This window comes from Catellatospora sp. NPDC049133, from assembly GCF_040648455.1.
GTDB lineage: Bacteria > Actinomycetota > Actinomycetes > Mycobacteriales > Micromonosporaceae > Catellatospora > Catellatospora aurea.
This window is the reverse complement of record NZ_JBEZDT010000001.1, coordinates 17,378-74,730: the sequence shown is the minus strand read 5'-3', so window position 1 is coordinate 74,730 and position 57,353 is coordinate 17,378. Positions and strand designations below refer to the sequence as shown.

At 72.6% G+C, this 57,353-nt stretch carries 49 protein-coding genes (1 of these 49 cut by a window edge); 30 read left to right on the top strand and 19 right to left on the bottom strand.

Annotated features, from left to right (window positions below):
- Positions 1-611: the 3' portion of an LLM class flavin-dependent oxidoreductase gene (locus AB0B35_RS00300; RefSeq protein WP_361038821.1), read on the top strand. Its footprint begins 376 nt before the window's first position; only the last 611 of its 987 coding nucleotides appear in the window; its start codon lies off the left edge, out of view; its stop codon occupies positions 609-611.
- 204 nt (positions 612-815) lie between these two features.
- Here the strand turns inward: AB0B35_RS00300 and AB0B35_RS00295 are convergent, their stop codons facing one another.
- On the bottom strand, positions 816-2,420 hold the full coding sequence (locus tag AB0B35_RS00295) for a PucR family transcriptional regulator ligand-binding domain-containing protein (RefSeq protein WP_361038819.1): 1,605 nt from the start codon (positions 2,418-2,420) through the stop codon (positions 816-818).
- Positions 2,421-2,525: 105 nt separating this feature from the next.
- On the opposite strand from AB0B35_RS00295, the gene uraD reads away from it, so the two are divergent.
- From uraD to AB0B35_RS00230, 13 genes are all read left to right on the top strand, one after another.
- A complete protein-coding gene (gene uraD, locus AB0B35_RS00290) occupies positions 2,526-3,023 on the top strand; it encodes a 2-oxo-4-hydroxy-4-carboxy-5-ureidoimidazoline decarboxylase (protein WP_361038816.1) in 498 nt (165 codons plus the stop codon).
- 16 nt (positions 3,024-3,039) lie between these two features.
- On the top strand, positions 3,040-3,366 hold the full coding sequence (uraH, locus tag AB0B35_RS00285) for a hydroxyisourate hydrolase (RefSeq protein ID WP_203693412.1): 327 nt from the start codon (positions 3,040-3,042) through the stop codon (positions 3,364-3,366).
- Positions 3,366-4,232, top strand: a complete 867-nt coding sequence (pucL, locus tag AB0B35_RS00280) for a factor-independent urate hydroxylase (protein ID WP_361038812.1) — start codon at positions 3,366-3,368, stop codon at positions 4,230-4,232. Before uraH ends, pucL begins: the two co-directional genes overlap by 1 nt.
- Positions 4,232-5,083 (top strand): FAD binding domain-containing protein, encoded by an 852-nt coding sequence (locus tag AB0B35_RS00275; protein ID WP_361038809.1) that lies wholly within the window; start codon positions 4,232-4,234, stop codon positions 5,081-5,083. The genes pucL and AB0B35_RS00275 overlap by 1 nt, the downstream gene beginning before the upstream one ends.
- Complete coding sequence (locus tag AB0B35_RS00270) at positions 5,074-5,550, top strand: (2Fe-2S)-binding protein (RefSeq protein WP_361038807.1); 477 nt, start codon at positions 5,074-5,076, stop codon at positions 5,548-5,550. The genes AB0B35_RS00275 and AB0B35_RS00270 overlap by 10 nt, the downstream gene beginning before the upstream one ends.
- A complete protein-coding gene (locus tag AB0B35_RS00265; RefSeq protein ID WP_361038804.1) occupies positions 5,547-6,899 on the top strand; it encodes an 8-oxoguanine deaminase in 1,353 nt (450 codons plus the stop codon). Before AB0B35_RS00270 ends, AB0B35_RS00265 begins: the two co-directional genes overlap by 4 nt.
- The gene (gene pucD, locus AB0B35_RS00260; RefSeq protein WP_361038802.1) at positions 6,896-9,265 is read left to right on the top strand and encodes a xanthine dehydrogenase subunit D; all 2,370 of its coding nucleotides are present in this window, start codon (positions 6,896-6,898) and stop codon (positions 9,263-9,265) included. The genes AB0B35_RS00265 and pucD overlap by 4 nt, the downstream gene beginning before the upstream one ends.
- Positions 9,266-10,783, top strand: coding sequence for a malate synthase A (gene aceB, locus AB0B35_RS00255; RefSeq protein ID WP_361038800.1), 1,518 nt, complete (start codon positions 9,266-9,268; stop codon positions 10,781-10,783).
- Positions 10,783-12,006, top strand: coding sequence for a hypothetical protein (locus AB0B35_RS00250; protein WP_361038798.1), 1,224 nt, complete (start codon positions 10,783-10,785; stop codon positions 12,004-12,006). Before aceB ends, AB0B35_RS00250 begins: the two co-directional genes overlap by 1 nt.
- A complete protein-coding gene (allB, locus tag AB0B35_RS00245) occupies positions 12,003-13,304 on the top strand; it encodes an allantoinase AllB (RefSeq protein WP_361038796.1) in 1,302 nt (433 codons plus the stop codon). The genes AB0B35_RS00250 and allB overlap by 4 nt, the downstream gene beginning before the upstream one ends.
- Before the next feature lie 67 nt (positions 13,305-13,371).
- On the top strand, positions 13,372-14,358 hold the full coding sequence (alc, locus tag AB0B35_RS00240) for an allantoicase (RefSeq protein WP_361038795.1): 987 nt from the start codon (positions 13,372-13,374) through the stop codon (positions 14,356-14,358).
- 3 nt (positions 14,359-14,361) lie between these two features.
- Positions 14,362-14,913, top strand: coding sequence for an NTP transferase domain-containing protein (locus AB0B35_RS00235; protein ID WP_361038793.1), 552 nt, complete (start codon positions 14,362-14,364; stop codon positions 14,911-14,913).
- Positions 14,906-16,042, top strand: a complete 1,137-nt coding sequence (locus AB0B35_RS00230) for an XdhC/CoxI family protein (protein ID WP_361038791.1) — start codon at positions 14,906-14,908, stop codon at positions 16,040-16,042. The genes AB0B35_RS00235 and AB0B35_RS00230 overlap by 8 nt, the downstream gene beginning before the upstream one ends.
- 87 nt (positions 16,043-16,129) lie before the next feature.
- Here the strand turns inward: AB0B35_RS00230 and AB0B35_RS00225 are convergent, their stop codons facing one another.
- Both AB0B35_RS00225 and AB0B35_RS00220 read right to left on the bottom strand, forming a co-directional pair.
- Positions 16,130-17,221, bottom strand: a complete 1,092-nt coding sequence (locus tag AB0B35_RS00225; RefSeq protein WP_361038789.1) for a histone-like nucleoid-structuring protein Lsr2 — start codon at positions 17,219-17,221, stop codon at positions 16,130-16,132.
- A 9-nt stretch (positions 17,222-17,230) separates the two neighbouring features.
- On the bottom strand, positions 17,231-20,371 hold the full coding sequence (locus tag AB0B35_RS00220) for a DEAD/DEAH box helicase (RefSeq protein ID WP_361038787.1): 3,141 nt from the start codon (positions 20,369-20,371) through the stop codon (positions 17,231-17,233).
- A gap of 133 nt (positions 20,372-20,504) precedes the next feature.
- Here AB0B35_RS00220 and AB0B35_RS00215 point away from each other — a divergent pair, with 133 nt between their 5' ends.
- Positions 20,505-20,810 (top strand): GNAT family N-acetyltransferase, encoded by a 306-nt coding sequence (locus AB0B35_RS00215; protein WP_361038786.1) that lies wholly within the window; start codon positions 20,505-20,507, stop codon positions 20,808-20,810.
- Here the strand turns inward: AB0B35_RS00215 and AB0B35_RS00210 are convergent.
- The 3 genes from AB0B35_RS00210 to AB0B35_RS00200 all read right to left on the bottom strand — a co-directional run bounded on the left by AB0B35_RS00210 (position 20,803) and on the right by AB0B35_RS00200 (position 23,080).
- The gene (locus tag AB0B35_RS00210) at positions 20,803-21,288 is read right to left on the bottom strand and encodes a DUF3592 domain-containing protein (RefSeq protein WP_361038784.1); all 486 of its coding nucleotides are present in this window, start codon (positions 21,286-21,288) and stop codon (positions 20,803-20,805) included. The genes AB0B35_RS00215 and AB0B35_RS00210 overlap by 8 nt on opposite strands.
- A gap of 290 nt (positions 21,289-21,578) precedes the next feature.
- Complete coding sequence (locus AB0B35_RS00205; protein WP_361039640.1) at positions 21,579-22,379, bottom strand: SCO1664 family protein; 801 nt, start codon at positions 22,377-22,379, stop codon at positions 21,579-21,581.
- A gap of 116 nt (positions 22,380-22,495) precedes the next feature.
- Entirely contained in the window at positions 22,496-23,080 is a 585-nt protein-coding gene (locus tag AB0B35_RS00200; protein WP_361038782.1) for a DUF3090 family protein, read from the bottom strand.
- Positions 23,081-23,168: 88 nt separating this feature from the next.
- On the opposite strand from AB0B35_RS00200, the gene mshC reads away from it, so the two are divergent.
- Positions 23,169-24,410, top strand: coding sequence for a cysteine--1-D-myo-inosityl 2-amino-2-deoxy-alpha-D-glucopyranoside ligase (mshC, locus tag AB0B35_RS00195; protein WP_361038781.1), 1,242 nt, complete (start codon positions 23,169-23,171; stop codon positions 24,408-24,410).
- A 114-nt stretch (positions 24,411-24,524) separates the two neighbouring features.
- On the opposite strand, the gene AB0B35_RS00190 is transcribed toward mshC, so the two are convergent.
- The 3 genes from AB0B35_RS00190 to AB0B35_RS00180 form a co-directional block, all read right to left on the bottom strand.
- Positions 24,525-24,893 (bottom strand): hypothetical protein, encoded by a 369-nt coding sequence (locus tag AB0B35_RS00190; RefSeq protein WP_361038779.1) that lies wholly within the window; start codon positions 24,891-24,893, stop codon positions 24,525-24,527.
- A 69-nt stretch (positions 24,894-24,962) separates the two neighbouring features.
- Entirely contained in the window at positions 24,963-25,784 is an 822-nt protein-coding gene (locus tag AB0B35_RS00185) for a GntR family transcriptional regulator (protein WP_361038777.1), read from the bottom strand.
- A 187-nt stretch (positions 25,785-25,971) separates the two neighbouring features.
- Positions 25,972-26,838, bottom strand: coding sequence for a PAC2 family protein (locus tag AB0B35_RS00180; RefSeq protein ID WP_203693395.1), 867 nt, complete (start codon positions 26,836-26,838; stop codon positions 25,972-25,974).
- 220 nt (positions 26,839-27,058) lie between these two features.
- On the opposite strand from AB0B35_RS00180, the gene AB0B35_RS00175 reads away from it, so the two are divergent.
- Positions 27,059-27,481 carry a hypothetical protein gene (locus AB0B35_RS00175; RefSeq protein ID WP_361038775.1) on the top strand — a complete coding sequence of 141 codons (423 nt, stop codon included), beginning with the start codon at positions 27,059-27,061 and terminating at the stop codon, positions 27,479-27,481.
- Between the two features lie 24 nt (positions 27,482-27,505).
- On the opposite strand, the gene AB0B35_RS00170 is transcribed toward AB0B35_RS00175, so the two are convergent.
- Positions 27,506-27,955 carry a MarR family winged helix-turn-helix transcriptional regulator gene (locus tag AB0B35_RS00170; RefSeq protein WP_361038773.1) on the bottom strand — a complete coding sequence of 150 codons (450 nt, stop codon included), beginning with the start codon at positions 27,953-27,955 and terminating at the stop codon, positions 27,506-27,508.
- 87 nt (positions 27,956-28,042) lie between these two features.
- Between AB0B35_RS00170 and AB0B35_RS00165 the strand changes: the two genes are divergently transcribed.
- Both AB0B35_RS00165 and AB0B35_RS00160 read left to right on the top strand, forming a co-directional pair.
- A complete protein-coding gene (locus AB0B35_RS00165) occupies positions 28,043-28,861 on the top strand; it encodes an NAD(P)H-binding protein (RefSeq protein ID WP_361038771.1) in 819 nt (272 codons plus the stop codon).
- A 275-nt stretch (positions 28,862-29,136) separates the two neighbouring features.
- Entirely contained in the window at positions 29,137-29,307 is a 171-nt protein-coding gene (locus tag AB0B35_RS00160) for a hypothetical protein (RefSeq protein ID WP_361038769.1), read from the top strand.
- Between the two features lie 171 nt (positions 29,308-29,478).
- Here the strand turns inward: AB0B35_RS00160 and AB0B35_RS00155 are convergent, their stop codons facing one another.
- The 3 genes from AB0B35_RS00155 to AB0B35_RS00145 form a co-directional block, all read right to left on the bottom strand.
- Entirely contained in the window at positions 29,479-32,565 is a 3,087-nt protein-coding gene (locus AB0B35_RS00155; protein WP_361038767.1) for a DUF3427 domain-containing protein, read from the bottom strand.
- Between the two features lie 224 nt (positions 32,566-32,789).
- Positions 32,790-34,163 carry a helix-turn-helix transcriptional regulator gene (locus AB0B35_RS00150; RefSeq protein ID WP_361038765.1) on the bottom strand — a complete coding sequence of 458 codons (1,374 nt, stop codon included), beginning with the start codon at positions 34,161-34,163 and terminating at the stop codon, positions 32,790-32,792.
- Between the two features lie 532 nt (positions 34,164-34,695).
- A complete protein-coding gene (locus AB0B35_RS00145; RefSeq protein ID WP_361038763.1) occupies positions 34,696-35,997 on the bottom strand; it encodes a fibronectin type III domain-containing protein in 1,302 nt (433 codons plus the stop codon).
- Between the two features lie 354 nt (positions 35,998-36,351).
- On the opposite strand from AB0B35_RS00145, the gene AB0B35_RS00140 reads away from it, so the two are divergent.
- From AB0B35_RS00140 to AB0B35_RS00115, 6 genes are all read left to right on the top strand, one after another.
- Entirely contained in the window at positions 36,352-37,191 is an 840-nt protein-coding gene (locus tag AB0B35_RS00140) for a nitrilase-related carbon-nitrogen hydrolase (RefSeq protein ID WP_361038761.1), read from the top strand.
- 14 nt (positions 37,192-37,205) lie between these two features.
- Positions 37,206-38,612 carry a dihydropyrimidinase gene (gene hydA, locus AB0B35_RS00135; protein ID WP_361038759.1) on the top strand — a complete coding sequence of 469 codons (1,407 nt, stop codon included), beginning with the start codon at positions 37,206-37,208 and terminating at the stop codon, positions 38,610-38,612.
- 9 nt (positions 38,613-38,621) lie between these two features.
- A complete protein-coding gene (locus AB0B35_RS00130; protein ID WP_361038757.1) occupies positions 38,622-39,620 on the top strand; it encodes a TIGR03842 family LLM class F420-dependent oxidoreductase in 999 nt (332 codons plus the stop codon).
- Between the two features lie 215 nt (positions 39,621-39,835).
- On the top strand, positions 39,836-41,434 hold the full coding sequence (locus AB0B35_RS00125; protein ID WP_361038756.1) for a Re/Si-specific NAD(P)(+) transhydrogenase subunit alpha: 1,599 nt from the start codon (positions 39,836-39,838) through the stop codon (positions 41,432-41,434).
- A gap of 4 nt (positions 41,435-41,438) precedes the next feature.
- On the top strand, positions 41,439-42,902 hold the full coding sequence (pntB, locus tag AB0B35_RS00120) for a Re/Si-specific NAD(P)(+) transhydrogenase subunit beta (RefSeq protein WP_361038754.1): 1,464 nt from the start codon (positions 41,439-41,441) through the stop codon (positions 42,900-42,902).
- A gap of 102 nt (positions 42,903-43,004) precedes the next feature.
- Positions 43,005-43,523 carry a DinB family protein gene (locus AB0B35_RS00115; RefSeq protein ID WP_361038752.1) on the top strand — a complete coding sequence of 173 codons (519 nt, stop codon included), beginning with the start codon at positions 43,005-43,007 and terminating at the stop codon, positions 43,521-43,523.
- A 13-nt stretch (positions 43,524-43,536) separates the two neighbouring features.
- Here AB0B35_RS00115 and AB0B35_RS00110 read toward each other — a convergent pair whose 3' ends face one another.
- Positions 43,537-44,685 (bottom strand): pyridoxal phosphate-dependent aminotransferase, encoded by a 1,149-nt coding sequence (locus tag AB0B35_RS00110; RefSeq protein ID WP_361038750.1) that lies wholly within the window; start codon positions 44,683-44,685, stop codon positions 43,537-43,539.
- Positions 44,686-44,803: 118 nt separating this feature from the next.
- Here AB0B35_RS00110 and AB0B35_RS00105 point away from each other — a divergent pair, with 118 nt between their 5' ends.
- From AB0B35_RS00105 to AB0B35_RS00095, 3 genes are all read left to right on the top strand, one after another.
- Positions 44,804-46,588, top strand: coding sequence for an HSP90 family protein (locus AB0B35_RS00105; protein WP_361038748.1), 1,785 nt, complete (start codon positions 44,804-44,806; stop codon positions 46,586-46,588).
- Positions 46,575-49,448, top strand: a complete 2,874-nt coding sequence (locus AB0B35_RS00100) for a hypothetical protein (protein ID WP_361038746.1) — start codon at positions 46,575-46,577, stop codon at positions 49,446-49,448. Before AB0B35_RS00105 ends, AB0B35_RS00100 begins: the two co-directional genes overlap by 14 nt.
- 152 nt (positions 49,449-49,600) lie before the next feature.
- Positions 49,601-50,452 (top strand): hypothetical protein, encoded by an 852-nt coding sequence (locus AB0B35_RS00095; protein ID WP_361038745.1) that lies wholly within the window; start codon positions 49,601-49,603, stop codon positions 50,450-50,452.
- Positions 50,453-50,470: 18 nt separating this feature from the next.
- Here the strand turns inward: AB0B35_RS00095 and AB0B35_RS00090 are convergent, their stop codons facing one another.
- The 5 genes from AB0B35_RS00090 to AB0B35_RS00070 form a co-directional block, all read right to left on the bottom strand.
- Complete coding sequence (locus AB0B35_RS00090) at positions 50,471-50,842, bottom strand: AtzH-like domain-containing protein (protein WP_361038743.1); 372 nt, start codon at positions 50,840-50,842, stop codon at positions 50,471-50,473.
- A 78-nt stretch (positions 50,843-50,920) separates the two neighbouring features.
- Positions 50,921-52,561 (bottom strand): regulator, encoded by a 1,641-nt coding sequence (locus AB0B35_RS00085; protein WP_361038741.1) that lies wholly within the window; start codon positions 52,559-52,561, stop codon positions 50,921-50,923.
- Positions 52,562-52,590: 29 nt separating this feature from the next.
- On the bottom strand, positions 52,591-53,289 hold the full coding sequence (locus AB0B35_RS00080) for an isochorismatase family cysteine hydrolase (RefSeq protein WP_361038739.1): 699 nt from the start codon (positions 53,287-53,289) through the stop codon (positions 52,591-52,593).
- A 35-nt stretch (positions 53,290-53,324) separates the two neighbouring features.
- On the bottom strand, positions 53,325-54,050 hold the full coding sequence (locus AB0B35_RS00075) for an isochorismatase family cysteine hydrolase (protein ID WP_361038737.1): 726 nt from the start codon (positions 54,048-54,050) through the stop codon (positions 53,325-53,327).
- An 84-nt stretch (positions 54,051-54,134) separates the two neighbouring features.
- Entirely contained in the window at positions 54,135-54,785 is a 651-nt protein-coding gene (locus tag AB0B35_RS00070; RefSeq protein ID WP_361038735.1) for a GntR family transcriptional regulator, read from the bottom strand.
- A 110-nt stretch (positions 54,786-54,895) separates the two neighbouring features.
- On the opposite strand from AB0B35_RS00070, the gene AB0B35_RS00065 reads away from it, so the two are divergent.
- Positions 54,896-55,720 carry a hypothetical protein gene (locus AB0B35_RS00065; protein WP_361038733.1) on the top strand — a complete coding sequence of 275 codons (825 nt, stop codon included), beginning with the start codon at positions 54,896-54,898 and terminating at the stop codon, positions 55,718-55,720.
- 206 nt (positions 55,721-55,926) lie between these two features.
- A complete protein-coding gene (locus tag AB0B35_RS00060; protein ID WP_361038731.1) occupies positions 55,927-57,252 on the top strand; it encodes a lactate 2-monooxygenase in 1,326 nt (441 codons plus the stop codon).
- The last annotated feature ends 101 nt before the right edge of the window (positions 57,253-57,353 follow it).

Below are 57,353 nucleotides of genomic sequence, written 5' to 3'. Positions count from 1 at the left end.
AGTCGGCGGAGGGCTTCCCGAACGACGTCCTGGAGTTGCAGGCCTACCTGGCCGGCAAGTCGCGTATCCCCGGCGTGGACGCGGTGCCGGGCAAGGGCTCCCAGGTGCCGCTGTACATCCTGGGCTCGTCGCTGTTCGGGGCGACGCTGGCCGCGGCGCTCGGCCTGCCGTACGCGTTCGCCTCGCACTTCGCGCCGCAGGCGCTGGAAGCGGCCGTGGCGGCGTACCGGCGGGAGTTCCGGCCGTCCGAGCAGCTCGACCGGCCGTACGTGATCGCCGGGGTCAACGTCGTCGCCGCCGACAGCACCGCCGCGGCCCGGGAGCAGTTCCAGGGCACCCGGCGGGCGTTCGCCACGGGCCTGTTCGGGCGCGGGCAGACGTTCACCGACGAGCAGGCCGACCAGCTGCTGGCCCAGGGCGCGGGCGCGCACGTCGACCAGATGCTGCAGTACACCGCCCTCGGCACGCCCGCCGAGGTGCGCGCCTACCTCGACGCGTTCGTCCGGCAGGCGGGCGTCGACGAGCTGATCGTCGCCCACCACGCCACCGGCGAGGCCCGCCTGCGCTCGGTCGCCCTGCTCGCCGAAGCCATGGAGCCCGCCCACGCCTGACCCGCCGCGCACGAGCAGTTCGTCCACCGGCTCGCGCTTGTGCGCAGCGGCCGCCGTACCCAAAGCCTCAGCCGGGGCGGATGACACACCAAGATCGTTCGACTTGCCAGGCAAGTGGGCGAATGGCGGGTCAAGATACGCACAGGTGCCAGGCAAGTCGAACGATCAAGGCCATCTGCCCCGCGCAAGTGCGGGCGGGGCGGGCTAGGTGTCCAGGCGTAAGGCGAGGTAGAGGTCTACGCGGTCGGCGAAGCGGTCCAGGTCGCGGCCCGTGAGGTCGGCGATGCGGCGGATGCGGTAGCGCAGTGTGTTGACGTGCAGGTGCATCGCGCTCGCGCAGCGCGTCCACGAGCCGTCGCAGGCCAGGAATGTCTGCAGGGTGCGCACCAGGTCGGCGTGGTGGTCGGCGTCGTACGCCCGCAGCGGCGCGAGCAGCCGGTCCGCGAACGCCTGCCGCACCGGTCGGGGGACGCTCGCGAGCAGAAGATCGTGCGAGGCCAGCTCGTCGCTGCCGACGACCGACACCCGGTCCGGCCGGTCGAGCGCGTAACCGTGCGCGTGCCGGGCCTGCGACAACGCCCCGGCCAGCTCGGCGACCGTTGCCGCGGGTTCGCTCACCCCCGCCGCGAACCGCGTGCCCCGTGCCGCCGCCGTGAGATGGCGTGCCGTCTCCCGCAGCTCATCGAGCCCGCCCGCGCCTGCGACCACCGCCACCACCGCATCGCCCACACCCGCGACAGCCGCCCCGGGCACCATCTCCTCCACCATCGCGACGGCTGCGCCGTCGGCGTCGTGCAGTTTCGTGGAAACCGCACGAGTCGCGAAGCCGTTTCGTGCACTTTCCCGGAAGCTGCCGGAGCCGGAGCCGGAGCCGGAGCCGGAGCCGGAGCCGGAGCCGGGGATGGGGATGGGCGAAGGTGCGGGCGTGCGGAGGGAGGCGGCCAGGATCGTGTACGGGCCGGTGGGGGGCAGGCCACAGGCGTGCAGGGCGGCGGCGACCTCGGCAGGGTCGGCGGCTGACGCCAGGACCTCGGTGAGCTGGGCGGCGAGCCGCCGCTCGATCCGGCGGGCGCGGTCGGCGCGGGCGGCGTCCAGCGCGGTCAGCTCGACGAGTTCTTCGAGCAGGTCGGGCTCGATGCAGGCGACGAAGCGCAGGCCGGGGGCCGGGGTCGGCGCGGGCGCGTCGAGATGGAACTCCTGCTCGCCGACGCGGCAGCGGGCGGGCAGGGTGTCGGCGCGCAGGAACGCCGTCGCCAGCCGCCGCCCGACGGCGAGATCGTGCGGTGCGCCGCCTGGATCGCCCGCGACGGCGCGACCGGTGCAGGTCAGCACCCACGCCCCGGTCGCGGGCCAGACCTCGGCCAGGTCGGCCCCGGTGGCGAGGGTGGCGACCCGGCCGCGGCGGCGGCTGCGGGCGGCCAGCGCCCCGGCTTCGCGCTCGGCCCAGAGCACCGTGTTGATCCGTTCGGTCACCTCGCGGAACGACACCTCGGCGGGCACCGCGAACAGCGGCAGCCGGTGCCGCCGGCACGCCTCGACCAGGTCGGCGGGGACGGGCCCGAGCAGCGCCTCGCCCGCGCCGAGCGCGGCGACCCCGGCCCCGGCCAGGGCGGCGACGAACAGCTCGGAGTCGGCGGGCTCGCGCCGCCACATCATGCCGGTCAGCACGACCTCGCCACCGGCGAGGTAGCGGCCGGGGTCGAGCAGGTCCGTGGTGTACGCGAGCTGAGCGGGGCGGTCCAGCTCGCCTTCGCCGGCGAGCACCGGCAGCCGGACACCAGGCTGTTCCAGCACGTCACGTAGCCGCATGCGCACCGCCTTTGTCGTAACCTCCAAAGAGCCTAGCCAGGCTTTGTTGCAGTTTCGGTCCTTCTCACCCTTCAGCGCCAGAGGGCGGGGCAGTTGACTCATTCCATGTCGCCGGCCGAGTTCAACGCTCTGCCCGCCCCCGACGCCGAACGCGAGCTGCTGACCTGCAACGCGTCGAGCGCATGGGCGCGGGCGGTGGCGGCCGGGCGGCCGTACGCGGGCCTGCGCGAGCTGCGCGAGGTCGCCGCCGGGGCGGTCGCCGCGCTGCCCTGGCCGGAGGTGCGGCAGGCCCTCGACGCCCACCCGCGCATCGGCGAGCGGGCCGCGGGCGAGGGCCGCGAGGCGGCCTGGTCGCGGCGCGAGCAGGCGGGGGCCGCGTCCGCCGACGAGCGGATCGCGGCGGAGCTGGTCGAGGCCAATCGGGCGTACGAGGACCGCTTCGGCCACGTGTTCCTGATCTTCGCCAGCGGTAAGACGGCCGAGCAGATGCTCGCGGCGGCCCGGCAGCGGCTGGCCAACGACGAGTCCGCCGAGCGCGACGTGGTACGCCGCGAGCTGACGGCGATCACCTTGCTGCGCCTCGATCGGTTGTTCGGGACATGAGGGAGTGGAGTGCCGGATGACCCTGTCGACCCATGTGCTGGACACCTGTCGGGGGGAGCCCGCGGCGGACGTGCAGGTCACGCTGCAGCGAATGGGGCAGTACGGCTGGGTCGTCGTGGCGACCGGGACCACGAACGCCGACGGGCGGCTCGCCGACTGGGTGCCCGCCGAGCAGTGGCTGGTGGGGCGCTACGGGCTGCGCTTCGACGTCGCGGCGTACCAGGGGCTCGGCAGTTTCTTCCCCGAGGTGACCGTGGTCTTCGACGTCACCGACACCACCCGCCACCTGCACGTGCCGCTGCTGCTCAGCAAGTTCGGCTACACCACCTACCGGGGGTCCTGATGACGATCCACCTCGGACCCAACCGGTACGGCAAGGCCGAGTGCCGCCTGGTCACCGTGGTCCGTGACGGCGAGCGGCACGAGCTGACCGACCTGAACGTGAGCACCCGGCTCGCGGGCCGCCTCGACCCGACGCATCTGACCGGCGACAACGCCGACGTGCTGCCCACCGACACGCAGAAGAACACGGTGTACGCCTTCGCCCGCGACGGCTTCGCGAGCATCGAGCAGTTCGGGCTGCGGCTGGCCCGGCACTTCGTCGCGACACAGGACGCGATCGAGCAGGCCCAGGTGCACATCGAGTCGTACGGCTGGCGGCGGCTCGGCGGCCACTCGTTCGCCCGCGCCGGCGACGAGGTGCGCACGGCGACGCTGACCGCGACCGCGGAGCAGGCGTGGGCCGTCGGCGGGCTGCACGGGCTGACACTGCTGAACACGACCGGCTCGCAGTTCAAAGGCTTCCCACGGGACCGGTACACGACGCTGCCCGAGGCCGACGACCGCATCCTGGCCACGGCGGTCGACGCCCGCTGGCGGTTCGCCACGCTCGACGTGGACTGGAACGCGGCCTTCGCGGCGGTCCGGGACGGGCTGGTCGGCGCGTTCGTGGACACGTACAGCCGCTCGCTGCAGCAGACCCTGTACGCGATGGGGGAGCGGGTGCTGGAGGCGTTGCCCGAGGTCGCGGAGGTGCGGCTGGCGCTGCCGAACCGGCACCACTTCCTGGTCGACCTGTCGCCGTTCGGGCTGGACAACCCCGACGCGGTGTACTTCGCGGCGGACCGGCCGTACGGCCTGATCGAGGGCTCGGTGAGGCGTGACGGTGCTGCCGAGCCGGGGCTAGCGTGGGACCTGGGAGCAGCCTGATGGACTTCATGACCCCGTTGACCTGGGCCGACGCCCTGGCGATCAGGGCGGAGCGGCCGGACGCGGTGCCGATCGCCGGGGGCACCGACGTGATGGTGGAGATGAACTTCCACCGGCGGCGGCCCGGTGTGCTGCTCGACCTGACCCGCATCGGCGACCTGACGACCTGGGCGATGGATGGCGAGCTGCTGCGGATCGGCGCGGGCGTCTCGTACACCCGCCTCATCGAGGAGCTGGGCGACCGGCTGCCGGGGCTGGCGATGGCCGCGCGCACGGTCGGCTCGCCGCAGATCCGCAACCGGGGCACCCTCGGCGGCAACCTGGGCTCGGCCTCGCCCGCAGGCGACGGCCACCCGCCGCTGCTCGCGGCCGGCGCCCAGGTCGAGCTGGCCTCGGTGCGCGGCACCCGGCTGGTGCCGATCGACGAGTTCTTCACCGGCCCCAAACACAGCGTGCTCGCCCCGGACGAGCTGATCGCCGCGGTGTGGGTGCGGCCCGCCGACGGCCCGGAGCAGTTCTCGAAGATCGGCACCCGCAACGCGATGGTGATCGCGGTCAGCTCGTTCTCCCTGGCCCTGCACCCGGGCCGCCGCGCGGTCGGCACCGGCATCGGTTCGGCCGCGCCCACCCCGCGCCGGGCGGCCGAGGCGGAGCTGTTCGCCGCCGGGCAGCTGCCCTGGGACACCCTCGCCGCGCTGGAACCGAGCGTGGCGCGGCGCTTCGGCGAGCTGGTCGCCGCGGCCGCGGCACCCATCGATGATGTGCGCGGCACCGCCGCGTACCGCCGCCACGCGCTGGCCGTCCTGGCCCAGCGCACCCTGACCTGGGCCTGGAGGGACCTATGCGGGTGACCTGCACGGTCAACGGCACGACCCGGACCGCCGACGACGTCTGGGAGGGCGAGAGCCTGCTCTACGTGCTGCGCGAGCGGCTCGGCCTGCCCGGCAGCAAGAACGCCTGCGAGCAGGGCGAGTGCGGCTCGTGCACGGTGTACCTGGACGGGACCGCGGTCTGCGCCTGCCTGGTCGCCGCGGGCCAGGCCGCCGGGCGCGACGTGCGCACCGTGGAGGGGCTGGCCCCGGAGGGCGAGCTCGACCCGGTGCAGCGGGCGTTCCTGCGGGCGGGGGCCGTGCAGTGCGGCTTCTGCACCCCGGGGCTGATCGTCTCGGTGCACGACCTGCTGGCCCGCGTCCCGCACCCGAGCGATCCCGAGATCCGCGAGGCGCTGGCCGGAAACCTGTGCCGGTGCACCGGCTACGAGAAGATCATGGATGCGGTACGCCTGGCGGCGGGCTCGGCCGAGGCGGGCGGCCGATGAGGACCGTCGTCAGCGGCTGTGCGATCGCGACCGTCGACGCGGCGGGTGCGGAGTACCTGCGCGGACATCTCGTCATCGACGGCGACCGGATCACCGAGGTCGGCGCGGGCGACTACGACGGCCCCGCCGACCAGGTCATCGACGGCCGGGGCTGCCTGGCCACGCCCGGCCTGGTCAACACGCACCACCACCTCTACCAGTGGGCGACCCGAGGGCTGGCCCAGCAGAGCAACCTGTTCGACTGGCTGGTCGAGCTGTACCCGGTGTGGGCCGGGCTCGACGACGAACTCGTGTACGTCACCACGACCGCGGGCCTGAGCGCGCTGGCGCTGTCGGGGTGCACCACCGCCGCCGACCACCACTACGTGTTCCCGCGCGGCTCCGGTGACCTGATCGGGACGCAGGTCGAGGCGGCGGCGTCGGTCGGCGTACGGCTGCACGCCTGCCGCGGCTCGATGGACCTCGGCGCGTCGCAGGGCGGGCTGCCGCCGGACCACATCGTCGAGTCCACGGACGCGGCCCTGGCCGCCACCGCCGCCGCGATCGAGCAGCACCACGACCCGTCCCCGTCGGCGATGGTGCGCGTCGCCGTCGCGCCCTGCTCGCCGTTCTCGGTCACCTCGGACCTGATGCGCGAGGCCGCCTCGCTGGCCCGCGCGCACGGCGTGCGGCTGCACACGCACCTGGCCGAGACGGTCGAGGAGGACGCCTTCTGCCGCGACCGCTTCGGCTGCACTCCCGTCGAGTACGCGGAGAAGCTCGGCTGGCTCGGCGACGACGTGTGGCTGGCGCACGGTGTGCACCTCGACGACGCCGCGGTGGCCCGGCTCGGCGCGACCGGCACCGGGGTGGCGCACTGCCCCAGCTCCAACGCCCGCCTCGGCGCGGGCATCGCCCGGGTGCGCGACCTGCTCGACGTCGGCGCTCCGGTCGGCCTGGGCGTCGACGGCGCGGCCTCGCAGGAGGCCGGTGAACTGGGCCCGGAGCTGCGCCAAGCGATGCTGGTGGCCCGCCTTCGCGGCGGCCCGGCCGCACTGACCGCCCGCGAGGCGCTGGCCCTGGCCACCACCGGCGGGGCCCGCTGCCTGGGCCGCGACGGCGAGCTGGGCACCCTGGAGCCGGGCAAGCTCGCCGACGTCGCCCTGTGGCGCATCGACGACCTCGGCCACGCCGGCATCGAGGACCCGGTCGCCGCGCTCGTCTTCGGCCCGCCCGCCCGCGTCGAGGCCCTGCTCGTCGGCGGCAACCCGGTCGTCCGCCACGGCCGCCTCGTCCACCCCGACGAGGACTCCCTGGCCCGCGACCTCACCCGCGTCAGCCGCACCCTCCTGCGAAAGGCCGGCCGATGACCACGACGGTGCATGCGGGGTTGGTGGCGACGGTGACCGGTGGGGTGGGGGCTTCGCCGTCGCGGCCGGACGGGCGGCTGAAGGTGACGGGGGAGTTCGCGTTCTCGTCCGACCTGTGGGCCGACGACATGCTGTGGGGCGCGACGCTGCGCAGCCCGCATCCCCGGGCGCGGATCACGGGGCTGGACCTCGCTCCGGCGCTGCGCATTCCCGGGGTGTACGCGGTGCTCACGCATGAGGACGTGCCCGGCCGGCGGCTGTACGGGCTGGAGCACGTCGACCAGCCGGTGCTGGCCGCCGACGAGGTCCGTTACCAGGGCGAGCCGATCGTCGTCGTGGCCGCCGACCACCCGGAGACCGCCCGGCGCGCCGTCCAGGCGATCGGGATCACCTACGAGGTCCTCGACCCGGTCACCGACCCCGAGGCGGCGCTCGACGACGCCCGCGCGCCCCGGGTGCACGCCGACCGGCCGAACCTGCTGCGACACGTGCCGATCCGGCGCGGCGACCCGGACGCGACCGCCGCGGTCGTGGTGACCGGGGAGTACGAGGTCGGCATGCAGGACCAGGCGTTCCTCGGCCCCGAGTCGGGGCTGGCCGTGCCCGCCGAGGACGGCGGCGTCGACCTGTACATCGCGACCCAGTGGCTGCACGTCGACCAGCAGCAGGTGGCCGCGTGCCTGGGCCTGCCCGCCGACAAGGTCCGGCTGACCCTGGCCGGGGTCGGCGGCGCGTTCGGCGCGCGCGAGGACCTGTCCATGCAGGTGCACGCCTGCCTGCTGGCCCTGCACACGGGCCGCCCGGTGAAGATGGTGTACGGCCGGGAGGAGTCCTTCTTCGGCCACGTGCACCGGCACCCGGCCCGGCTGCGCTACGAGCACGGCGCGGACGAGCACGGCCGCCTCGTCTACGTGAAGGCCCGCATCCTGCTCGACGGCGGCGCGTACGCCTCCAGCTCCGGCGCGGTCGTGGCGAACGCGGCGACGCTGGGCATCGGCCCGTACGACGTGCCGAACGTCGTCATGGACGCCTACGGGCTCTACACCAACAACCCGCCCTGCGGGGCGATGCGCGGCTTCGGCGCGGTCCAGGCGTGCTTCGCGTACGAGTCCCAGATGGACAAGCTCGCGGCCGCGCTCGGCCTGGACCCGGTCGAGGTCCGGGTCCGCAACGCCCTGCACACCGGCGACCGCATGCCCACCGGCCAGGTCGTCGAGGGCCCCGCCCCGGTCGCCGAGCTGCTCCGCCTGGTCCAGGCCAAGCCACCGGCCGGGCAGGCCGACTTCCCGCCCGGCGGCACCGCCAACACCACCCGCGGCGAGGGCGTGGTCCGCGGCGTCGGCTACGGCATCGGCATCAAGAACGTCTGCTTCTCCGAAGGCTTCGACGACTACGCCACGGCCCGCGTCCGCCTCGAACTGATCGCCGGCCGCCCCGCCGTCCTCGTGCACACCGCCGCCGCCGAGGTCGGCCAGGGCCTGGTCACCGTCCAGGCCCAGATCGTCCGCACCGAACTCGGCGTCGACCAGGTCACCATCGCCCCCGCCGACACCGCCGTCGGCAGCGCCGGCTCCTCCTCGGCCTCCCGCCAGACCTACATGACCGGCGGCGCCGTCCGCGCCGCCTGCCAGGCCATCCGGGCTCACCTACTGTCCCGTCTGGAAGGAAGGGCACCTTCACATCGCCCTACGTATAGGAAGGGCACCTTGCCATCACTGGAGGCGGCGGGAGCTGCGGTGACGGGAAGCGGCGCGGCGGGCGCGACCGCCCAGGACGGCCTCCGGCTGGTCGACGGCCGGGTCGTCGACGAGGACGGCACGGTCGTCGCGGACGTCGCCGAGCTGCTCGCCGAGGGGGCGATCGAGGAGACCGTGCAGTGGCGGCACCGGCCGACGCATCCGCTCGACCCGGAGACCGGGCAGGGCGACGCGCACGTGCAGTACGCCTTCGCCGCGCACCGGGCCACCGTCGACGTCGACACCGAACTCGGCCTGGTCAAAGTCGTCGAGATCGTCACCGCGCAGGACGTCGGCAAGGCCGTCAACCCGGCCGCCGTCACCGGCCAGATCCAGGGCGGCACGGCACAGGGACTCGGCCTGGCACTGATGGAGGAGATTCAAGTCGTCGACGGGAAGGTGCGTAATCCGTCCTTCACCGACTATCTGCTCCCTACGATCATGGACATGCCGCCGATGACAGTGGACGTGCTCGAACTGGCCGACCCGCACTCGCCCTACGGGTTGCGCGGCGTCGGCGAGCCGCCGACGATCTCCTCCACACCGGCCGTCGTCGCGGCGATCCGGGCGGCCACCGGAGCCGCGCTTACCCGGGTGCCGGTCCGGCCCGAACACATCGTGGGGGTATGAGTGACCGAGATCCTGACACCCGAGGCGGTCGCGTTCGTCACCGAGCTGCAGCACCGCTTCCGCCCCCGCCGCGACGAGCTGCTCGCGGCGCGCCGGGTCCGGCAGGCCGAGATCGACCGCACCGGCACGCTGGACTTCCTGCCGGAGACGGCGCACATCCGCGAGCACGAGTGGACCGTCGCACCGGCCCCGGCCGACCTGGTCGACCGCCGGGTCGAGATCACCGGCCCGACCGACCGCAAGATGACCATCAACGCGCTGAACTCGGGCGCGAAGGTGTGGCTGGCCGACCTGGAGGACGCCAACACCCCGCACTGGGCCAACGTCATCGGCGGCCAGCGCAGCCTCTACGAGGCGGTACGCCGCACCATCAGCCTCCAGCAGGGCGACAAGCTGTACGCGCTGCACCCCGGCCCGCTGCCGACGATCGTGGTCCGCCCCCGCGGCTGGCACCTCGACGAGCGCCACTTCGAGGTCGACGGGGAGCCCGGCGTCGCCGCGCTGGTCGACTTCGGGCTGCACTTCTTCCACAACGCGGCCGAACTGCTGGCCCGCGGCAGCGGCCCGTACTTCTACCTGCCCAAGATGGAGAGCCACCACGAAGCGCGGCTGTGGCAGGACGTGTTCACGGCCGCGCAGGAGCTGCTGGGCATCCCGTACGGCAGCGTCCGGGCCACCGTGCTCATCGAGACGATCACGGCGGCGTTCGAGATGGACGAGATCCTCTACGAGTTGCGCGACCACGCCAGCGGCCTGAACGCGGGACGCTGGGACTACCTGTTCAGCCTGATCAAGAAGTTCCGCGCGTTCCCGGCGTACACGCTGCCCGACCGGGGACAGGTGACGATGGCCGCGCCGTTCCTGCGGGCGTACGCGCAGCTGCTGGTGAAGACGTGTCACCGCCGCGGCGCGTACGCGATGGGGGGCATGGCGGCGTTCATCCCGAACCGGCGCGACCCGGGTGTCACCGCGACGGCGCTGGCCAAGGTGCGCGAGGACAAGCAGCGCGAGGCCGCCGACGGCTTCGACGGCTCCTGGGTGGCGCACCCCGACCTGGTGCCGGTCTGCCTGGAGGTGTTCGAGCAGGCGCTGGACGGCACCCCGAACCAGCTCACCCGGCAGCGCCCGGACGTCCGGGTCACCGCCCACGACCTGCTGGACGTGCGCACCACGGCCGGTGAGATCACGCTGGCGGGCGTACGCGCCAACATCGACGTCGGGATCCGCTACATCCGGTCGTGGCTGGACGGCAACGGCGCGGCCGCGATCAACAACCTGATGGAGGACGCCGCCACCGCGGAGATCTCCCGCTCGCAGCTGTGGCAGTGGATGCACAACGGCGTGGACCTCGCCGACGGCACCCGGATCACGCGTGACCTGCTGGAACAGCTGATCCAGGCGGAGATGGACACGCTCGGGGCCGACTACGCCCCCGCCCGCAAGATCTTCGAGCAGGTCGCGCTGTCCGACGACTTCACCGAGTTCCTGACCCTGCCGGCCGGGGAGCTGATCGACTGATGCGGGCCGCCGGACCGGGAGAGATCGCCGGCGTGCCGCGCGACGCGGTCGTCCAGGTGCCCGAACGGGAGCTGGACCGCAGGCTGGCCGCGACCGACGGCCAACTGCGCGACCGGCGGCCGGACGAGCCGTCCGACCGCCAGCCGCTGCACACCGTGTACGTGCCCGCCGACCGGGTGCGCACCGGCCTCGCGCAGCGGTGGGGCGAGCAGGCCCTGGCCGCGCTGTCCGAGCACGGGCTGCCCTACCCGGAGGAGCTGCACGAGCGGATCGGCCGCAAGCTGTCCACCGAGCCGATCGAGGACCTGCGGGTGGACTTCGAGGACGGCTACGGCCGCCGCGAGGACGCCACCGAGGACGCCCACGCGCGCAGCGTCGCGGCGTTCCTGTCGGCGCGCCCGGCCCCGTTCACCGGGGTACGGATCAAGAGCCTGGAACCCGACACCCGGCCCCGGGCGCTGCGCACGCTGGAACGGCTGCTGGACGCGCTGGGCACGATCCCGCCGAACTTCGTGATCACGCTGCCGAAGGTCAGTTCGGTGGACCAGGTCGAGGCCCTGGTGTGGCTGTGCCGCCACCTCGAACCGGCCGCCGGTCAGCTGCGCTTCGAGCTGCAGGTGGAGATGCCGCAGGCGATCATGGGCCCGGACGGGACCTGCCCGCTGCCCGCGATGATCCACGCGTCGCAGGGCCGCTGCGTGGGCCTGCACTACGGCACGTACGACTACTCGGCGGCGCTGGGCATCGCGGCGGCCTACCAATCGCTGGAGCACCCGGCCGCCGACCACGCCAAGCAGGTCATGCAGGTCGCCGCGGCGGGCACCGGGGTGCGCGTGGTCGACGGCTCGACCAACGTGCTGCCGGTGGGCGACACCGCGGCCGTGCACGCCGCCTGGGCACTGCACCTGCGGCTGGTCCGCCGCGGCCTGGAACGCGGCTTCTACCAGGGCTGGGACCTGCATCCGGCGCAGCTGCCGACGCGCTACGCGGCCGCGTACACCTTCTTCCGGGAGGGTGTGCCGGCGGCCGCGACCCGCCTGCGGGCCTGGCTCGACGGGCGCGACAGCGCCGCGCAGCGCGACAGCGGTGCCCGTGGCACCGGCTACCTGGACGAACCCGCGACCGCGCGGGCCCTGTCCGGCTTCCTGCGACGCGCCGCGGCGTGTGGCGCGCTGGATGTCGGCGAATTCGGTGTCGATCGATCTATGCTGGAAGCCTTGTGAACTACGACCTCATTCTGCGCTCGCACCGCACGCTCACCCCGGACGGGGAGCGGCCCGCCGACGTCGGCATCCGTGACGGAGTCATCGCGGCGGTCGCCGGTTTCCAGGCGCTGTCCGGCGACGACGTCATCGACCTGGGGGAGTGCGCGCTGCTGCCCGGCCTGGTCGACACCCACGTGCACGTCAACGAGCCGGGTCGCACCCAGTGGGAGGGCTTCGACAGCGCCACCCGGGCCGCCGCCGCGGGCGGTGTCACCACCATCGTCGACATGCCGCTGAACTCGGTCCCGCCCACGGTTGACGTGCAGGCCCTGCACGTCAAGCGGGCCGCCGCGGTCGAGCAGTGCTTCGTGGACGTCGGCTTCTGGGGCGGCGCGGTGCCCGGCAACGCGAAACAGCTGCCCGCACTTCACCAGCAGGGCGTGTTCGGGTTCAAGGCGTTCCTCATCGACTCGGGCGTGCCCGAGTTCCCGCCGTTGGACCCGGCCGGGCTGGAGGAGGCGCTCGGCGCGGTCGACGCGCTGTTCGTGCTGCACGCCGAGGACCCGTCGCTGGTGACCGAGGCGCACGGCGAGCACTTCGCCGACTTCGTCGCGTCCCGCCCGCCGCGGGCCGAGCGCCGGGCGGTGGCCGCCGCGATCGAAGCGGCCCGGCGTACCGGCGCGCGGGTGCACATCCTGCACCTGGCCGCCGCCGACGCGCTGCCGCTGATCGCCGCGGCCCGCCGCGAGGGCGTCCGGGTCACCGCCGAGACCTGCCCGCACTACCTCACCCTCGACGCGTCCCAGGTGCCCGACGGCGCGACGCAGTACAAGTGCTGCCCGCCGATCCGCGACAAGTCGCATCAGGACGCGCTGTGGCAGGCGCTGGCCGACGGCGTGATCGACTGCGTGGTGTCCGACCACTCGCCGTGCCCGCCCGAACTGAAGGCCGGCGACTTCGGCACGGCCTGGGGCGGCATCGCGTCCGTGCAGCTCGGGCTGCCGCTGATCTGGACCGCCGCCGCCAAGCGCGGACACGGCCTCGCCGACGTGGTGCGCTGGATGGCCGGCAACACCGCCGACCTGGTCGACCTGCCCCGCAAGGGCCGCATCGCCGAGGGCGCCGACGCCGACCTGGTCGCGTTCGACCCCGACGCCGAGTTCACCGTCGACGCGACCCGGCTGCTGCACCGGCACCACGTCTCGCCGTACGACGGCATGCCGCTGCGCGGCGTGGTCCGCGACACCTGGCTGCGCGGCCGCCTCGCCGGGGTGGAGCCGATCGGCCGCCTGCTCCGCCCCGGAGGGGGAGCATGAGCGAGCGCAGCGAGCGAATCAGCAGGCACGGCACTCATGCCGCCGACGAGCGCAGCGAGGAGGTGGCATGAGCTTCGAGGAGCTGCTCGATCTCGCTTCGCGGGCCGTCGGCGGCAGCGTCGTCGCCGCCAACGACGAGTTCTTCGCCGAGCGCGACAACCTGGTCAACCCGTGGGCGCCGACCTTCACCCCGCGCACCTTCGGCGCGAAAGGCCAGGTGTACGACGGCTGGGAGACCCGCCGCCGCCGCGAGCCCGGCCACGACCACGCCGTGGTCCGGCTCGGCGCGCCCGGCCACGTGCACGGCGTCGTCGTCGACACCGCGTTCTTCACCGGCAACTACCCACCCGAGGCGACCGTCGAGGGCTGCCGGGTCACCGGCTACCCCTCGCCCGCCGAACTGGCCGACGCGGACTGGTTCCCCCTGGTCGAGCGCTCGCCGCTGCACGGCGACACCCGCAACCGCTTCCCGGTCGACGCCCGGCGGCTGGTCACCCACGTCCGGCTGACCATCCACCCCGACGGCGGCGTGGCCCGGCTGCGGGTGCACGGCGAGCCCGCCCCCGACCCGCGCCTGCTGCCCGACACCGTCGACCTGGCCGCCGCCGAGCTGGGCGGCCGGGTCGTCGACTGCAGCGACCGCTTCTACGGCTCGCCCGGCAACCTGCTGCTGCCCGGCCTGGCTGCCGTCATGGGCGACGGCTGGGAGACCCGGCGGCGGCGCGACGGCGGCAACGACTGGGTCGAGGTGCGGCTGGCCGCGCCCGGCGTGCTCCAGCTCGCCGAGCTGGACACCTCGCACTTCAAGGGCAACGCCCCCGGCTGGGCGGCGCTGACCGGCGGCGGCGGCGAACCGCTGCTGCCGCGCACCCGGCTGCAGCCCGACACCCGGCACCGGTTCCGCCTGGCGCACGACTGGCCGGTCCACGGGGTACGCCTGGACATCTACCCCGACGGCGGCATGGCCCGGCTGCGCCTGTACGGCAGCCTGACGGACGCCGCCCGGGACGAGCTCGCCGCACCGTGGACGGATCAGGAGGCTGGGGGAGGCTGAGATATGGCGATCGGGGGTTTGCTGCTCGCCGCGGGGGCCGGGAGGCGGTACGGGATGCCCAAGGCACTGGCCGTGGTGCCGGGCGACGGGGAGCTGATGGTGCGACACGCGCTGCGCACGCTGCGCGACGGTGACTGCGATCCGATCGTGGTCGTGCTCGGGGCGGGAGCCGGGCGCGCCCCGGCGCTGCCCGGCGCGCACGTGGTGATCAACAAGGAGTGGCGGACCGGCATGGGCTCGTCCCTGCGGGCCGGGTTGGCGGCGCTGCCGCCGCAGGTGGACGCTGTAGTGGTGCTGCTGGTGGACACACCGGGGATCACCGCCGAGGCGGTGCGCCGGGTCGGGGCGGGCGCGGGCCCGGCCACGCTGCGCGTCGCCACCTACGGCGGGGACGGCGGGCATCCGGTGCTGCTGGGCCGCGACCACTGGGCCGGGGCGGCGGCGCTCGCCGTGGGCGACGTCGGGGCCCGGCCCTACCTGGCCAAGCACGACGTGGAGACGGTGCCCTGCGACGACGTCTCCGACGGCGCGGACCTGGACGTCCCCAGTGCGTGACGTGCTCGACGACCTGCTGCGGGCCTGGGACTCCGGCGGCGTCTCCGGGGTGGCGACCGTGGTGCGCACCTGGCAGTCCGCGCCCCGGCGGCCCGGCGCGTCGATGCTCGTCGCGCCGGGCGGGGAGGCCGTCGGCAGCGTCTCCGGCGGGTGCGTGGAAGGGGCCGTGTACGAGCTGGCCACCGAGGTCGCCGCCGACCCCGGGGCGCGGCCGCTGCTGCAGCGCTACGGCGTCAGCGACGACGACGCGTACGCCATCGGGCTGACCTGCGGCGGCATCATCGAGGTGTTCGTCGAGCAGGTGTCGCGCGAGACGTTCCCGCAGCTCGGGGAGGTCGTGTCGGCGGTCCGGGCGGGCCGCCCGGTGGCCGTGGCGACGTGCGTCGCACCGGCCGACTCGCCGCGCTTCGGGCGGCGGCTGATCGTCGAGGAGGACGGGACCGCGGGCACCTTCGGCTCCGCGCGCCTGGACGCGGCCGTCGCCGACGACGCCCGCGGGCTGCTGGCCGCCGGGCGCACCGGCATGCTGCACTACGGCCCCGACGGGGAACGCCGCGGCGACGAGCTGGCCGTGTTCGTCAACGCGTACGCACCGCCCGCCCGCATGATCGTGTTCGGGGCGATCGACTTCGCCGCCGCTGTGGCCCGCATCGGCTCGTTCCTGGGCTACCACGTGACGGTCTGCGACGCCCGCGCCGTGTTCGCCACCCCGAAGCGTTTCCCGTCCGCCGACGAGGTCGTCGTCGAGTGGCCGCACCGCTACCTGGAGGGCGAGGTCGCCGCCGGGCGGGTCGACGGGCGCACGGTGCTGTGCGTGCTCACCCATGACCCGAAGTTCGACGTGCCGCTGCTGGAACTGGCCCTGCGGCTGCCCGTGGCGTACGTCGGCGCGATGGGCTCCCGCCGCACCCACTCCGACCGGCTCGCCCGGTTGCGCGAGGACGGCCTGACCGACGCCGAACTCGGCAGGCTGCGCTCGCCGATCGGCCTCGACCTGGGGGCGCGCACCCCGGAGGAGACCGCGGTCAGCATCGCCGCCGAGATCGTCGCCCTGCGCTGGGGCGGCACCGGCACGGTCCTGTCCGACGCGGCCGGCCCGATCCACCGCCCGAGCCCGCTGGGCCACTGAGCTCCCGGCGGCGCACCCGCGGTCGCCCCGTCTGCCGTGCGGGAGCGTGTCGTGCCTGTTCGCGGTGCAGACGCGCGGTGCGGACCGTCAGCCGCGCCGGTGCGCGTCGAGGTAGGCCCGCACCACCTCGGCGCGAATCCGCCCGCGCTCGTTGACCGAAATGCCGTTGCCGCGCGCCCAGGCCCGGACCTCGGCCGCGCCAGGCCGGGCCATCCGCTCCTTGACCGCGCCGGGAGAAGCCGCCCGTGCCTCGGTCGCGCTGGGCAGGGTCGGCCGCTCCGGCGGCGCGGCGGCGGGTGGTGCGACCGGCGGGTGCGGCGGCACCGCGTCGGCGAGGTCGTCGGCCAGCAGCGGGGAGGACCAGCGGTGCCGCACCATCGCGTCGTACGCGGGCGCCAGGGCCTGCGCGAAATCCATGCCGACGACGGTCAGGCCGACCTGGCCGAGGCGCTGCAGCAGCCGGGTGGCCGCGGCCGGGTCGGCGGGCGGCGGCTCCGGCAGCGGCCCGCCGCTCCAGAAGCCGCGCAGCTCGTCGGGCTCGCCGTCGTCGTCCGGCGCGCCGCCGGCCTGCCGCGCGCGGTGCGCCCGCAGCGCGTCGAGCAGCTCGTCGCGGGGCATCCCGCGCCAGTGCAGGATGACGAACGGGTCCTCGTCGAACAGCTCGGCCAGCAGGTAGCACACCGCGGCCGCGTGCTTGCACGGGTTGCCCCAGTCCGGGCACGAGCACTCCAGGTCGAGTTGCCGCATGGCCGGGAACAGCGCCAGGCCCAGCGGCTCCAGCACCTGCTCGACGTCCTCCGGCATCCGCCCGTCCAGCAGTTCGGCGGTGTACCCGGCCCGTTCGGCCAGCGCGCCGACGGCCCGCCGCCAGTCGGCCGACGTGAACGGCGGTGTGGCCACGGTGACCGTGTACGGCTCCCGCCGCGAGCCCTGCACCTGCGCCGCCACCTCGCCGGGCGCGATGGTCATCGCGAGCACCTGGCCGGAACGCGCGTACGACCTGCCCCGGCTGAGCCGGCTCGCGGTCTCCGGCGACTCGATGGCCTTCAGGAAGCGCCGCGACCACCAGGTCGTGGCGATGTCGCCGCGCCGGCTGCGCGCCCGGATGCCGTCTGCGGGCAGCCGGGGCTGCGCGGTGGGGAAGCCCCGCCCCCAGGTGTCCTCGTCGTGACGTGCCATGCCTCGCCCCTACTCGACGACCGCGTCGCGGTTCAGCGAGACGAGGTCGCGCAGCGCGTCGGTGGACAGCTCGGTCAGCCACGCCTCGCCGCTGCCGACGGTCGCCTCGGCGAGGGCCTTCTTCTGCTCCAGCACCGCGTCGATGCGCTCCTCCAGGGTCCCGGCGCACATCAGCTTGCGCACCTGCACGTTGCGCCGCTGCCCGATGCGGAACGCCCGGTCGGTGGCCTGGTTCTCCACGGCCGGGTTCCACCAGCGGTCGACGTGGATGACGTGGTTGGCCGCGGTCAGGTTCAGCCCGACCCCGCCGGCCTTGAGCGACAGCACGAACAGCCCCGGGCCGCCCTCGCCCTGGAACGCGGCGACCATGCCGTCGCGGGTCTTCCGGTCGACGCCGCCGTGCAGGAACGGCACCGGCTGCCCGAAGACGGCCGACAGGTGCTCGGACAGCATCCCGCCGAACTCGGCGAACTGCGTGAACAGCAGCGCCTTCTCGCCCGCGGCGAGCACCTCCTCGCAGATCTCCTCGACCCGCGCCACCTTGCCCGACCGCCCGGCGATCCGGGAGCCGTCCTTCAGCAGCTGGGCGGGGTGGTTGCAGACCTGCTTCAGCTTCGTCAGCGTGGCCAGGATCAGGCCCCGGCGGTCGATGCCGTCGGCCTGCTCGACCTGGATCATCATGTCGTCGAGCACCGCTTGGTAGAGCGAGGCCTGCTCGCGCGTCAGGTTGCAGGCCACCGTCATCTCGATCTTGTCGGGCAGGTCGGAGATGATGCTCGGGTCGGTCTTGACCCGGCGCAGCATGAACGCCCCGGTCACCCGGCGCAGCCGCGCGGCCGCCTGCTCGTCGCCGTCGCGCTCGATCGGCACCGCGAAGCGCCGCTTGAACGACTCCGCGCTGCCCAGCAGCCCGGGGCTGGCGAACTCCATGATCGAGTGCAGGTCGGCGAGCCGGTTCTCGACCGGGGTGCCGGTCAGCGCGATCCGCCGCGGGGCGGGCAGCGCCCGGATCGCCCGCGACTGCTTGGCCGCCGCGTTCTTGATCGCCTGCGCCTCGTCCACCACGATGCGCCGCCACCCGACCTCGGCCAGCTCCCGCTGGTCCCGCAGCGCCAGGCTGTACGTGGTCAGCACGAGGTCCGCGCCCGCGACCGCCGCACGGAACTGCTCGCCGGTCAGCCGCTCCGCGCCGTGGTGCACGTGCACGGCCAGCTTCGGCGCGAACTTCGCCGCCTCCCGCTGCCAGTTCGCGACCAGCGACATCGGGCAGACCAGCAGCGTCGGGCCCAGCCCCGCCGCCTGTTGCCGTTCGTTCTCCAGCAGCGCCAGCACCTGGATGGTCTTGCCCAGGCCCATGTCGTCGGCCAGCACCGCGCCCGAGCCGAGCGCGTCCATGTACGACAGCCAGCCCAGCCCGCGCTCCTGGTAGGGGCGCAGCCGCGCGCCGAACCCGGCCGGCGTCGGCAGCGCCTGGAAGCTCCCGGCCGGGCCGCCGGCCAGCAGCTCGCCGAGCCAGCCGGTGGCGGCCACGCCGACCATAGGCAGCCCGGTCTCCGCGCCTTCGCCGAGCAGGCCCGCGCGCAGCACCTCGCGGGCGGTCATCTGACGCCGCCCGGACTTGCCGAGCTGCTTGAGCCCGGCGGCCAGCCGCGCCTGGTCCACCTCGACCCACTGGCCGCGGACCCGGACCAGCGGCGACTTCGCCTCGGCCAGCGCCGCCAGCTCCTGCTCGGTCAGCACCTCGTCGCCGAGGGCCACCTGCCAGGCGTACTCGACGAGCTGGTCCATGCCGAGCTGGGACTCCTTGGCGACGATGCCGGGCTGCGGCGGCGTCTGCGCGCTCAGGCGCAGCCCCAGCCGGGGCCGCGGGCCGCTCCACCAGGCAGGCAGCAGCACGCCGACCCCCGCGGCGGTCAGCGCGGCAGCGTGCCGGCGCAGGAAGATCAGCGCGTCCTCGCCGTCCATCGCCATGCCGACCGGCGCGGCCTGCCGCAGCACCCGCGCCAGCGGCGGGTAGTGCTGCGCGGCCCGGCCGAGCCCGGCCAGCAGCGCGGCCTGCGGGTCGACCCCGGCCTCGGCGAACAGCAGCGCGTTGCCGTCCAGCCGCCACACCTCGTCCGCCCCGGCGACCAGCGACGGGTCCTCGTGCGACTGCAGCAGCAGCTCCAGCCGCCAGATGCCGCCCTCGTCGCCGGGTGGGGCGTCCCCGGCCAGGTCGCCGTCCACCGGCCCGTCCCCGGGCTCGGCGGTGTCGTCGGGTTCTGCGGTGTCGTCAGGGGCGACCAGGCGCAGGCAGGTGCGCACCAGCCCGCCGGTCCGCGACCTGCCGCCGGTCCGCCACGCGTCCAGGGCCTCCGACAGGCGGTTCGCCTCGTACGGGTTGAGCTGCTCGGCGTCGATCACGTTCTGGGCGGAGGTGAGCGCGACGAGCACCTGCTCGGCGGCCTGCGTCTGCCGGGTGACCCGGCCCCGGCGCTCGGGGAGCATCGTCGCGCCCAGCCCCGACACCACCTCGTTGGCCAGCGCGTCCACCATCGAGTCCAGCGCCGCGTCGAACACCGCGTCGGCGGGGGCGAGGGCCACCTCGTCGTCGTACAGCCAGCACCGCATGGCCGGCGGCATGGCCGCGAGCAGCGGGATGCGTACGGCCGCGACCTGCAGCGACGACGCCGCGCGCCAGTCGGCGAACCAGTACTCGTCATCTTCGGCCCAGGTCAGTGCCGGGGTCACGAGTCCGCTGCCGACCAGCCGGGCGGCGGCACGGGCCAGCGCGGTCGCGAAGCGCACCGTGGCCCCGCCGATCGGGGCGAGGCCCGGCAGCAGCCGTAGCGCCGCCGTGGCGTCCATCCGCAGCGTCGGCACGACGAACGCGGCGAGCCCGTCCGGGTCCGGGCCCGCACCCAGGTCCGCCGACGGCGTCGGCCGGCCGTCGTGCGCCGGCAGGGCCAGCACGGACCAGCCCGCCTGCTCCTCGCCGCCCACCGCGCCCAGCGCCGTGCCCAGGTGATCGGCGGTCACCGCGAACGGGTGCCGCCGGGGCCGGCTCGTGCGGCGTTCCCGCTGCGCGGGCAGCGCGGCCTGCAGGTCCGCGTCCTCGGCCCAGAACTCCCAGCTGCCGTCTGCGGTGTACACGCAGTGCGCGACCAACACGCGTGGACCTCCGGGTTCGGGGACGGGCAGACCAGCGCCGATCCTCTCACGGGCGAGGTCCCGGCCTCCCGCGCGCACTGCCGACACCGGCGGGAACGCCGGCCGGTCGCGGGCTCGGGACTACGATGACCGGATGTCGATCGACGTGACGGACGCGCCCGAGCGCGAGCGGTTCGAGGCCCGCGACAGCGCGGAGCAGACGGTGGCCGGGTTCATGACGTACCAGCTCACCGGCAAGGTCATCGTGTTCACCCACACCGAGGTGTCCCCGGCGTACGAGGGCCAGGGTGTGGGCAGCAGGCTGGCCCGCACCGTGATGGACGACTCCCGGGCCAAGGGCCGCACCGTGGTGCCGATCTGCCCGTTCCTGGCCGGCTGGCTGGAAAAGCACCCCGAGTACGGCGACATCACCGCCCACGGCACCCGCCGGGTCAAATGAGCTCGTACAGGTTGGTGCGCGGGTTGCGGCGCATCCGCCGGTGCAGGGTCGCGTCCTGCTGAATGATGTAGCCGATCGTGACCGTGCCCACCAGCAGGGGCCAGAGGGGCGTCAGCCGGAAGCCTTCCTGGGCGTCGCGGGCCACGCTCAGGTCCTCCGGGTCGTAGCGCACCTTCACCTGATGCCCGACCGTGGGCTCGGTGCCCCTCGGCCGTCGGTACGTCAGCTCCCGGCCGTCGGGCAGCGCCACCACCGTGCGGCGCTTGCGATCGAGAACCTGGCGGACCACCGCGCTCGCCTCGACGCCGCGCTGCTCCAGCCTGATCTCCTGATGGACCTGGTAGCCGCCGACGGCCAGCCCGGCGAGCAGGGTCAGCCCGAGCAGGATCGAGGCCAGGGTGAGCCGCCAGCGGCTGCCGTCGTCCCCGGTCAGGGGCGAGTAGACCGCAGCCAGGTGTTTGTCGAAGGGGTGGCGCACGGCCGCGAACTCGCTCTCGATCAGGGGAGAGCGGACTTTACCACCGCTGACCTGCGCTTTCCCGTCACGGGCACACCGGGCCAGGCGGCGGCGATGTGGTCCTCGAACCAGGCCTGACCACCCGGCCCCACCCTCTCCGCCGGGCCGCGCCGCCCAAGATCGCCCGACTTGCCTGGCACCTGTGCGTATCTTGCGACCTCATACGCCCGATTGCCAGGCAAGTCGAACGATCTTGGTGTGGTGGGCGCCCTGCTTCAGGGCAGGCCGGATGGGTGCGGATGGGGTGGGCGTCAGATCGGGGGCCACGGGATGGCGTGACGGTCCTCGGGGGGCTGGGGGAGGCGGCCGTCGGCGACGAGCTGCTTGATGCGGGTGCCGACGGCGTCGACCTCCGCCGCGGTCAGCAGGTCGTCGAGCACGCCCGGGTCGAACGCGCGCAGCGCCGCGGCGACCTCCGGCGGCACCGCCCGTCCCGCGAACCCCCACAGCACCGTGCGCAGCTTGTCCTCGGTGTGGAAGCAGATGCCGTGGTCGACGCCGTACAGCCGCTGATCCGGGGTGGCCAGCACGTGGCCGCCCTTGCGGTCCGCGTTGTTGATCACAGCGTCGAAGGCGGCCAGCCGGGCCAGCCGCGGGTCGTCGGCGTGCGCCAGCAGGTACGGCCGCCCGTCCTCGTCCTGCGCGGCCGCGATGGGCAGCCAGCCCTGCGGCAGCTCGTCGGCGGGCACGAAGTCCACCGGCGGCTCGACCGTCTCGTCCAGCCACAGCTGGCACGAGCCCGGCCCGAGCGGCCCGTCCCGCATCACCGTCGGCGGCACCAGGTCCCACCCCAGCGACTCGCTCACCGCGTACGCGGCGACCTCGCGGGCGGCCAACGTGCCGTGTGGGAAGTCCCACAGCGGGCGCTCGCCGCGCACCGGTTTGTACACCGCCCGCACCGACCGACCGCCGCCGGACAGGATCACCCGTAGCGTCGTGTTCGAGGCCTCGACCAGCCGGCCCTCGATCTCCATCTCCGCGTCCCGGAGCAGCGTGCCGAGCTCGGTCCGGGCGTCGCCGGAGCGGGCCTGCCGGCCGGGGCCCCGGGACAGGTCTTGATCACCGGGGCTGCCGGTGTGCGTCTGGTCGCCGGTGGGAGGGATGGCGGACCTCACCTTCGGATGGGACTACGTGCCATCCGGTGACGCTACTCCGTCACCGGACGTTCTCACCTGCGGTGATAGCCGTTGTGCCGGGGGCACAGGTGCCCGGCCGGGTCCAGCGGCTGCCCGCACAGCGGGCACGGCGGCCGGCCGGCGGCCACCACCCGCTTGGCGCGGTCGATGAACTGCCGCACCTCCGCCGGGGTCAGCCGCACCCGCAGCCGGTCGAGATCGTCGGAGATCTCCGGCGTCGCGTCCTCGTCGTCCTCGTCGTCGGACGTCTCGGTCTCGGCGTCGAACTCGGCCTCCTCGGCGGCGATCGCCTCGATGATGACCGTGCTGGTCTCGACGTCGAAGGCCAGCCCCAGGGTGCCGACGCGGAACTCCTCGTCGACGGGGGTGTCCAGCGGCTCGTTGTCGGCAGGCCCCTCGGCTGAGGCGGGCAGTTCCGCCCCGAACCGCTGATGCGCCTCGGCGAGCAGCTCTTCGAGCTTCTCCGCCAGCAGCGCGACCTGCATCTTCTCCAGCGCCACACTGACCAGGCGGCCGCCGCCGCGAGCCTGCAGATAGAACGTGCGCTCGCCCGGCGGACCCACCGTACCGGCGACGAACCGCTCGGGCGGTTCGAATGCGTACACCTGATGGGTCATACCTGCGACCCTAGCGTCACGTCCGCGCAAGCGGGTAACCGCTCGAGGGGAGATCCGCTCTCGGCATAAAGCTGGTTAGGCTGGCGCCATGGAAACGTGGTCCGGTCTTGACATCCCGCGCCTGCCCGGCGCCGGACAGCCGCTGGCGCTGTTCGACTCCGCGCGCCAGGGCGCCTTCCCGAGCCGTCCGGTGGGCGGTCACGCGACGATGTACGTCTGCGGCATCACGCCGTACGACGCGACCCATCTGGGCCACGCGGCGACCATGATCACATTTGACCTGGTGAACCGGATGTGGCGCGACGCCGGGCACGACGTCGTCTACGTCCAGAACGTCACCGACATCGACGATCCGCTGCTGGAGCGGGCCGCCCGCGACGGGGAGGACTGGAAGGTCCTCGCCATGCGCGAGACGGCCCTGTTCCGCGAGGACATGGAGGCCCTGCGGATCATTCCGCCGAGCCACTACGTCGGCGCGGTCGAGTCGATCCCCGTCATCGCCGAGCGGGTCGTCGACCTGCTCGACCGCGGTGCGGCGTACCGGCTGGAGGACGGCACCGGCGACGTCTACTTCGACATCAGCGCCGCGCCCCGGTTCGGGTACGAGTCGAACCTGTCCCGCGAGCAGATGCTGGCCTTCTTCGCCGAGCGCGGCGGCGACCCGGAGCGCGCCGGCAAGCGCGACGCCCTCGACCCGCTGCTGTGGCGCGGCCGCCGCGACGGCGAGCCGTCCTGGCCCGGTGGCGTGCTCGGGGCGGGCCGCCCCGGCTGGCACATCGAGTGCGCCGTCATCGCCCTGGAGCTGCTCGGCGAGACCATCGACGTGCAGGGCGGCGGCAACGACCTGCTGTTCCCGCACCACGAGTGCAGCGCCGCGCACGCCGAGGTGCTCACCGGCAAGGCCCCGTTCGCGGCGCACTACGTGCACGCGGGCATGATCGGCCTGGACGGCGAGAAGATGAGCAAGTCCCGCGGCAACCTGGTCTTCGTGTCCCGCCTGCGCTCGGACAAGGTCGACCCGATGGCGGTACGGCTGGCCCTGCTCGGCGACCACTACCGGGCCGACCGCCAGTGGACCGACGAGGTCTTCGCGACCGCCGCACAGCGCCTGCGCCGCTGGCGCCAGGCCGCCACGTCCGCCACGGCCCCCTCGGGAGCCGAACTCCTCGCCGGTGTACGCGCCAAACTCGCCGAGGACCTCGACACCCCCGGCGCCCTGGCCCTCATCGACGCCTGGGCCGACGACACCCTCGCCGGCGTGGGCACCGACCGCCAAGCCCCCGCCCTCATGACCGAAACCCTCGACGCCCTCCTCGGCATCAAGCTCTGACGCTCGCCCCGCTGCGACGATCTTGCGTGAACTGTGGGTACGGCAGGCGCGTACCCGGCAAAAGGCAACAGTTCACGCAAGATCGTCGGGATCCGTGGCGGGTGGTGCCAGGGGTCAGGCGCGGGGGCGGGGCTGCGGGCGGGGGCGTACGGCTGCCCGGGACGGGCGCTGGGGCGGGGTCTGCCGCGGGCGCGCGGGGCGGGCCGGCTCGCCGGTCTGGCGGCGCAGCGTCAACGCGACGTGGCCCAACCGCGCGGCCAGGGCGAACACGCCCAGGGTCAGCGCGCCGAGCAGCAGCACACCCGTGCTGGGCACGCCGTCGGCGATGCCGACCACCAGCACGCCGAGCAGGGCGAGTCCGATCACGAGCACGACGAGGGCGCCGAGCAGAGCCACGAACGCCTGCGGGGAGCGGGCCGCCGCGCCGTCCGGCCGGTTCTTGGCACCCCGCTGTGCTCCGTCGGAGGATCGGCGAAGGGTCATGGAACCATCCTTGCGGCGAACGCGCGGGTGCGCAGGCGAAAAGGTGTCGGGCACCCGACAACCCGCAGATTAGCCCAGGACAAGCCCAGGATCGGGATCTCCGTCCAGGTCGGCGTCCGGGCGTGGCGTGGGCACCCGGTACTCCTCCGTCAGTGTCGTCATCGGCCCCGGCCACGTCGCCTGCGCCACCTCGATCACCTGGTGCTCGCCGTCGTACGCGACGTGCAGCAGGTGCAGCACCGGCGTGTCCGGCCGGATCTGCAGCGTCTCGGCCTCCTCGCGAGTGGGCAGCCGGGCGGTGATGGTGTCGGTCGCGGTGACGTAGCGGCGGCCGGTGACCTCCTCGACCTCCTGGTAGAGCGGGCGGCCGAAGGACTCCAGGCGCTCCAGCGAGGTGCCCGCGGCGTCCTGCGGGCGCAGCCAGGCCGCCCCGACCTCGACCACGGCGTCCTGCGTACGCACCAGGTGCCGGCGCACCACCAGCAGGGTCGAGTCCGGCACACCGTACGCGTCCGCGACCTCCGCCGGCGGGACCGACCGGGTCACCTCGGTGAGCTGCTGGCGGTAACGGGCCGCCAGGTCGGCGTGGTAGCCGCGGTGCGCGCCGTAGCGCCCCCGCGACAGCCGGTTGAGCCGCCGCCGGGTGCCTCGCACGTACGTCCCGGAGCCCGGCTTGGTGATGAGCAGCCCCTCGACGCGCAACTGGTCGATGGTGCGCTGCACGGTCTGCTTCGCCACGCCGAACATCTGCGCCAGCGCCGGGATCGACGGCAGCTGCTCCCCGGCGGCCCAGTCGCCTCGTCTGATCTTCGCGCGCAGCTGGGCGGCGATCTGCCGGTGCGGATGTTCCGCCGCGCCCGGATTGATCCCGCCGAAGCCCGTCTCGGTCATGAGGCGATCATGCCGCACAAATGTCCGAATACCTAGCGACCTAGGAAGCCCTACGCCGCGTGTCACCCACCACGCCTGCCCCCTTTGAGCCGCAACTCTTGAAGAGTTGCGGCTTCAGAGCATGCTGAAAGGCGCAACCCTTCAAGAGTTGCGCCTGGTGGTGGGCGGGGCGGTGGGCGGCGGTGGGTTACCAGGTGCCGTGGGTGGGGCCGGGGGAGCCGCCGCGGCGGCGGAGGTACTTCTCGAACTCGACGGCGATCTCGTCGCCGGACAGCGGCTTGGCCACGTCGCCGGCCCGCTCCTCCAGGTCGCGGAGGTACTCGGCCAGTTCGGCGTCCTGGGCGGCCGCGGCGCGGACCCGGTCCTCCCACTCGGCGGACTCCTCGGCCAGGTCCAGCATCGGCACCGGCAGGTCGAGGACCTCCTCGATGCGGTGCAGCAGGGCGAGCGTGGCCTTCGGGCACGGCGGGTTGTTCGCGTAGTGCGGCACGTGCACCCAGAACGACATCGCGTCGAGCTCCGCGCGCGACGCGCTGTCCTGGAGCACCCCGACGATGCCGGTCGGTCCCTCGTACCGCGTGGGGGTGAGCTGGATCTTCTCCTCGCCGGCGTGCTTGCCGGTCACCGTGCCGCTGATCGGCAGCGGCCGGCTGTAGGGCACGTCGGCCAGCAGCGCGCCCAGCAGCACGATCTTCTCGATGGCCAGGCTGTGGCAGATCTCCAGGATCTCGTTGCAGAACGTCCGCCACCGCAGGCTCGGCTCGATGCCGCGGATCAGGACCACGTCGTGCTGCGCCCCGGGCGGCGAGGCGACCATGAACTTGGTGCTCGGCCACTCGATGCGTCGTGTGTCGTCGACCAGGGTGATCAGCGGCCGGTTCACCTGGAAGTCGTAGAACTCCTCCGGGTCCACGGATGCCACCTCGCGCGCGTCCCATACCTGTTCGAGGTGCTCGACCACGGCAGTGGACGCGTCAGCGGCGTCGTTCCACCCCTCGAAGGCGGCGATGGCGACGGGGGAACGCAGGACAGGAAGGCCGTCGAACTCGGTCACGCCTGTCAGCCTACGGCGCTGCGCCGGATCGTCCAGGCGGGTCGGGTCCGCAAGCGTGTCGCAAAGCGCCGGTACGCAGGGCGCTGCCCGCGGGCGTGTGGCGGGGGACACGCATGATTCACCCCAGAGGACCGCCGATGGCGTCGCGGCCGCAGGACCGAGGAGGCCCGGAGTGACGAAAGAGCTGGGGGATCGGGTATGGGCTCCGGGAAGCGGCCCGGTGGACCGCGAAACCACCGCCGCCGGGGTGGTGATGTGGCTGGTCCTGCCCGGCCTCTTGCTGCTGCTGACCGTGACTGGCGCGCGTGGCGTCGGCCCCGCCTGGCGTGCTCATCAGGGGTCCGGCACGTCCGGGGTGTTCACCGTGGTCAGCTGTCCGGAGAAGGGCGGGTGCCCGGTCGGGACCTGGACCTCCGATGACGGTCGGCGGCGACTGACCGGCGTGCATCTGCATGACGGGCCGGGCGGGAAGGTCCGGCCCGGCGCCGTGTTCCGGGCCCTGGACACCGGCGACCCGGATGGCGTCTACGTGGCCCATGGCGACGCGTACCAGTTCGCGATCTTCGAGCTGGGGCTCGGCGCGGCCGGTTTGGTGCTCTGGCTGGCGCTGGTGGTGGTGCTGCGGCGAAGAGCGTCGCGGTGACGTCCGGCTCGGGCCCCGCGACTGTCAGCCCGATGCGCTGTCGTCCGGTGTGCTCAGCTCTGCGAGCCGTTGCAGGGTGCGCTTGAAGGTGCGGTAGTCGTCCGGCCCGATGGCCTCGGCGAGCCGCTGCTCGACGCCGGCCATCGCCTCGTCGCCGGCCCTCATCGCGGCGAGGCCCGCGGCGGTGGGCACGACGAGCTTGGCGCGGCGGTCGGCCGGGTCGGGTTCACGGGTGACCAGGCCCAGGGCCTCCAGCTCGTCGACGAGCGTGCCGATGACCTGTTTGTGCTGCCCGGACAGCTCGGCGAGTTCGGTGGCGCGGTTGCCCTGCTCATCCAGATAGGCCATGACGGCGCCGTGCCGGGGCTTGGTTCGCGCGTGGCTGCCGGCCAGCTGCCGCTGCACTGCGAACAACAAGCGCGCGGTCAGCGCACCGAGGTCGGGGTTATTTCGCTTCTGCTCACTGCGACGCATGAAACTAATCACCAAACTTGATAGTCACTAAACATGACTATCACTAGTACTGTCTTCCGGGTCAGCATCCCACGGGAAGGACCTGCCATGACCATCCTGGTCACCGGTGCCAACGGAACCGTCTCCAGCGCCCTCATCGCCGCCCTCGCCGCCGACGCGTCCGTCGACGTACGCGCCCTGGTCCGTGACCCGGCCAAAGCGCCGACCGGCGTCGACGTCGCCGTCGGAGACCTCGAACAGCCGCACACCCTCGCCGAAGCGTTCACCGGCGTCGACACGGTATGGCTGCTCACCGCCATGGGGCCGACCGCGCCGCACGCCAGCTCCAACGCCGTCTGGGCCGCCCGCCAGGCCGGGGTCAAGCACATCGTGCGGTTGTCGGCCATCGGAGCCGCACCCGACGCCCCCACCCGCAACGGCCGCCTGCACGCGCTGTCCGACACCGAACTGCAGGCCTCCGGCATCGACTGGACCGTCATCCGGCCCGCGTTCTTCCAGCAGAACCTGCTCGGCTCGGTCAACGGCGGCACCCTGTACGGAGCCACCGGCGAAGGCCGGCTGAGCCCCATCGACGTACGTGACATCGCGGCGTTCGGAGCGCGGGTCCTGGGCAAGCCGTCCGGTCATGCGGGCCGGGTCTACACGATCACCGGCCCGGAGAGCCTGTCGATGCGCGACGCGGCAACCCGGATGGGCCTGGACTACCAGGCCGTGCCGGGGGCCGACGTGGTGGCCGGCATGCGAGCGGCAGGCCTGCCCGTGTGGACGGCCGAAGTCACGGGGGAGTACCTGACGGCGTACGCCGCGAACTGGGGTGACCTGGTCACTCCGGACTTCGCACAGGTCACCGGGCGCCCGGCCGGCGACATCGTGAGGTTCGGCCGCGACCACGGTCTGGTCGGATGATGTCTGTCCGAGGTGCCGCAGGTCGATACGACTCGTGGCACGTCGCCATCTCGGCAGGGGCCTCCGCAGACCTTTGGAAACCTTGCGCTCACTGATGTCCTTGGCCAGGAGCGCGACCGTCTGGGCTCGTCGCGCGATGCGAACGTCGGGGTGGCTGCCGGTCGAGGTTGTCAGGACGGCGGGCTTGGAACATGGCGCTCGCCGCGCCTGACGCCCAGGTGTGCTATGTGGGACATCGGCACCGATGACCGATGTCCCGACAAAGGAGGCAACGCATGGACCAGATCGAGCAGGCGTACATGACGTACTGCGAGTTGAAGGCGGTGGCCCTGGACGCGGCCGACGGCGACAGCAACGACGACGAGATCGAGGCGTTGACTGACGCGCTCGACCAGGCAGGCTTGCTGATCGAGCTGTACCGCGAGCTGACCGGGGAGGCGAAATGAGGAAGGCGAAGCTCACCGCAGGTTGGCCAGCAAGCCGGGCACCAGCGCGAGCGGGGATCTCATCACCGTACGACGCTTCACGCTGTCGATCTCCCATGCCTTGTGCGGCGTGCGACCGGGCACCGAGCAGCGCGTCGAGGTCACGCGCTCGGCCTGAGGAGTTCCATGCGTCTACGCGGCCACCGCCGCGCGGCGGAACAGGTCTTCCGGCATCGGCTCGTCGAGCCGCCAGGTGACGGCCATCGGCCGCTCGCCCCGGTGCTCGACGTACTGCGCTGTCCCATGGAACACGTACGGCTCGGGATACCCGTGCTCGGTCGACGTGCTCTCCCGGGTGAACAGCAGCACGTGACTGCCTTCGCTGGCGTGGGCGCGGTAGCGCTGCCCGGTGACGGAGTTCGCGCCGGTGCGGTTCTGCGACTCCCAGTGGAACAACTCAGGGGTCAGCGCATAGTCGCGGTACATCGTCTGCGGTGAGAACTCCTTCTCGTTCTTGCGCAGCGTGACCAGCAGCGCGTCGCACTGCGTCGCGGGTGACCAGGCCACCCCCTCGCGCATGTTCTCCGGCACGCGGCCGCCGCCCAGCTCCGCCCAGCCGAGCGCGGCGAGGATCTCCTCGGCGGAGTAGCGCGCGTTGATGGCCAGTGGCACCCGTGACAGCACGTCGGGCAGCGGCTTGGCCAGCCGCCGCGGCCGGTCGACGCCGTACTCGACGATCTGGCGGATCTCGTCGCGCAGGTGCGGCTCGCCGCGCAGCTGCGCCAACCCGTCGTCGTAGGCGGCGAAGCCGCCGCCGTCACGCCATACGGAGAAGATGAGCATTCTGGCGTATGCCTGCTCGGCCGGCGACAGGTCCCCGTAGGCAGGCCCGTGCACGGCTACCAGCCGTGCGTATGCCGCTGCCCGGCGTGCGTCGTCGACGTGCAGGAACGCCCGCATCCGCTTGCCGATCTCGGCTTCCAGCGCAGACGGCTGCTGGTCGAGCCGACCGGCCCTGCGCAGCAGCGACGTCCAGGACCGGTTACTGCGGTAGACGTCGGTGATGTCCCGTCCACTGGCCTCCAGGTAGCCGGCAAGCGTCGGCTGGTCGTAGCTGCGGACCTCCTGCGCCAGGACGTTGACCTTGACGCTGAGGTGCTCGCGCAGGCTCCCGAGGAGACGTTCTTTCGCCACCCGGTCCAGCACGACCTGGCAGCCCGGCGGCAGTAGCGGGAAGTCGGACTCGGCCTGGTCCTTCAGCCGGCCGCGGGCGAATCCGGTCAGCGCCTGGAATCGATTCTCCAGCCGGAACTCGGCCCGGTGCAGCCCGACGAAGTCCAGCACGGTCAGCACGGCCTTGTCGGACGTGCGCCGCAGCCCGCGTCCGAGTTGCTGCAGGAAGACGGTGGAGCTCTCGGTCGGGCGCAGCATCAGGATCGTGTTGATGTCGGGGATGTCCAAGCCCTCGTTGAACAGGTCGACCGCGAAAAGGAACTTCACCTCGCCGCTGCGCAGCGCTGCCAGTGCGGTTTTGCGCTGCCCGGCAGGCGTTGACCCGTCGACGGCGCGGGCCGGGATGCCGTGCTTGTCGAAGAACTCCGCCATGTAGTGCGCGTGCGCGACGGAGACGCAGAAGCCCAGGCCGCGTACGTCGTCGAGGTCGCCGACCTTGTCCCGCAGCGCGTTGAAGATCAGCCTGGCCCGCTGCTCGTTGCCGGTGAAAGCTGCCTCCAAACCCTCCTTGTCGTAGACCCCTCGGGTCCAGGCGATGCCGGTGAGATCCGTTTCGTCGTTGACGCCGAAGTAGTGGAACGGGCACAGCAGATCGGCGTGCAGCGCGTCCCAAAGGCGCAGCTCGGAGGCGATGCGCCCGTCGAAGAACTCATCCTGCACCCACTTGCCGTCGGCCCGCTCAGGCGTGGCGGTGAGCCCGAGCAGCTCCTGCGGTTGCAGGTGATCGAGGATGCGGCGGTAGGTCATGGCCTCCGCGTGGTGGAACTCGTCGATGACCACGACGTCGAAGTGATCCCGTGCCAGGTCGCCGACAGCGCGGTGCAGCGACTGCACCGAAGCGAAGACATGCCGCCACTGGCGGGAGCGCGCCTCGCCGACATGCAGTTCGCCGAAGTCGGTTACGGCGAGGACCTGCCGGTACGTGTGCAGTGCCTGGGCGAGGATCTCCTCCCGGTGGGCGACGAACAGCAGGCTCGGCAACCTGCCGAGGCGTTGCTGCAGGTTGCGGTAGTCGAAGGCGGCTGTGACGGTCTTGCCCGTGCCGGTGGCCGCGACCAGCAGGTTGCGGTGCTGGTCGTAGGCGGTCCGTTGCAGGTCGAGGTCTTCGAGCATCTCCCGCTGGTGCGGGAATGGATGCGGGACGAGCGCGGGTACCTGGAACAGCCGCTTGCCGGACGATGTCGATGCGAGTGCCTGGTCGAGCCGGTCGCCGTCCTCAGCCGGGTTGTAGAGCTCGAACTCGGCGCGGTCCCAGTAGGAGTCGAACGTCGCCCGGAACTTGTCCAGCAGGCGCGGCGTGGTGACGGAAGACAGGCGCACGTTCCATTCCAGGCCGTCGAGCAGTGCGGCCTTGGACAGGTTGGAACTGCCCACATACGCAGTGTCGAAGCCGGTCGCGCGGCGCAAGAGCCAGGCCTTGGCGTGCAGCCGCGTGGAGCTCTGCTCGTAGCTGATCTTCACCTGGGCGCCGAAGTCGGTGACGAGGCGATCCAGAGCACGTCGCTCGGTCGCACCCATATACGTCGTGGTGATGATGCGCAGTGGCACGCCGCGCCGTCGCAGATCTTCGAGCCGCCGTTCCAGGATTCGCAGCCCCGACCACTTCACGAATGCGCAGAGCAGGTCGACGTGATCGACGCTGGTCAGCTCTGCGGCCAGTTCGTGGGCGAGGTTCGGGTCCTCGCGCGCGTTGGTCAGCAGCGCGGCCTCGGAGAGCGAGGTCAGCGGCCGGGTGAGCGGGTCGGTGCCGGGCTCGCCGCCCATGATGGAGAGCAGCCGACGGGGACCGGCCTCGACGAGCGCAGTGTGGTCGAGGCTGCGCAGCAGCTGGTTGGCGAGCTCCACCTGAGCATCGGTGCCACGGACCGCGGCCAGTGCCCGTGCCGAGGCCTCTCCGATGAACCGGCCGAGCAGGTGAGCCACGTCGGCCTCGCTGACGTGGTCGAGGTCGACCACGTGACCGGCGGCCTGCCAACGGCTGACCTGCTGTGCGAGGGGCTGGGTCAGCAAGCTGTCGTAGAGCCCGAGGATGGGGGAGTCTGCCACCATGAGATCGTAGAGTCGTCGAGAGGCACGTGCGGGCTGGCCGAGGTCGTACGACAGGTCGAAGTCCCCGGCCGTCATGATGGAACGGCCGCCGGGCCGGCTGGTCTGAGGTGGATCCTCAGACGTCGCCTCCGGGCTCCACGGGCGGCTTCTGTCGCCGGTGACGAGGTCTCCGGGGACGGCGGGGGCGAAGGCTCAACCGGTGACTGCGTGGGCTCGTGCGATCATGTGATCGTCAGGGCCTCTCGGAGTTCCTTGGTACCGAACAAGCCTGGCCAGCGGTCTGACAGAGTTCGGTCGAGCGCACGTAGTTCGGTGGTGATGCGCGACGATCCCGTGGAGCGGGCGACATGGGCGCAGCTCAACCCGATGGTGGCAGCCCTCTCGGGGTCGGGGTGTGCGGACTGCAGCACGGCGTTGGCAAGTTTCGCGAGTTGGTGGGCCCGGTCGCGCTGCTGATCGGGGGGAGTCGCGATGATCCTGCGTTCGAGAATCGCGACCGCGGCATCCGCCTGACCGCAGGCGCGATACCCGCTCGCGGACTGCTCCTCCAGTGTGTCCACGTCGTAGCTGCGCAGGTACACCGGAGCGTCGTCGTCGACGTCGTTCGGGTGATCGAGTAGCAGGTCCGCTGCCGAGTCGATCAACCGGCGGAACCGGTCGGGCTTGGCGTGCAGTGCCCACCCGCGAGCCTCTTGTTGGGCGGCGAGCGCCGCCAGCTTGGGGCTGATCGGTCCAGGCGTCCGCCTCGCCGCTGAGGCCAGCTCGATCACGTCGACGGCGTCGTCGTCGAGCAGCGCGATGTTGCTCCTGCGCACCAGAAGGTAAGCCGTCAGCTGGTGATCGCCGATGGCCTGTGCTCGCTGGCCGGCCTGGTCGGTCCACCGCATGGCCGCGGCGGTGTTTCCTAGGTCCTGGAACAGCCATCCTGCGAACTCGGCGTACTGGGCCAATAGCCGCATTACGGGCTCTGCGGTGCCCGGCCGACTGCTGTACCGGAGTTTGTCGAGGACTGCGATCTGGGCGAGCACCACTTCGACCAGGTGGCGCGGTCCGAGAGCTTTGTCGGCGGCGTAGTGCTGTGCGAGAAGGGCGCGAAAGTAATCGAGAACCTGCGAGTCGGTGCGCTGCGGGTTGTTGATCGCGCCGCTGACACGTTCAGCCTGGTCGAGGTCAGTCAGTCCGTCAGGAAGCAGCGCCCGGAGTGCACCTGCGGCCAGCAGGCCGTTGAACTCGCGCCTGTGCAGGTTCAACTTGATCATCCTCCCGCCTGGCGAGCTGAGCTCCAACATCACGGTATCGCCAACGTCTCGGTGCAGCACGGTCATGAGGCCGATCACCGAGGTAGCCGCAGTGTCTTCAGGCTCAGGCATCAGCGATCGGAGTGCTGTCAAGAGGCCGTCCGCCTCTAGCGCTCGGTCAAGGGCGGGCACCAGGGCTGCATCGATGAGGTGTTCGCCTCGCTCTACCCGAGAGATCCGGCTGTAGTCGTAGAGGCAGCGTCTGCCGAGTTCGCGCAGGGAGATGCCGGCCTGCTCACGTAGCTGCCGGAGTGCCGCGCCGAACAGTCGGCACATCGATTCGTCGTATCGACCCACGCCGCCGCCCCCATCTGTTGTTGCCGATGTTGCCGCAACAGCGGACTGGTTCACAACAGACCTCAGGCAAAGGAGGCTGATCTCGCAGCGGTTTGTCTCCCAGCTCGCCTGCCGAATGGCCCCACGACGTACGCGGGCACGCGTGCTCGTCGTGGGGCCTCACGTTGCCCAAGGAGGAATGATGCGCTTGCTGACTGCCGAACAGTTCGCGACCTACGCTCGTCGACAGATCAAGGCCGCAGACAGCATTCTCGCCGACCACGGCAGGTCGCGGGGCAACATGTGTGGCTGCGGTCGGCTTTGGCCCTGCCCTGTCGCCGCGACGTGTGTGCGGATGCGTGAGCACTTCCTGACCAGGTTGGCGCTCGTCGAGGCCACCGCACGCCTGCCGGTCGTACGCCCAGGTCCCGTTCCGGAGCCCGTCGTGAAGGCGGACGCGCGGTGGTTACCCGTGCGCCCGCCCACTGGCGAGCAAGGAGAGAGTCGGCGATGGGCTCTGAGCGGACCTTCTCTCGATCAACTGAGAACAGGCCTAAGCCGGGTCCTCCGGTTCCACGGGCGGTTCCGTGGTCGGTGACGGGTTCTCCGGCGACGGCGGGGGCGAAGGCTCGACCGGCGACAGCGTGGGTTCGGCAGTCGTCTCCGTCGGGGACGGCGTTGGCGCATCGGTCGTCGGCACCGGCGGCACCGTGGACGGCGACGGTGGCGGCGCCGACGGTGACGGGGACGCGGTCATCGCCGTGATCTGGTTGCTCGGCGCGGACGGCAGCCCGGCGCCGTTGACCGCGATGATCGCGAACCGGTACGTCGTCCCGGGCGCGAGGCCGGTGACGGTGACGCTCTTGTCGCGGGTCCAGCCGATCGCCTGCCCGTCCCGGATGACGCGGTAGTACGCGACGCCACCGGACCCGCCGTTGACCGGCGCGGACCAGGACAGCCAGACGTTGTGCTCGTCGGCGGCGACCGCGATCAGGCGGGTCGGTGCGGACGGCGCCACCGGCCGGGCCGGGGAAGGAGCTCCGGGCTTGGTGGTCGAGGGCGTCGGCGGGGTCCAGCTGGGCGCCGGAGTCGGCTCAGTCGTGATCATCGGCGACGGCTGCGGGCTCGCCGACGGTGGCGCGGTCGGCAGGGTGACGGGCTGTCCACCGTCACCGGCCATCATGCCCGCCGACAGCATCGGGGACGGCAGCCCCTGCGGCGTCGCCGATGCCGGGTCGTCGCCGGTGGGCCGGATGACGAAGACCAGCATGACGGTGACCGTGGCCAGGACGGCGACGGCGATCGCGACCAGCACACGCCGGTCGGGGCCGGGCCGAGCGGGGCGGTCCGCGGCGGCGTACGCCGTGGGGGTGGCGGGTTCGGCGGCGAAGGCGTGCCGGGGTGTGCCGGGCTGGGCCGGGGTGGTCGGTGGCACGGCCGGCAGGGAGTCGTCGGTGGTGGACGGATCGGGCAGCGTGGCGGCGGCGGCCGCGTAGCCCGGCACCGCGTCGACGGCGGCGCGGGCGGCCAGCCAGTAGGAGGTGGCGAGCTCCAGGTGGATCTTCAGTTTCTGGATGCCGCTGAAGCCGACGACGGTCGGCAGGACGACCTGCTCCCAGGCGTCGACGGGCAGGTCCAGGCCGTACTGCAGCGCGTTCCAGGTTTCGGCGAACTCCGGCGCGCCGAGCTGCATCGCGTCGATGCGGTAGTCGTGCACGGCGGCGTCGAACTGGTCGAGCAGCTGCTGGTGCACCTTGGCGACGGGGCGGCCGGCGGTGATGTCGGTGAGCAGCTGCCCTAACTGGACGACCAGTTTGCGCGCGTTCGCTGCCTGCCCGGGATCTGGCTGTGCCACCGGTGTCTCCCCTGGTCGGTGCCGCGGCACGGTGAGGCCCGGCCGGAAACAGCGCTGAGCCGGTCAGGGGCCCGCGGCACCAACATAAGTGACGTTTCATCGGAAAGGAAATTTTCGTGTCGCGAACGAACCTCATGACCCAGCAGTTGGCGGCGAACGGTTTGTAGGACAGTACAAACGGCTTAGGGGCGGGGCGGGCCGATGTCGGACCATGCGCCAATTCCTCCGCGGCGGCCGTGCCGGTTGACTCCAACCATGCCGACCTCGTCGTCCGCATCCGGCGCCGCGCGGCGGGCCTGGTGGTGCTGAGCCCCGCGGGCACCGGCGAACCGCTAGCAGGACGGAGATCGCACCATGTCAGACGTCATCCGCGCCGCCCTGGTCCAGACGACCTGGGCGGGTGACAAGGAATCCATGATCAAGGCGCATGAGGAGTATGCGCGGCAGGCCGCGGCACAGGGCGCGAAGGTGATCTGTTTCCAGGAGTTGTTCTACGGGCCCTATTTCTGCCAGGTGCAGGACGCGCAGTACTACTCCTACGCCGAGTCGATTCCGGGTCCGACGACGGAGCGGTTCCAGGCTCTGGCGCGGGAGCTGGGCATGGTGATGGTGCTGCCGATGTACGAGCAGGAGCAGCCGGGCGTCCTCTACAACACCGCTGCCGTGGTCGATGCGGACGGCAGTTACCTGGGCAAGTACCGCAAGACCCACATTCCGCAGGTGAAGGGGTTCTGGGAGAAGTTCTACTTCCGGCCGGGCAATCTCGGCTACCCCGTGTTCGACACCGCGGTCGGCAAGGTCGGGGTGTACATCTGCTACGACCGGCATTTCCCGGAGGGTTGGCGGGCGCTGGGCCTGAACGGGGCGCAGATCGTGTTCAACCCGTCGGCGACCAGCCGTGGGTTGTCGTCGTATCTGTGGCAGTTGGAGCAGCCCGCGTCGGCGGTGGCCAACGAGTACTTCATCGGGGCGATCAACCGGGTGGGTGTCGAGGACCTGGGCGACGACGACTTCTACGGCACGTCGTACTTCGTCGACCCCGAGGGCAAGTTCGTCGGTGAGCCCGCGGACGCGTTCCAGCCGGAGCTGGTCGTCCGGGACCTGGACCTGGGGCTGCTGGCGACGGTGCGCGACCGGTGGCAGTTCTACCGGGACCGCCGGCCCGACGCCTACGGCCCGCTGACCCAGGCGTGAGAGCGGAGACCCCCATGGCCATCCTCATCACCGGCGGCACCGTCGTCACGCCCTCCGGCCGCCACGCCGCCGACGTGCTCGTCGACGGCGAGACGATCGCCGCCCTGTTCGCCCCCGGCCTCGCGCCGGTCGTCGCGGACGCCGAGGTCATCGACGCGACCGGCAAGTACGTCATCCCGGGCGGCGTGGACGCGCACACCCACATGGAGCTGCCGTTCGGCGGCACGTTCGCGTCGGACACGTTCGAGTCGGGCACCCGTGCGGCGGCCTTCGGCGGCACGACCACGATCATCGACTTCGCGGTACAGCGTTCCGGCGAGAACGTGCACGAAGGCCTCGCCGCCTGGCACGCCAAGGCCGACGGCAACTGCCACATCGACTACGGGTTCCACATGATCATCGGCGGGGTCGACGACGAGTCCCTCAAAGCCATGGACTCACTGGTCGATTCCGAGGGCATCAGCAGCTTCAAGCTGTTCATGGCATACCCCGGCGTGTTCTACAGCGACGACGGCCAGATCCTGCGCGCCATGCAGAAGGCCCGCGACAACGGCTCCATGATCATGATGCACGCCGAGAACGGCATCGCCATCGACGTGCTCATCGGCCAAGCCCTGGCCCGCGGCGAAACCGACCCCATCAACCACGGCCTGACCCGCCCCGCCGAACTCGAAGCCGAAGCCACCCGCCGCGCGATCTCCCTGGCCCAGGTAGCCGGCGACACCCCCCTTTACATCGTGCACCTGTCCGCCTCCCAAGCCCTCGAAGCAGTAGCCGCAGCCCGCGACACCGGCCGCAACGTCTTCGCCGAAACCTGCCCCCAATACCTCTACCTCACCCTCGAAGACCAACTCGGCGCACCGGGCTTCGAAGGCGCCAAGTGGGTCTGCTCGACACCGTTGCGCTCCAGGCAGGAGAGCCACCAGCGTGACCTGTGGCGCGGGCTGCGCAGCAACGACCTCGCCATCGTGTCGACGGACCACTGCCCGTTCTGCTTCAAGGACCAGAAGGAACTGGGCCTGGGCGACTTCTCGAAGATCCCCAACGGCATCGGCGGCGTCGAACACCGCGTCGACCTGCTCTACCAGGGCGTCGTGGACGGCAAGCTGTCGCTGGAGCGCTGGGTGGAGACCATCGCGACCACCCCGGCCCGCATGTTCGGCCTGTACCCGCGCAAGGGCGCGATCGCGCCGGGCTCGGACGCCGACATCGTCGTGTACGACCCGAACGGCCGCACCCGCATCAGCGTCGACACCCACCACATGAACATGGACCACTCCGCCTACGAGGGCTACGAGATCGCCGGCAAGGTCGACACGGTGATCTCCCGGGGCAGCGTGCTGGTGTCCGGCGGGCAGTACCACGGCCGCAAGGGCCACGGCCGCTACCTGCCGCGCGGCCTGTCGAGCTACCTGGTCTAGGAGAGCGCCATGGACATCGGAGTCGTGTTCCAGCTCGACCCGCCGGCCCGGCGGGTCGTCGAGCTGGCCAAGCAGGCCGAGGCGGCTGGCTTCAGCCACGTGTGGTCGTTCGACTCGCACCTGCTCTGGCAGGAGCCCTACGTCGTCTACAGCGCGATCCTCGCCGCCACCGAGAAGGTCATCGTCGGGCCGATGGTCACCAACCCGGGCACCCGCGACGTCACCGTCACCGCCAGCACCTTCGCCACCCTCAACGAGATGTACGGCAACCGCACCGTCTGCGGCATCGGCCGCGGCGACTCCGCCCGGCGCACCCTCGGCCTGCCCCCGATGAACCTGGCCGAGCTGCGCGAGTCGGTGCACGTGATCCGCGAGCTCGGCAACGGGCGGGAGATCACCCACCGCGGCTCGGCGCTGCGCTTCCCGTGGGTCACGGACTCGCAGCTGGAGGTGTGGGTCGCCGCGTACGGCCCGAAGGCGCTGAAGCTGACCGGCGAGGTCGCCGACGGCTTCATCCTGCAGCTGGCCGACCTCGACATCGCCGCCTGGATGATCAAGGCGGTGCGCGACGCGGCGGAACGCGCCGGGCGGGACCCGATGGCGGTGAAGTTCTGCGTGGCCGCCCCGGCGTACGTCGGCGACGACCTGCCCTACCAGCGGGCGCAGACGCGCTGGTTCGGCGGCATGGTCGGCAACCACATCGCCGACATCGTGGCCCGCTACGGCGACACCGGCGCGGTGCCGCAGGCGCTGACCGATTACATCAAGGGCCGCAAGGGCTACGACTACGCCGAGCACGGGCGGGCTGGCAACAGCCACGCCGACTTCGTGCCCGACGAGATCGTGGACCGGTTCTGCGTGCTCGGCACCGTCGAGGCCCACATCGAGAAACTGTCTCGGCTCAAGGAGCTGGGCGTGGACCAGTTCGCCGTCTACCTCCAGCACGACGCCAAGGAGGAGACCCTGCGCGCGTACGGCGAACACGTCATCCCGGCGCTGCGCGCCTGACCCCCACCCGAAGCGCGGGCGCGGCACCCTCTCCCCGGGGTCGCCGCGCCCGCGCGGCTGTGGAGTTGGTAACTCGGGGCGCGTATCGACGCTTGCCGTGCGGGGTGCCCGCGAAGTGTGGCTTCGATTACTCGGCGCGTTCATTGACGACCGCTGTGTCGTGGCCACACCATGCTTGTCAAGCTCGATTGATCTAGTCAGCGTCGACAGGAGTCGTGGTGGGACAGCAGCATGACCTGGGGGAGCCGGGCGGGCTCCCGGGTGCGGGGGATGGTCCGGCCACGACGCAGCGACTGGGTGTCGCCGCCGAGTCGGCCGCGGCGGAGACCCGGGTGGCGGTGACGCCGACGGTGGTGCGGCAGCTCGTCGAACTCGGCTACGAGGTCGAGGTCGAGTCCGGGGCGGGCCGACGGTCGAGTTTCTCCGACGACGCGTACGAGGCGGCCGGCGCGAAGATCTGCAGCCGCGACGACTGCTGGCAGGCCGACGTCGTGCTCAAGGTGAACGCGCCGTCCCCGGCCGAGGTGGAGACGCTGCGTGCGGGCACGACGCTGATCAGCCTGATCGGGCCGGCGACGAACCCCGAGCTGGTCGCCGCGCTGGCGGGTCGCGGGGTGAGCGTGCTGGCGATGGACGCGGTGCCGCGTATCTCCCGCGCCCAGTCGATGGACGTGCTCAGCTCGATGGCGAACATCGCCGGCTACCGGGCCGTGGTCGAGGCGGCGCACACCTTCGGCCGCTTCTTCGCCGGGCAGGTCACCGCCGCGGGCAAGGTCCCGCCGGCCAAGGTGCTGGTCGCCGGGGCGGGTGTGGCCGGGCTGGCCGCGATCGGCGCGGCGAAGAGCCTGGGCGCGATCGTGCGGGCCACCGACCCGCGGCCGGAGGTCGCCGAGCAGGTGCGCTCGATGGGCGGCGAGTTCCTCGCCGTCGCGGCCGAGCAGGCCGGCGGCGGCGACGGGTACGCCAAGCAGACCTCGGCCGACTACGACCGCCGCGCCGCGGAGCTGTACGCCGACCAGGCCGCCGAGGTCGACATCGTCATCACGACGGCGCTGATCCCGGGCCGCCCCGCGCCCCGGCTGCTGTCCGCCGAGCACGTGGCGAGCATGCGCCCCGGCAGCGTCATCGTCGACATGGGCGCGGCGCAGGGCGGCAACGTCGAGGGCACCGTCCCGGGCGAGCTGGTCGTGACCGACAACGGCGTGTCCATCATCGGGTACACCGACCTGCCCGCGCGGCTGCCCGCGCAGGCCTCGCAGCTGTACGCGACGAACCTGCTCAACCTGATGAAGCTGCTCACCCCGGGCCGCGACGGCCGGTTGGTCCTCGACTTCGACGACGTCGTGCAGCGCTCGATGACGGTGGCCCGCGACGGTGAGGTGACCTGGCCCCCGCCGCCGGTGCAGGTGTCGGCCGCCCCGCAGGCCGCCGCGCCCGCGCCTGTCGCCACCCCGGTGAAGAAGGCCTCGCCAGGGCGGATGTTCACCTACGTCGGCCTCGGCGCGGCCGCGCTGTTCGGGCTGACCGCGTTCGCGCCGAAGGAGTTCGTCGGCAACTTCACCGTGTTCGCGCTGGCCGTCGTCATCGGCTACTACGTCGTCGGCAAGGTGCACCACGCGCTGCACACGCCGCTGATGTCGGTCACCAACGCGATCTCCGGGATCATCGTGGTCGGCGCGCTGCTGCAGATCGGCCAGGGCACCAGCCTCGCCGTGACCGTGCTCGCCGCGGCGGCGATCCTGCTGGCCACCGTCAACATCATCGGCGGGTTCGCCGTCACCCGGCGCATGCTCGGCATGTTCTCGAAGGGCTGATCCCATGACCGCCATCACCGCAGTGCAGGCCGCGTACATCGTCGCGGCGCTGCTGTTCGTCCTGAGCTTGGCCGGGCTGTCCAAGCACGAGACGGCCCGCGCCGGTGTCGTGTACGGCATCGCCGGTATGACCGTCGCGCTCGGCGCGACCATCGCCCTGGCCGTCCGCGACATCACCGCCGCGGCCGCCGCGCTGCTCGTGCTCGCCATGCTGGTCGGCGGCGGCATCGGGCTGTGGCGCGCCCGGGTGGTGCAGATGACCGGGATGCCCGAGCTGATCGCGGTGCTGCACAGCCTTGTCGGGCTGGCCGCCGTGCTCGTCGGCTGGAACGGCTACCTGGAGGTCGAACACGCCACCCCGGCCGGGCTGACCGGCGCGCTGCTGCACATCCACCACGCCGAGGTGTTCGTCGGCGTCTTCATCGGCGCGGTCACCTTCACCGGCTCGATCGTGGCGTACCTGAAGCTGTCGGCGCGCATCGCGTCCCGGCCGCTGATGCTGCCGGGACGGCACGTGCTGAACCTCGGCGCGCTGGTCGCGTTCGTGGCGCTGACCGTGTGGTTCGTCGTCACGCCGCAGCTCGGGCTGCTGGTCGCGGTGACCGTGATCGCGCTCGCGCTCGGCTGGCACCTGGTCGCCTCCATCGGCGGCGGCGACATGCCGGTGGTGGTGTCGATGCTGAACAGCTACTCCGGCTGGGCGGCCGCGGCGTCGGGTTTCCTGCTCGACAACGACCTGCTGATCGTCACCGGCGCGCTGGTCGGCTCGTCGGGCGCGTACCTGTCGTACATCATGTGCCAGGCGATGAACCGCTCGTTCGTGTCGGTCATCGCGGGCGGCTTCGGCACCGAGCAGGTCGCCGCGTCGGACGCCGACCTCGGCGAGCACCGGGAGACCTCGGCCGCCGACGTCGCGGCGCTGCTGCGCGACGCCACCTCGGTGATCATCACGCCGGGGTACGGCATGGCCGTGGCGCAGGCCCAGGGGCCGGTCGCGGAGCTGACGCGGCGGCTGCGGGCGCGGGGCGTGCAGGTGCGCTTCGGCATCCACCCGGTGGCCGGGCGGCTGCCGGGGCACATGAACGTGCTGCTCGCCGAGGCGGACGTGCCGTACGACATCGTGCTGGAGATGGACGAGATCAACGACGACTTCGCGGGCACGTCCGTGGTCCTGGTGATCGGGGCCAACGACACCGTCAACCCGGCCGCGGCCGACCCGGGCAGCCCGATCGCGGGCATGCCGGTGCTGCACGTGTGGGAGGCCGAGCACGTGATCGTGTTCAAGCGGTCCATGGCGGCGGGTTACGCCGGGGTGCAGAACCCGCTGTTCTTCCGCGACAACACCCGGATGCTGTTCGGCGACGCCAAGGCACGCGTCGAGGACATCGTCGGTGCGCTCGGCCCGGTGGTCGGCGCGCAGCGCGAGGCCGCCGACACCGGCCGGGTGCCGGTCGGGGCGGGCCGCTAGGACTTCCCGCTTCACGGTCTGCGTCCGCCGCCTTCGCGATACTGTGCGGAGGCGGCGGACGTTTTCGCAGGCCGCACTGGCGACAGGGAAGGGCTGACGCGGGTGAATGTGGACGGCCTGCTCGTCGAACTGTTCGACCGGATCCCCGAGATGGTCCACGAGGCGGTCGACGGCCTGACCGCCGAGCAGTTGCACTGGGCCCCCACGCCGGGCGCGAACAGCATCGGCTGGCTGGTCTGGCACCTCACCCGCATCCAGGACGACCACGTCGCGGACCTGCTCGGCGAGGACCAGCTCTGGGCGACCGGCCCGTGGGCCGCCCGGCTGGGCCTGCGCGCCAACCCCGGCGACACCGGCTACGGGCACACCGCCAAGCAGGTCGCCGCGGTGCGCCCGGACGGGCCGGAGGTGCTGGTCGAGTACTTCGACGCGGTCAGCGCCCGCACCCGCGACCTGCTGCGCGGGCTCAAGCCCAAGGACCTGGACCGGATCGTCGACGAGCGCTGGGACCCGCCGGTGTCCATGGGCGTGCGGCTGGTCAGCGTCGCCGTCGACGACGTCGCCCACGCGGGCCAGGCCGCCTACGTCCGCGGCCTGCTGCTGCGGATGTCCAAGCGCTGACCGGCCGCCGCGGTCAGGCGGCGGCCAGGGCCTCGGCGAGCCGGTCCAGCGCGGTCCGGAAGTCCGGCGCGGACAGGTGGCCGAAGCCGAGCCGGAACACCCGGTCCGGCTCGCCGAACCAGCCGCCCAGGCCGACCCGGGTCTCCCGATTCGCGAGCTCGCCGTAGAAGCGGTGTACGGCCTGGTCGTCGAAGCGGTCGGCGCGCAGCCGCAGGCAGCACAGCGCGCCGCCGTCGGGGCGGACGAACTCGACCGCGTCGCGGTGCTCGGCCGCCCACCGGTCGAGGGTGTCCAGCGCGGCGGCCAGCGCCCGGCGGCGTACGCCGAGGATCTGCTCCTCCCGGCGCAGCACCTCGGCGGCGAGCAGCTCGTCCACCCCGGAGCCGGTGATGAGCGTGTTGAACTTCGCCACCCGCAGCGACTCGTACAGCGCGGGGTCGGTGACGGTGAGCCAGCCGACCCTGATGCCCGCAGCGCCGTGTGCCTTGGACACCGACGAGCAGGTCACCACGCGCGGCGACAGGCCCGCGGTGGACCGGGGCGCCGGCGCCGCGCCGTAGCCGGACTGCCGGTACGTCTCGTCGACCAGCAGCACCGCGCGCGGGGCCGCCGCCGCCATCCGGTCGAGCAGGTCGCGCAGCTCCTGCTCGGTGAACCGCACCCCGGACGGGTTCTGCGGCGAGGCCAGCGACACCAGCCGGGTCTGCGGCGTCAGCGCGGCGGCCACGGCGTCGACGTCGAGCCGGTACCCGTCGTCGAAGGTCAGGGCGACGGGGGCCACCCGGCAGCCGAGCGCGTCGAGGGCGGCGCGGGCGGGCGGGAAACACGGCGTCACCACGACCGCGTCGTCCTCGGGCCGGCACAGGGTGAACGCCAGCAGGAACATGCCCGAGCTGCCACCGGCGGTCACCAGGACCTCGGCCGGGGACACGCCCGCGCCCGCGGCGATCAGCGCGCGCAGCTCGGCGTCGCCCTGGCTGGTGCCGTACCCGATCTCCAGCGCGCCGAGCCGGGCGGCGGTGTCGCCGCCGAGCAGCTCGGCCACGCGCAGCGGCGGGGAGGTGCTCTCGGCCAGGTCGTAGCGGACGGGCCGGTCCACCAGGTCCGACATCGACGCCACCGGGAACCTCGCCGGACGGCCGGGGCCGTGGGAAACGGTCATGCGTCCGATGATCCACGGCCGTGGGCGCCGCGGACAGGACCAATACGCGACCGGTGGCCCGTTTCCAGGGCTGACGGCCGGTTCCGGCAGGTGGACCCGCGCCGGTAGCCTCTGCCGGGTGAACCAGTCCTTCCAGGTCGACCTGCGCGGCATCGTCGACCTGCTCAGCCACCACCTCTACAGCAGCCCGCGGGTGTACGTGCGCGAGCTGATGCAGAACGCCGTGGACGCGATCACCGCCCGCCGGGCGCTCGCCCCGACCGCCCCCGCGTCGGTCTGGCTGGAGTCGCCGAAGACCACCGGCGACGGCACCCTGCGCGTGCACGACACCGGCCTCGGCCTGACCGAGCAGCAGGTGCACGAGCTGCTGGCCACCATCGGCCGCAGCGGCAAGCGCGACGAGCTGGGCTTCTCCCGGCACGAGTTCCTCGGCCAGTTCGGCATCGGCCTGCTGTCGTGCTTCCTGGTCGCCGACGAGATCCGGGTGCAGACCCGCCACGAGGGCCACCCCACCGTGTACTGGACCGGCTACGCCGACGGCCGCTACGAGACCAAGCCCGGCCCGGACCGGCAGGAGGTCGGCACCACCGTCACCCTGGTGCCGCGGCGCGACGCCACGGCCTGGCTCGACGCCGAGCGGGTGCGCGACCTGGCCCGGCTGTTCGGCGAGATGCTGCCCTACCCGGTGCGCGTGGACGGCGACCTGGTCACCGCGGAGACGCTGCCCTGGCAGGCCGGGCGCGCCGAGCTGGTCCGCACCGCCGAGCAGGCGTTCGGCTTCGTCCCGTTCGACACCATCGCGCTGAACGTGCCCGAGGCTGGCCTGACCGGCGTGGCCCTGGTGCTGCCGACCCCGGCGAACCCGGCCGCGAAGTCGGGCCACCGCGTCTACCTCAAACGCATGCTGCTCGCCGAGGGCGCCGAGGACCTGCTGCCGGAGTGGGCGTTCTTCGCCCGCTGCATCGTCGACGCGTCCGAGCTGCGCCCCACCGCGAGCCGTGAGGCGCTCTACGAGGACGGGCTGCTGGAGTCGGTGCGCGAGCAGCTCGGCGCGCAACTGCGCGGCTGGCTGGTCAACCTGGCCGGGCAGGACCCCGACCGCATGCACCGCTTCCTCGCCGTGCACCACCTGGGGGTCAAGGCCCTGGCCATGCACGACGAGGAGATGCTGCGCCTGGTCGATCAGTGGTGGCCGATGGAGACGAACATGGGCCGGATGCCGCTGGAGGAGTTCCGCCGCCGCCACGGCACCGTGCGCTACAGCGCCAACAACGACGAGTTCCGGCAGCTCGCGGCCGTCGCCGCGGCGCAGGGCCTGGCCGTGGTCAACGGCGGCTACACCTTCGACGCGGAGCTGATCGAGCGCCTGCCGCTGCTCGACAACACGATCATGGTGGACCGGCTCGACCCGAGCGACCTGTCCACCCGCTTCGACACCCTCGACCCGACCACCGACCTGGCCCTGCGGCCGTTCACGGCCGCAGCCCAGCGGGCCATGGACCCGCTGGGCTGTGAGGTCGTCGTGCGCGCGTTCGACCCGCCGAGCATGCCGGCGCTGTACCTGACCGACCGGCATGCCACGTTCCAGCGGCGGCTGCGCGAGACCGCGCAGGTCTCCGACGACCTGTGGGCGGGCGTGCTGTCGTCGTTCGAGCAGGCCGAGGCGCAGGTGCGCCCGCAGCTGGTGCTCAACCACCGCAATCCGCTGGTACGCCGGATGAGCGCGCTGCCGACCCCGGAACTGGTCGCCGTCACCGTGTCCTCGCTCTACGGCCAGGCCCTGCTGTACGGCCACCACCCGCTGCGCCCCGCCGACATGGCGCTGCTGAACCGCTCGTTCCTCGACCTGATCGACCTGGCAATGCCCAACGCCGCCCCCGGGAGCGCACATGACGACGTATGACGAGGTCCACGACCTGATCCACCGCACCTGGGACACCCCCGACGGCCCGGCCCGCGTCGTGGTCGTGGAGCAGGCACTGGCCAAGGCCGAGGCGCTCGGCGACGCCGACCTGCTCTACGCGGCGCATGCGGCCGCGACCAGCGGCTACCAGGCCAGCGGCGAGCCGATGAAGGCGATGATGACGTTCGCCCGCTGCCTGGCCGATTACGACGCCGACCCGGGCCGGCGCAGCCAGCACGACGAGCACCTGCTGCTGTGGCACTTCAAGCACATGGTGTCGTCGATGACGCTGTTCCCGCAGCTGCCGCTGGAACGCACCATGGCGGTGCTCGACGACATGCAGCGCCGCTACTCCTCCGGCGGGCACAGCATGCAGGCGGTGTACGCGTACCGCCACGACGTCGCCGCGCACCTGGGCGACGAGGAGCAGGCCGACCACTGGTACCGGCTGTGGGACACCGCGCCCCGCGACGCGCTGTCGGACTGCGCGGGCTGCGACCCGTCGTCCAAGGCGCACCACCTGGCCTGGCGCGGCCGCGACGAGGACGCGATCGCGCTGGCCCAGGAGGCGCTCAGCGGCAGGCTGACCTGCTCGGAGCAGCCGCACGGCATCCTGACCACGCTGCTGTTCCCGTACCTGCGCACCGGCCGCCTCGACGAGGCCCGCGACGCGCACCGGCGCGCCTACCGGGCACTCGACGACAACAAGGCGGAGCTGGGTCGGGTCGCTCGGCACGTGGAGTTCTGCGGCGCGACCGGCAACGAGGCGCGCGGCCTGGAGCTGATCGAGCGGCACCTGCCGTGGCTGGAGCAGGCCCCGACGCCGAAGACGGAGATGGAGTTCGCGGCCGCCGCGGCGCTGGTGCTGCGCCGTTTGGCCGAGGCGGGCCAGGGCGACCTGCCGGTGCGCCGGGCGGCGGGCGAGATCTCCGTCGCCGAGCTCGGGCGGCAGCTGGCCGACCGCGCGGTCGCGCTGTCGCGGCGCTTCGACGAGCGCAACGGCAACACCTACCAGAGCACCCGAATCGCCCAGCTCATCGACGCGAAGCCGCTGGTCGACCACCTGCCGCTGTCGGTCACCGCGGCCCGCGCCGCGTCGTCCGCCGCGTCAGCCGTGCCCGTCGAGGCGGAACCGTCCGGCGCGGACGTGCCCGAACTGCCCGCCGACCTGTCCCTCGACGGCTGCCTCGACCTCGTCGACGACCTCTTCCACGACGAGGAGCGGGACCGGGGCCGTGCCCTCACCGGGCTGCTGCTGATCTCCTACGAGGGCCGGCACCTGACCGACCTGCAACGCGGACGGCTGGCCCGGCTGCGGGCGGTGGCGCTGCCCGACGAGGATCTGCCGGGCACCGCCGACGCGTTCGCCGAGGCCGTGACGGCCTTCGAGCGGGCCGGTGACCAGGCCCGCGAGTACGCCGCGCGGCTGCAGTGGCAGATCGCCATGCTGCAACTGACCGGCGACGGCTCGCTCGTGCCGGCCGTGTACGAGGCCGCGGAACTGGCCGTGGCCGCCAACACCGACCCGAGGCAGCGCCGGGCCGCGCTGATGCGGGCGGCGTGGGTGGCCGCCGCGTCCGGCGAGCTCGACCTCGCGACGTCGCTGCTCGACCGGGCCGACGCCGAGCCCGGCCCGGTGCCGCCCGCCCGCCACGCCGCCATGCTGCACCTGCGCGCGGGCGTGCTGCAGGCGCAGGACCGCCTCGACGAGGCCGCCCAGCGGATCCGGGCGGCCGCGACGCTGCTGCGCGGCACCGCGCACCGCGACCAGCTTGCGAACCTGCTGCGGGCACTGGCCGACCTGCTGGGCCGCCTCGGCGACAACACCGGGACGATCGCCGCGTTCGAGGAGGCCGCGGCCGTCGCGCAGGACCCGGAGCTGCGCCGCAGCGCCCGCGCCAACGCGGGCTTCATGCTCGTCACGACCGACCGGGCGGGCGAGTTCGTCGACGACATCGTCGAGCACGTGTGCCTGATGGAGGCGCAGGGCGAGCCCGGCGCGGCCGCGTACACCCGGCACCGGCTGGCGCTGGCCCTGTGCACGCTCGGCCGGTTCACCGAGGCGGCCGAGGTCGGCGAGGAGGCGCTGTCGTGGTTCCTCGCGCAGCGCGACCCCGAGCACAACGAGATGATCGTGGAACTGCGCGACATCCTGTCCCGGACGTACGCGCAGCTCGGCGAGGTGCACGTCGCCGTCGGGCAGCTCGACGCGCTGCTGGAGCTGGTCGGCGGCGTGGACCGGCTGCCCTACCGGGCCGATGTGCTGGAGCGCGCGGGGGAGCTGCTGTGGCAGGTCGACCGCGACGCCGAAGCCGCCGACCGGTTCGACGCCGCCGCGTCCGCGTACGGGCAGGCCGATCTCGCCCTGGCCACCGTGCACGCCCGCCGCCGCCAGGTGATGGCGCTGTTCCACGCCGGGCGGCGGGACGAGTCGATCGCACTGGCCGGGCAGCTCGCGGAGCTGATCGAGGTCACCGAGGTGCCCGAGCAGCAGCAGTCGGGGTTCACCTGGGAGCGGGCCATGGCCGGCTACGAGGCCGCGCAGGTGCTGTCCAACAACGACCGGCCCGACCACGAGACCGCGCTGGCCCGGGTCGCCCCGGCGGCCGAGCTGCTCCGCTCGATCGGCGCGTTCGAGGAGGCCGCGCTCGCCGAGCTGCGCCACGGGCAGGTGCTGGTCGTGTCCGGCCGGACCGCGGCGGGCCAGGCGCAGCTGCGCCGGGCGTACGAGGCGCTGCCCACCGGGCACGGCGCACGCCGCGACGCCGCCGCGTGGCTGGCCCGCGTGTTCGACGAACTGGGTGACCCCGGCCAGGCTCGCAAGCTGCGCGAGGAGCACGACCTGCCCGAACCGGAGTGATCACGGCGGCGGGTGGGGCCGGCGCGTCCCACCCGCCGCCTCCCCTGTGGACCCTTGGGTGCCCGGTCGGGCAGAATGCCGGACACCGCCGACGCGAGAGTCCGTCATGTCGCGCGGTTTTCTGCTGCCGGAACATGAACGGGGACACGCGGATGCGACGGTTCAGGGCACTACTCGCCGCGCTGGTGATCGCCGGGAGCGTGGTGCTCGCCGCGCAGGCCCCCGCGTACGCCGCGCCCGCGCGGGCCAACGGCCAGGCCAACCGGGTGATCTTCATCCACGGCTGGAGCCCCGACGGCAACGCGGACTGCGACGCCTACTGGTCGGCCGTGACCGCGCAGTTCGCCGCCGCCGGCTGGACCGGCGAACTGACCCAGTTCGGCTACTACTCCGGCGACACGAACTGCGACATCACGTTTCCCGGCGACACCATGAACACCTCGATCAAGACGGTGGGCAAGGCGCTGGCCAACGAGATCTACAGCCGGTACTCGGTCAACGGGGAGAAGGTCGACGTGGTCGCCCACTCCATGGGCGGGCTGGTGATCCGCTCGGCGCTCACCGAGGTCGCCAGGGGCACCGCGGGCTACCCGCCGTACCTCTACGTCGAGGACGTCGTGACGCTCGGCACCCCGCACGCGGGCGCGACCTTCGCGGGCTGGTGCAGCCTGACGCTGTGGTTGCAGTGCAAGGAGATGCAGGCCGGCAGCAGCTTCCTGAACGGGCTGGCGGCGCGGCCGGAGTCGGCGATGGGCACCGACTGGACGGTGATCTCGTCCTTCGACGACGGTGACGTGGACGAGTCGTCCGGGGTCGCGATGAACGCCCAGCACAAGATCCAGTACGACGCGGACCTCGACCACACCGAGCTCAGGACGGCGGTCGGCAGCTTCCAGGCGCGCTACTGGCACACCGCGAGCGCCACCGCCTGGAGCGCCTGGGGCGCCCGCGTCGGCCCGCTGCAGTGGGCCAAGAACGCCTGCTACTACCAGGCCTCCACCTGACCGGCGGCGGGCGCGGCGTCAGAGCTGCGAGACGTGCGCGTGCACGATGCGCCAACCCTCCGGCATCCGCACCCAGGTCTGCGACTGCCGCCCGGTGACCGCGCCGCCCGCGTACCCGAAGCAGGTGGTGACCACCGCGAAGCCGTCGCCGAACGTGCTGACCAGGGTGTCGTGCAGCAGCCTTCCCGGCGGCAGCGGCGGCTGGGCGGCGCGCCAGGCGTGCTGCTGCGCCCAGCCGGTCTGCCGGTCGGCGACGCCGAAGCGGACCGTGCCGGGGCTGTCGTGGAAGAACGACATGATCTCGTCCGGGTCGTTGACCGCCAGCGCCTTCTCGTAGGCGGCGAACACGGCGGCCACCTCGGCGACCACGTCGGGCCGGTCCAGTTCCATGGGTATCTCCCTGACTGGTGGCGCCGCCTTCCGGCACGGGCGCGTGCTCCCGTGCCGGAAGGCGGCTCGTGGACCGGATCAGGCCGCGGCCGCGGCCCGGTCCGGCTCCGCCGCAGCGGCCGGCGCCGGCGAGACCGGCGCGGCTGCGTCCGCGCCGCCGTGCAGCCGGTCGAGGGCGAGCTCCTCGGGGTCGGGTTCGCGCGGGGAGTGCTTGCCGAAGTAGAAGATCGCGCAGACCACCGCCACGAACAGGTAGCCCAGCGACACCGGCCCGTTGGCGTTCCACTCGACCTTCTCGCCGTGGATCAGTCCGACGAAGGTCAGCACCGCGCCGACCAGCGCGAAGATCCCGGCGTGCAGGAACTTGCGGTCGATGATGAACACCACGATCGCGCCGAACACCAGGCCCGCCAGGATCGCGCCCTGCCCGAGCACCAGCAGCCCGTGGTAGACCACGCCCGCGCCGGCCAGCGCCTGGTCGCCGACGGCGGCGGCCGAGGTGCCCGCCGCGGCGAGCGCGTTGTCGATCTGACCGGTGGCCCAGGACGCGAGGTTGGGGATGAGCGCGGCGACCACCGCGGCGGCGTGGGCGCGCGGCGTGGCCTGGAACGCCTGCGCGCCGATGAGCAGGCCGATGTACAGCAGGATCGGCACGATCGCCGCGGTCGGGAAGATCGCCGCTAGCAGGCCGAACATGCCCAGGAAGCAGAGCAGGGCGATGGCGATGCCGGTGGCCATGGAGTAGCCGGTGCGGCCGCCCGCGGCCTTCCAGCCGGGGTGCCCGACGTACACCGCGGGCGGGAACGGGGAGCCGAGCATCGAGCCGATGACCGCGCCGGTGCCGTCGGCCAGCAGTACGCTGCGCAGGTTGTAGTTGTCGCCCGCGGTCGCGGCGCTCTCCACGTTGGTCATCGCCTCGGTGAAGTTGTAGACGCCCAGCGGGATCGCCGTGGCCAGCAGCGGAGCCATCTCCTTGAGCCCGGCGAACAGCAGGTCGAACTTCAGGTCGGGCACGGCGAACGCGATGGTCTTCGCGGCGGCGGTCACGTCGGGCACCGACATGACCCCGCCGATCCAGCCGATCGCGGTGCCCAGCAGCAGCGCGGCCAGGCCGATGGGGAAGTTGAACGGCAGCCTGACGTTCGTCATGAGGCCGATGAGCAGCAGCGCGAACACCGGCAGCGCGACCCAGGCCAGGTCCCACATGCGCCCGGCGGGGTTCATCGAGATGAAGGTGATGGAGATGCCGGCCAGGGTGCCCAGCAGCGCGGCGCGCGGGGTGTACTTGCGGATGTACGGGCCGACGAACGCGCCGATGAGCACGATGACGCCGATGATGAACGCCCAGGCGACACCCGCCTGCCAGGCCAGCATCGGGTCCTTGGTCTTCAGGTAGATCGGCAGCATGATCACGAAGATGACGATGAACATGTGCGGCACGCTGGGCCCGTACGGCAGCGCGGTGACGTCGCCGCGGCCCTCCTTGGCGGCCAGGCGGCGGGCCAGGATCGTGTAGTACACGTTGCCGAAGACCAGGGCGATGCCCAGCGCCGGCAGGATCGTGCCGAACACGGCCCCCTCGGACAGGTTGATCACGAACAGGCACAGGGTGGTCAGCGTCAGCACGTTGACGAGCACGTTCACGCCGAAGCCGAAGAAGGCGTTGGTGTCGCCGCGGACCCAGTGCGGCAGTTTCGCGGCGGGCGCGGGTGTGGTCATGGGCGTCCTGCTTTCGAGGCGGGGAGGGGTCAGGCGGCTTGCGGCAGTGCGGCGCTGCGCTGCAGCGCCCCGATGAAGGCTGGTGACTTCGCCACCCAGCCGAAGATCCCGCCCTGGGCGGCGATCATCTGGAGCCCGACCCGCTGGAACTCCGGGAAGTACGAGCCCACGCAGTCCGACAGGACCAGGCACTCGTAGCCGCGGTCGTTGGCCTCCCGCACGGTGGTGTGCACGCACACCTCGGTGGTGACCCCGGTGACGATGAGGCTCCGGATGCCCCGGCTCGCCAGCAGCTCGCCCAGTTCGGTGGCGTAGAACGCGCCCTTGCCGGGCTTGTCGATCACCGGTTCGCCGGGCAGCGGGGCGAGCTCGTCGACGATGTCGTGGCCGTACTCGCCGCGGATCAGGATTCGGCCCTTGGGCCCGGGGTCGCCGATGCGCATGGACGGCGCGCCGCGGTGCAGCTTCGCGGGCGGGCAGTCCGACAGGTCGGGCAGGTGCCCCTCGCGGGTGTGGATGATCGTCAGGCCGACCGCGCGGCACGCGCCGAGCAGCGCCTCGGTCGGCGCGATCGCCGAACGCAGCTGGTTCACGTCGTTGCCCAGCGTCTCCCCGAAGCCGCCGGGTTCCAGGAAGTCGCGCTGCATGTCGATGACCAGCAGCGCGGTGGTCGAAGGATCGAAGGTGTACGGCGACGGCATGGCGTCGACCGTGGCGTGGGTGCTCAACGGGGTGCTCGCCTTCTGTGAGGCGGAACGGTGCGTCAGGGGGTGGTGGCCGCGATGACGTCGTCGGACGTCGCGACGCAGCCGAAGACGCCGCCCTGCATGGTGACCATGTGCAGGGCCGCGGCGTGGTTGCCGGGGTCGGTGGCGCCGGTGCAGTCGGACAGGATCAGGCACTCGTAGCCGCGGTCGTTGGCCTCGCGCATGGTGGTGTGCACGCAGACGTCGGTGGTGATGCCGGTCAGGATCAGGTGTGTGATGCCACGCGTACGCAGCACCAGGTCCAGGTTGGTGGCGTAGAACGCCCCCTTGCCGGGCTTGTCGACGATCACCTCGCCGGGGACCGGGGCGACCTCGGGCACGATCTCCCAGCCAGGCTCACCCTTGATCAGGATGCGCCCGCACGGGCCGGGCCCGCCGATCTCCGCGCCGATCTGCGCCGAGCGCCAGCGCTTGTTGGCGGGCAGATCGGACAGGTCCGGGTCGTGGCCCTCGCGGGTGTGCACGACCAGCATGCCCAGCGAGCGCACGTGGTCGAGCAGCTTGGCGGTGGCGGGCAGCCCGGCCCGGGTCAGCGCGATGTCGTAGCCCATCGCGTCGACGTAGCCGCCCGGCCCGCAGAAGTCGGTCTGCCAGTCGATGCACAGCATCGCCGTCCGCGCGACGGGCACCGACCCGTCGTACGGCCACCGGTACGGCGTGGCCTGCACCGGACCGATGCGCACACCGGTCGGCGGATCAGGTTGGGGCACCAGGGTTTGCATACTGTCGATTGTCGACCGAACTGTTTCGCGGTCTGGTCGCTTCGGTAACGTGTGCATTGCCCGGCGCCCTCAGTGGGTCCGGGACTATAAATAGGACCTTGCGCCGTGCCCGGCCAGCGCCGTGAGCACCGCGGCCGTGTCGCCGGTCGCGACCGCCTCCAGCAGCCGCTCGTGCCGGTGCACCCCGTCGTCGGCGTGCGCCAGCTCGGCCTCGCGGCGCAGGTTGATCGCCATGTACAGCTGGAGTTTCACCAGGATCGACTCGTAGATCGCGGTGAGCTGCCCGTTGCCCGACAGCGCGACCACGCTCACGTGGAAGGCCCGGTGCGCGTTCGCGACCTCCAGCTGGTCCCCGGTCGCCGCGGCCTGGCGCATCCGGTCCACGGCCGCGCGCAGCCCGTCGAGCTGCACCGCGCCGCGCAGCGCCTGCTCGACCGCGTGGCGCTCCAGCATGTCGCGGACCGCGTACAGTTCCTGCACGTCCCGGTCCGACAGCGTGGCCACCCGTGCCCCGCGCCGCGGCACGTGCTCGACCAGCCCCTGCTGCCCCAGCAGCCGCAACGCCTCGCGCAGCGGGGCCCGGCTGATGCCCAGCCGGCGGGTCAGCTGCTCCTCGACCAGGCGCTCGCCCGGCTCGCAGCGCCCGCTGAGGATCTCGCGGCGCAGCCTGGTCACCGCGAGCTCCACCAGGCTGTAGCTCTCGATCTCACCGTTCGCGTGGGCCGTGTCCGTCACGGCACCGAGTGTGCCAGCACCCCGCCGCCCGCGATCACTTGGCCGTTGCGGCAGGTGTCGGGATCGGACGGCGGGTACGGTGTGGGAGGCCTGCCAGGGAGGGAGCACGGATGGACGTGCGCGACGCGCCCCGCCGCTACGCCGACGCGCTGCTGTTCGTCACGGAGGTCACCCGGGCCGCGACCCGGTCGCCCGGCGGCTGGCTCTACGAGGAGGGCTTGACCGATCCGCTCTACACCAGCCTGCTCGACGGCCAGTCCAAGTGGGAGTGGTCCGACGACCGGCAGGACGTGGACCTGATCGCGGGCGGCCCGCTGCGGGCCGTGGTCGACTTCACGGCCCGCCGCCACGCGACGACGGTGCCGTGCACCGGCCCGCCCCCACTGGAACTCTGGCCGGACTGCGCGGAGCGGCTGCGGCTGCTGCGCGAGGCCCTGACGTTCGCCACCGGCGCGGCCACCGACGCGTGGCGGTTCGTGCTGCGCCAGGTGCTGACCGAGTGGCTGTCCGGGCGGCTGGACGAGCTGCTCGCCGCGCCGCCGCCCGGCGAGACGCTGGGGCAGCTGGAGCAGCGGCTGCGCGAGGCGGTGACGGTCAGCCACCGGTTCCGGCTGGCGGTGCACGGGCTGTTCGGCGACCACCACTGGACCGGCCGTGAACCGCAGCCGTGGTGGTGCATCGCCGACGACCTGGCCGCCCACGCCACCTACGCCGCCCCCGTGACCGCACCGGCCTACGTGTTCCGCCTGGACGAGGGCACGGCCCACGACGGCGTGGCGACCCTGTTCGTCGCCACCACCCCGCTCCAGCCGGTGCTCCGGCACGAGGTCACCGTCACCGCCGGCCTGCCCAAGCTGCCCGGCGACGCGGGTCCCGAGACCGTCCAGGCCGCCCGCGGGGCGCTCGCCGTGCTCGCCCGGCCCGGCATGGCCTGACCATCCGGTGCGGCTTGACCGCCCGGCACGGCCTGACCGGGGCAGATGCCCACCCTGGCACGCCGCCTGAACGCCCGGCTACCGCGCGGCCTCAGCGCTTCGCGCTCGGCTGCCGACCTACGCCATGGGCGGGTGGGGATGGCATGATCTGCGAACCCCGCACGCTCGACAGGCGCGGTGGACCCGACGCACCCTGCGAGGACCCGATGAACGACTCCGGCCAGCCGCTGCCCGCCGCCGACACCGACCCGGCCGTACGTGGCGCGGGCGGCTGGGGCAGGCTCCGACAAGGCGTGATCTACCGCGACGGCGTCAGCGGCGGCCGCCCTGCCGTGCCGACCGCGTTTCCCGAGCTGGAGCGCCGGGCCGCCCGGGTGCTGTCAGCCAAGGCGTACGCCTACGTCGCCGGCAGCGCCGGCCTGGAGGGCACGGCCGACGCCAACCGCCGGGCCCTGGACCGCCGGCGCATCGTGCCCCGGATGCTGCGCGACGTGTCGGCGCGCGACCTGTCCGTCGAGCTGTTCGGCCGCCGGCTCGCGTCACCGCTGCTGCTGGCCCCGATCGGGGTGCTGGAACTGGCCCACCCCGAGGCCGACGTCGCCGTGGCGCGGGCGGCGGCCGCCGAGGGCGTGCCGTACATCCTGTCCACGCAGGCGTCCCGGCCGATGGAGGAGTGCGCGGCGGCGACGGGCGACGCGCCGCGCTGGTTCCAGCTGTACTGGAGCAAGTCCGAGGAGCTGGTCGCGAGCTTCCTGCGGCGGGCGGAGGCGGCCGGCTGCGAGGCGCTGGTGGTCACCCTCGACACGACCGTGCTCGGCTGGCGGGCCCGCGACCTGGACCTCGGGTCGCTGCCGTTCAGCCAGGGCCAGGGCATCGCGCAGTACACCAGCGACCCGGTGTTCCTGCGGCTGGCGGCGCAGCGGGCGGAGCAGCCGAGGACCGGGCCGAAGCCGAAGGTGACCGCCGCGGCGGTGCGCTCGCTGCTGTCGATCGCGCGCACCCATCCGGGGCCGACGGGACGCAACCTGCGCTCGCCGCTGCCGCGGGCCGCGGTGGAGACGTTCCTGGACATCTTCTCGCGGCAGGACCTGACCTGGGGCGACCTGGCCCGGCTGCGCACCATGACCCGGCTGCCGATCCTGCTCAAGGGCCTGCAGCACGCCGACGACGCGCGCCGGGCACTCGACGCGGGCGTGGACGGGGTCATCGTGTCGAACCACGGCGGCCGCCAGGTCGACGGGGCGATCGGCTCGCTGGACGCCCTGCCCGGCATCGTCGAGGCGGTCGGCGGCCGGGTGCCGGTGCTGTTCGACAGCGGGGTGCGCGGCGGCGCGGACGTCTTCAAGGCGTTGGCCCTGGGTGCCCGCGCGGTGTGCGTCGGGCGGCCCTACTTCTACGGGCTGGCCCTGGCCGGCGCGGACGGCGTACGCCAGGTGCTGCAGAACCTGCGCGCCGAGCTGGATCTCACCATGGCCCTGACCGGCTGCGCGAGCCTCACCGACATCACGCCGGACCTGCTCGCCGCGGCCTGAGAGACGGCGACGGGCCCGGACCGATGCTGGTCGAGTCGGCGCACCCGCTGGCACCCTGGGCCGACTTCGTGACGCCGCTGTGGAAACGCGGCTTCGAAGGC

Bases quoted from the DNA above. Each gene is read 5' to 3' on its own strand.
- AB0B35_RS00295 (WP_361038819.1), bottom strand. From the start codon at position 2,420: ATGCGGCTACGTGACGTGCTGGAACAGCCTGGTGTCCGGCTGCCGGTG.
- uraD (WP_361038816.1), top strand. From the start codon at position 2,526: ATGTCGCCGGCCGAGTTCAACGCTCTGCCCGCCCCCGACGCCGAACGC.
- uraH (WP_203693412.1), top strand. From the start codon at position 3,040: ATGACCCTGTCGACCCATGTGCTGGACACCTGTCGGGGGGAGCCCGCG.
- pucL (WP_361038812.1), top strand. From the start codon at position 3,366: ATGACGATCCACCTCGGACCCAACCGGTACGGCAAGGCCGAGTGCCGC.
- AB0B35_RS00275 (WP_361038809.1), top strand. From the start codon at position 4,232: ATGGACTTCATGACCCCGTTGACCTGGGCCGACGCCCTGGCGATCAGG.
- AB0B35_RS00270 (WP_361038807.1), top strand. From the start codon at position 5,074: ATGCGGGTGACCTGCACGGTCAACGGCACGACCCGGACCGCCGACGAC.
- AB0B35_RS00265 (WP_361038804.1), top strand. From the start codon at position 5,547: ATGAGGACCGTCGTCAGCGGCTGTGCGATCGCGACCGTCGACGCGGCG.
- pucD (WP_361038802.1), top strand. From the start codon at position 6,896: ATGACCACGACGGTGCATGCGGGGTTGGTGGCGACGGTGACCGGTGGG.
- AB0B35_RS00250 (WP_361038798.1), top strand. From the start codon at position 10,783: ATGCGGGCCGCCGGACCGGGAGAGATCGCCGGCGTGCCGCGCGACGCG.
- alc (WP_361038795.1), top strand. From the start codon at position 13,372: ATGAGCTTCGAGGAGCTGCTCGATCTCGCTTCGCGGGCCGTCGGCGGC.
- AB0B35_RS00235 (WP_361038793.1), top strand. From the start codon at position 14,362: ATGGCGATCGGGGGTTTGCTGCTCGCCGCGGGGGCCGGGAGGCGGTAC.
- AB0B35_RS00225 (WP_361038789.1), bottom strand. From the start codon at position 17,221: ATGGCACGTCACGACGAGGACACCTGGGGGCGGGGCTTCCCCACCGCG.
- AB0B35_RS00215 (WP_361038786.1), top strand. From the start codon at position 20,505: ATGTCGATCGACGTGACGGACGCGCCCGAGCGCGAGCGGTTCGAGGCC.
- AB0B35_RS00200 (WP_361038782.1), bottom strand. From the start codon at position 23,080: ATGACCCATCAGGTGTACGCATTCGAACCGCCCGAGCGGTTCGTCGCC.
- mshC (WP_361038781.1), top strand. From the start codon at position 23,169: ATGGAAACGTGGTCCGGTCTTGACATCCCGCGCCTGCCCGGCGCCGGA.
- AB0B35_RS00190 (WP_361038779.1), bottom strand. From the start codon at position 24,893: ATGACCCTTCGCCGATCCTCCGACGGAGCACAGCGGGGTGCCAAGAAC.
- AB0B35_RS00185 (WP_361038777.1), bottom strand. From the start codon at position 25,784: ATGACCGAGACGGGCTTCGGCGGGATCAATCCGGGCGCGGCGGAACAT.
- AB0B35_RS00170 (WP_361038773.1), bottom strand. From the start codon at position 27,955: ATGCGTCGCAGTGAGCAGAAGCGAAATAACCCCGACCTCGGTGCGCTG.
- AB0B35_RS00165 (WP_361038771.1), top strand. From the start codon at position 28,043: ATGACCATCCTGGTCACCGGTGCCAACGGAACCGTCTCCAGCGCCCTC.
- AB0B35_RS00160 (WP_361038769.1), top strand. From the start codon at position 29,137: ATGGACCAGATCGAGCAGGCGTACATGACGTACTGCGAGTTGAAGGCG.
- AB0B35_RS00140 (WP_361038761.1), top strand. From the start codon at position 36,352: ATGTCAGACGTCATCCGCGCCGCCCTGGTCCAGACGACCTGGGCGGGT.
- hydA (WP_361038759.1), top strand. From the start codon at position 37,206: ATGGCCATCCTCATCACCGGCGGCACCGTCGTCACGCCCTCCGGCCGC.
- AB0B35_RS00130 (WP_361038757.1), top strand. From the start codon at position 38,622: ATGGACATCGGAGTCGTGTTCCAGCTCGACCCGCCGGCCCGGCGGGTC.
- pntB (WP_361038754.1), top strand. From the start codon at position 41,439: ATGACCGCCATCACCGCAGTGCAGGCCGCGTACATCGTCGCGGCGCTG.
- AB0B35_RS00110 (WP_361038750.1), bottom strand. From the start codon at position 44,685: ATGACCGTTTCCCACGGCCCCGGCCGTCCGGCGAGGTTCCCGGTGGCG.
- AB0B35_RS00100 (WP_361038746.1), top strand. From the start codon at position 46,575: ATGACGACGTATGACGAGGTCCACGACCTGATCCACCGCACCTGGGAC.
- AB0B35_RS00095 (WP_361038745.1), top strand. From the start codon at position 49,601: ATGCGACGGTTCAGGGCACTACTCGCCGCGCTGGTGATCGCCGGGAGC.
- AB0B35_RS00090 (WP_361038743.1), bottom strand. From the start codon at position 50,842: ATGGAACTGGACCGGCCCGACGTGGTCGCCGAGGTGGCCGCCGTGTTC.
- AB0B35_RS00085 (WP_361038741.1), bottom strand. From the start codon at position 52,561: ATGACCACACCCGCGCCCGCCGCGAAACTGCCGCACTGGGTCCGCGGC.
- AB0B35_RS00075 (WP_361038737.1), bottom strand. From the start codon at position 54,050: ATGCAAACCCTGGTGCCCCAACCTGATCCGCCGACCGGTGTGCGCATC.
- AB0B35_RS00065 (WP_361038733.1), top strand. From the start codon at position 54,896: ATGGACGTGCGCGACGCGCCCCGCCGCTACGCCGACGCGCTGCTGTTC.
- AB0B35_RS00060 (WP_361038731.1), top strand. From the start codon at position 55,927: ATGAACGACTCCGGCCAGCCGCTGCCCGCCGCCGACACCGACCCGGCC.